Annotated in this window: 64 protein-coding genes and 1 pseudogene (1 of these 65 running past the window's edge); 28 read left to right on the plus strand and 37 right to left on the minus strand. The window is 58.2% G+C overall.

What is annotated here, in order from left to right; translation table 11 throughout:
* Nucleotides 1-170 precede the first annotated feature (170 nt).
* Nucleotides 171-305 (minus strand): hypothetical protein, encoded by a 135-nt coding sequence (locus GGD50_RS33270; protein ID WP_281397259.1) that lies wholly within the window; start codon nt 303-305, stop codon nt 171-173.
* A 102-nt stretch (nt 306-407) separates the two neighbouring features.
* Here GGD50_RS33270 and GGD50_RS27875 point away from each other — a divergent pair, with 102 nt between their 5' ends.
* On the plus strand, nt 408-719 hold the full coding sequence (locus GGD50_RS27875; protein WP_183940270.1) for a hypothetical protein: 312 nt from the start codon (nt 408-410) through the stop codon (nt 717-719).
* Between the two features lie 169 nt (nt 720-888).
* Here the strand turns inward: GGD50_RS27875 and GGD50_RS27880 are convergent, their stop codons facing one another.
* Nucleotides 889-1,815 (minus strand): LysR substrate-binding domain-containing protein, encoded by a 927-nt coding sequence (locus GGD50_RS27880; protein ID WP_183940272.1) that lies wholly within the window; start codon nt 1,813-1,815, stop codon nt 889-891.
* Nucleotides 1,816-2,063: 248 nt separating this feature from the next.
* Between GGD50_RS27880 and GGD50_RS27885 the strand changes: the two genes are divergently transcribed.
* The 4 genes from GGD50_RS27885 to GGD50_RS27900 all read left to right on the plus strand — a co-directional run bounded on the left by GGD50_RS27885 (nt 2,064) and on the right by GGD50_RS27900 (nt 5,713).
* Nucleotides 2,064-2,729 (plus strand): ABC transporter permease, encoded by a 666-nt coding sequence (locus GGD50_RS27885; protein WP_183940274.1) that lies wholly within the window; start codon nt 2,064-2,066, stop codon nt 2,727-2,729.
* A 4-nt stretch (nt 2,730-2,733) separates the two neighbouring features.
* Nucleotides 2,734-3,483, plus strand: a complete 750-nt coding sequence (locus tag GGD50_RS27890; RefSeq protein ID WP_183940276.1) for an ABC transporter permease — start codon at nt 2,734-2,736, stop codon at nt 3,481-3,483.
* A 65-nt stretch (nt 3,484-3,548) separates the two neighbouring features.
* Nucleotides 3,549-4,394, plus strand: coding sequence for a transporter substrate-binding domain-containing protein (locus GGD50_RS27895; RefSeq protein ID WP_183940278.1), 846 nt, complete (start codon nt 3,549-3,551; stop codon nt 4,392-4,394).
* Between the two features lie 83 nt (nt 4,395-4,477).
* Nucleotides 4,478-5,713 (plus strand): CapA family protein, encoded by a 1,236-nt coding sequence (locus tag GGD50_RS27900; protein WP_183940430.1) that lies wholly within the window; start codon nt 4,478-4,480, stop codon nt 5,711-5,713.
* Between the two features lie 86 nt (nt 5,714-5,799).
* Here GGD50_RS27900 and GGD50_RS27905 read toward each other — a convergent pair whose 3' ends face one another.
* The 5 genes from GGD50_RS27905 to GGD50_RS33400 form a co-directional block, all read right to left on the minus strand.
* Nucleotides 5,800-6,288: a helix-turn-helix domain-containing protein gene (locus tag GGD50_RS27905; RefSeq protein ID WP_183940280.1), complete on the minus strand. Its 489-nt coding sequence runs from the start codon at nt 6,286-6,288 to the stop codon at nt 5,800-5,802.
* Between the two features lie 382 nt (nt 6,289-6,670).
* Nucleotides 6,671-8,077 carry a hypothetical protein gene (locus GGD50_RS27910; protein ID WP_183940282.1) on the minus strand — a complete coding sequence of 469 codons (1,407 nt, stop codon included), beginning with the start codon at nt 8,075-8,077 and terminating at the stop codon, nt 6,671-6,673.
* Nucleotides 8,078-8,079: 2 nt separating this feature from the next.
* Nucleotides 8,080-8,562 carry an MFS transporter gene (locus GGD50_RS32930; protein WP_246451565.1) on the minus strand — a complete coding sequence of 161 codons (483 nt, stop codon included), beginning with the start codon at nt 8,560-8,562 and terminating at the stop codon, nt 8,080-8,082.
* A complete protein-coding gene (locus GGD50_RS32935) occupies nt 8,516-9,301 on the minus strand; it encodes an MFS transporter (protein ID WP_246451566.1) in 786 nt (261 codons plus the stop codon). Before GGD50_RS32935 ends, GGD50_RS32930 begins: the two co-directional genes overlap by 47 nt.
* A 111-nt stretch (nt 9,302-9,412) precedes the next feature.
* The gene (locus GGD50_RS33400) at nt 9,413-10,297 is read right to left on the minus strand and encodes a helix-turn-helix domain-containing protein (RefSeq protein ID WP_183940284.1); all 885 of its coding nucleotides are present in this window, start codon (nt 10,295-10,297) and stop codon (nt 9,413-9,415) included.
* Nucleotides 10,298-10,569: 272 nt separating this feature from the next.
* Here GGD50_RS33400 and GGD50_RS27925 point away from each other — a divergent pair, with 272 nt between their 5' ends.
* Complete coding sequence (locus tag GGD50_RS27925) at nt 10,570-11,604, plus strand: class I SAM-dependent methyltransferase (protein WP_183940286.1); 1,035 nt, start codon at nt 10,570-10,572, stop codon at nt 11,602-11,604.
* A gap of 8 nt (nt 11,605-11,612) precedes the next feature.
* On the opposite strand, the gene GGD50_RS27930 is transcribed toward GGD50_RS27925, so the two are convergent.
* A complete protein-coding gene (locus GGD50_RS27930; RefSeq protein WP_183940288.1) occupies nt 11,613-12,083 on the minus strand; it encodes a helix-turn-helix domain-containing protein in 471 nt (156 codons plus the stop codon).
* A gap of 118 nt (nt 12,084-12,201) precedes the next feature.
* Here GGD50_RS27930 and GGD50_RS27935 point away from each other — a divergent pair, with 118 nt between their 5' ends.
* Nucleotides 12,202-12,495 carry a hypothetical protein gene (locus GGD50_RS27935; protein ID WP_183940290.1) on the plus strand — a complete coding sequence of 98 codons (294 nt, stop codon included), beginning with the start codon at nt 12,202-12,204 and terminating at the stop codon, nt 12,493-12,495.
* A 21-nt stretch (nt 12,496-12,516) separates the two neighbouring features.
* Here GGD50_RS27935 and GGD50_RS27940 read toward each other — a convergent pair whose 3' ends face one another.
* Genes GGD50_RS27940 through GGD50_RS27955 form a run of 4 tightly spaced genes read right to left on the minus strand, consistent with a single transcriptional unit; the run spans nt 12,517 to nt 14,865 of the window.
* Nucleotides 12,517-13,062, minus strand: coding sequence for a hypothetical protein (locus GGD50_RS27940; protein ID WP_183940292.1), 546 nt, complete (start codon nt 13,060-13,062; stop codon nt 12,517-12,519).
* Between the two features lie 17 nt (nt 13,063-13,079).
* On the minus strand, nt 13,080-13,763 hold the full coding sequence (locus GGD50_RS27945; protein ID WP_183940294.1) for a thermonuclease family protein: 684 nt from the start codon (nt 13,761-13,763) through the stop codon (nt 13,080-13,082).
* Nucleotides 13,760-14,293 (minus strand): thermonuclease family protein, encoded by a 534-nt coding sequence (locus tag GGD50_RS27950; RefSeq protein ID WP_183940433.1) that lies wholly within the window; start codon nt 14,291-14,293, stop codon nt 13,760-13,762. Before GGD50_RS27950 ends, GGD50_RS27945 begins: the two co-directional genes overlap by 4 nt.
* 5 nt (nt 14,294-14,298) lie before the next feature.
* Nucleotides 14,299-14,865, minus strand: coding sequence for a hypothetical protein (locus GGD50_RS27955; RefSeq protein ID WP_183940431.1), 567 nt, complete (start codon nt 14,863-14,865; stop codon nt 14,299-14,301).
* A gap of 74 nt (nt 14,866-14,939) precedes the next feature.
* On the opposite strand from GGD50_RS27955, the gene GGD50_RS27960 reads away from it, so the two are divergent.
* Genes GGD50_RS27960 through GGD50_RS28020 form a run of 13 tightly spaced genes read left to right on the plus strand, consistent with a single transcriptional unit; the run spans nt 14,940 to nt 27,800 of the window.
* Nucleotides 14,940-15,899 (plus strand): lytic transglycosylase domain-containing protein, encoded by a 960-nt coding sequence (locus GGD50_RS27960; RefSeq protein WP_246451567.1) that lies wholly within the window; start codon nt 14,940-14,942, stop codon nt 15,897-15,899.
* Between the two features lie 17 nt (nt 15,900-15,916).
* Nucleotides 15,917-16,255, plus strand: a complete 339-nt coding sequence (locus GGD50_RS27965; RefSeq protein ID WP_183940296.1) for a TrbC/VirB2 family type IV secretion system protein — start codon at nt 15,917-15,919, stop codon at nt 16,253-16,255.
* 2 nt (nt 16,256-16,257) lie between these two features.
* Entirely contained in the window at nt 16,258-16,557 is a 300-nt protein-coding gene (locus GGD50_RS27970) for a VirB3 family type IV secretion system protein (RefSeq protein WP_183940298.1), read from the plus strand.
* A gap of 2 nt (nt 16,558-16,559) precedes the next feature.
* A complete protein-coding gene (locus tag GGD50_RS27975) occupies nt 16,560-18,971 on the plus strand; it encodes a VirB4 family type IV secretion/conjugal transfer ATPase (RefSeq protein ID WP_183940300.1) in 2,412 nt (803 codons plus the stop codon).
* Nucleotides 18,968-20,053: a lytic transglycosylase domain-containing protein gene (locus GGD50_RS27980; RefSeq protein ID WP_343070025.1), complete on the plus strand. Its 1,086-nt coding sequence runs from the start codon at nt 18,968-18,970 to the stop codon at nt 20,051-20,053. The genes GGD50_RS27975 and GGD50_RS27980 overlap by 4 nt, the downstream gene beginning before the upstream one ends.
* 13 nt (nt 20,054-20,066) lie before the next feature.
* Nucleotides 20,067-20,768, plus strand: coding sequence for a type IV secretion system protein (locus tag GGD50_RS27985; RefSeq protein WP_183940303.1), 702 nt, complete (start codon nt 20,067-20,069; stop codon nt 20,766-20,768).
* Between the two features lies 1 nt (nt 20,769).
* Nucleotides 20,770-20,976 (plus strand): hypothetical protein, encoded by a 207-nt coding sequence (locus GGD50_RS27990; RefSeq protein WP_183940305.1) that lies wholly within the window; start codon nt 20,770-20,772, stop codon nt 20,974-20,976.
* A 12-nt stretch (nt 20,977-20,988) separates the two neighbouring features.
* Nucleotides 20,989-22,017, plus strand: a complete 1,029-nt coding sequence (locus GGD50_RS27995; protein ID WP_183940307.1) for a TrbL/VirB6 family protein — start codon at nt 20,989-20,991, stop codon at nt 22,015-22,017.
* Between the two features lie 28 nt (nt 22,018-22,045).
* Complete coding sequence (locus GGD50_RS28000; protein ID WP_183940310.1) at nt 22,046-22,738, plus strand: VirB8 family type IV secretion system protein; 693 nt, start codon at nt 22,046-22,048, stop codon at nt 22,736-22,738.
* Nucleotides 22,739-22,740: 2 nt separating this feature from the next.
* Nucleotides 22,741-23,556: a P-type conjugative transfer protein VirB9 gene (gene virB9 / locus GGD50_RS28005; RefSeq protein ID WP_183940437.1), complete on the plus strand. Its 816-nt coding sequence runs from the start codon at nt 22,741-22,743 to the stop codon at nt 23,554-23,556.
* The gene (virB10, locus tag GGD50_RS28010) at nt 23,553-24,797 is read left to right on the plus strand and encodes a type IV secretion system protein VirB10 (RefSeq protein ID WP_183940312.1); all 1,245 of its coding nucleotides are present in this window, start codon (nt 23,553-23,555) and stop codon (nt 24,795-24,797) included. The genes virB9 and virB10 overlap by 4 nt, the downstream gene beginning before the upstream one ends.
* On the plus strand, nt 24,757-25,785 hold the full coding sequence (gene virB11 / locus GGD50_RS28015) for a P-type DNA transfer ATPase VirB11 (RefSeq protein WP_183940314.1): 1,029 nt from the start codon (nt 24,757-24,759) through the stop codon (nt 25,783-25,785). Before virB10 ends, virB11 begins: the two co-directional genes overlap by 41 nt.
* A complete protein-coding gene (locus tag GGD50_RS28020) occupies nt 25,782-27,800 on the plus strand; it encodes a type IV secretory system conjugative DNA transfer family protein (RefSeq protein WP_183940316.1) in 2,019 nt (672 codons plus the stop codon). The genes virB11 and GGD50_RS28020 overlap by 4 nt, the downstream gene beginning before the upstream one ends.
* Before the next feature lie 45 nt (nt 27,801-27,845).
* On the opposite strand, the gene GGD50_RS28025 is transcribed toward GGD50_RS28020, so the two are convergent.
* A complete protein-coding gene (locus GGD50_RS28025) occupies nt 27,846-28,160 on the minus strand; it encodes a type II toxin-antitoxin system RelE/ParE family toxin (protein WP_183940317.1) in 315 nt (104 codons plus the stop codon).
* Nucleotides 28,157-28,426 (minus strand): CopG family ribbon-helix-helix protein, encoded by a 270-nt coding sequence (locus tag GGD50_RS28030; RefSeq protein ID WP_183940319.1) that lies wholly within the window; start codon nt 28,424-28,426, stop codon nt 28,157-28,159. Before GGD50_RS28030 ends, GGD50_RS28025 begins: the two co-directional genes overlap by 4 nt.
* Nucleotides 28,427-28,618: 192 nt before the next feature.
* Here GGD50_RS28030 and GGD50_RS28035 point away from each other — a divergent pair, with 192 nt between their 5' ends.
* Complete coding sequence (locus tag GGD50_RS28035; RefSeq protein ID WP_183940321.1) at nt 28,619-29,065, plus strand: MerR family transcriptional regulator; 447 nt, start codon at nt 28,619-28,621, stop codon at nt 29,063-29,065.
* Entirely contained in the window at nt 29,055-29,633 is a 579-nt protein-coding gene (locus GGD50_RS28040; protein WP_183940323.1) for a VapC50 family PIN domain-containing toxin, read from the plus strand. Before GGD50_RS28035 ends, GGD50_RS28040 begins: the two co-directional genes overlap by 11 nt.
* Nucleotides 29,634-29,675: 42 nt before the next feature.
* Here GGD50_RS28040 and GGD50_RS28045 read toward each other — a convergent pair whose 3' ends face one another.
* From GGD50_RS28045 to GGD50_RS28060, 4 genes are all read right to left on the minus strand, one after another.
* Nucleotides 29,676-30,011 carry a hypothetical protein gene (locus tag GGD50_RS28045; protein WP_183940325.1) on the minus strand — a complete coding sequence of 112 codons (336 nt, stop codon included), beginning with the start codon at nt 30,009-30,011 and terminating at the stop codon, nt 29,676-29,678.
* Nucleotides 30,012-30,093: 82 nt separating this feature from the next.
* Nucleotides 30,094-30,282: a hypothetical protein gene (locus tag GGD50_RS28050; protein ID WP_183940327.1), complete on the minus strand. Its 189-nt coding sequence runs from the start codon at nt 30,280-30,282 to the stop codon at nt 30,094-30,096.
* A 9-nt stretch (nt 30,283-30,291) separates the two neighbouring features.
* On the minus strand, nt 30,292-32,682 hold the full coding sequence (locus GGD50_RS28055; RefSeq protein WP_183940329.1) for a conjugal transfer protein TraA: 2,391 nt from the start codon (nt 32,680-32,682) through the stop codon (nt 30,292-30,294).
* Entirely contained in the window at nt 32,682-33,089 is a 408-nt protein-coding gene (locus GGD50_RS28060; protein WP_183940331.1) for a plasmid mobilization protein, read from the minus strand. The genes GGD50_RS28055 and GGD50_RS28060 overlap by 1 nt, the downstream gene beginning before the upstream one ends.
* Nucleotides 33,090-33,515: 426 nt before the next feature.
* On the opposite strand from GGD50_RS28060, the gene GGD50_RS28065 reads away from it, so the two are divergent.
* Nucleotides 33,516-34,226, plus strand: coding sequence for a ParA family protein (locus GGD50_RS28065; protein ID WP_183940333.1), 711 nt, complete (start codon nt 33,516-33,518; stop codon nt 34,224-34,226).
* Complete coding sequence (locus GGD50_RS32945) at nt 34,223-34,618, plus strand: hypothetical protein (protein WP_246451569.1); 396 nt, start codon at nt 34,223-34,225, stop codon at nt 34,616-34,618. The genes GGD50_RS28065 and GGD50_RS32945 overlap by 4 nt, the downstream gene beginning before the upstream one ends.
* A 293-nt stretch (nt 34,619-34,911) precedes the next feature.
* Here the strand turns inward: GGD50_RS32945 and GGD50_RS28075 are convergent, their stop codons facing one another.
* The gene (locus tag GGD50_RS28075; protein ID WP_183940335.1) at nt 34,912-35,076 is read right to left on the minus strand and encodes a hypothetical protein; all 165 of its coding nucleotides are present in this window, start codon (nt 35,074-35,076) and stop codon (nt 34,912-34,914) included.
* A gap of 274 nt (nt 35,077-35,350) precedes the next feature.
* On the opposite strand from GGD50_RS28075, the gene GGD50_RS28080 reads away from it, so the two are divergent.
* Nucleotides 35,351-36,547, plus strand: a complete 1,197-nt coding sequence (locus GGD50_RS28080) for a DUF1173 domain-containing protein (RefSeq protein WP_183940337.1) — start codon at nt 35,351-35,353, stop codon at nt 36,545-36,547.
* 6 nt (nt 36,548-36,553) lie between these two features.
* Here GGD50_RS28080 and GGD50_RS28085 read toward each other — a convergent pair whose 3' ends face one another.
* Nucleotides 36,554-36,775, minus strand: coding sequence for a hypothetical protein (locus GGD50_RS28085; protein WP_183940339.1), 222 nt, complete (start codon nt 36,773-36,775; stop codon nt 36,554-36,556).
* Nucleotides 36,776-37,106: 331 nt separating this feature from the next.
* On the opposite strand from GGD50_RS28085, the gene GGD50_RS33405 reads away from it, so the two are divergent.
* Both GGD50_RS33405 and GGD50_RS28095 read left to right on the plus strand, forming a co-directional pair.
* Complete coding sequence (locus GGD50_RS33405) at nt 37,107-37,211, plus strand: hypothetical protein (protein ID WP_343070030.1); 105 nt, start codon at nt 37,107-37,109, stop codon at nt 37,209-37,211.
* Nucleotides 37,212-37,404: 193 nt separating this feature from the next.
* Nucleotides 37,405-37,683 (plus strand): HU family DNA-binding protein, encoded by a 279-nt coding sequence (locus GGD50_RS28095; protein ID WP_183940341.1) that lies wholly within the window; start codon nt 37,405-37,407, stop codon nt 37,681-37,683.
* A gap of 207 nt (nt 37,684-37,890) precedes the next feature.
* Here the strand turns inward: GGD50_RS28095 and GGD50_RS28100 are convergent, their stop codons facing one another.
* From GGD50_RS28100 to GGD50_RS28135, 8 genes and pseudogenes are all read right to left on the minus strand, one after another.
* A complete protein-coding gene (locus GGD50_RS28100) occupies nt 37,891-38,214 on the minus strand; it encodes a DUF736 domain-containing protein (RefSeq protein WP_183940343.1) in 324 nt (107 codons plus the stop codon).
* Between the two features lie 355 nt (nt 38,215-38,569).
* Nucleotides 38,570-38,944: a hypothetical protein gene (locus GGD50_RS28105; RefSeq protein ID WP_183940345.1), complete on the minus strand. Its 375-nt coding sequence runs from the start codon at nt 38,942-38,944 to the stop codon at nt 38,570-38,572.
* The gene (locus GGD50_RS28110) at nt 38,934-39,194 is read right to left on the minus strand and encodes a type II toxin-antitoxin system prevent-host-death family antitoxin (protein WP_183940347.1); all 261 of its coding nucleotides are present in this window, start codon (nt 39,192-39,194) and stop codon (nt 38,934-38,936) included. Before GGD50_RS28110 ends, GGD50_RS28105 begins: the two co-directional genes overlap by 11 nt.
* A gap of 74 nt (nt 39,195-39,268) precedes the next feature.
* Nucleotides 39,269-40,198, minus strand: a complete 930-nt coding sequence (locus GGD50_RS28115; protein ID WP_183940349.1) for a DUF2493 domain-containing protein — start codon at nt 40,196-40,198, stop codon at nt 39,269-39,271.
* Between the two features lie 327 nt (nt 40,199-40,525).
* A complete protein-coding gene (locus tag GGD50_RS28120) occupies nt 40,526-41,560 on the minus strand; it encodes a DUF7146 domain-containing protein (RefSeq protein WP_183940351.1) in 1,035 nt (344 codons plus the stop codon).
* Between the two features lie 12 nt (nt 41,561-41,572).
* Nucleotides 41,573-41,773 carry a hypothetical protein gene (locus GGD50_RS28125; protein WP_183940353.1) on the minus strand — a complete coding sequence of 67 codons (201 nt, stop codon included), beginning with the start codon at nt 41,771-41,773 and terminating at the stop codon, nt 41,573-41,575.
* A gap of 704 nt (nt 41,774-42,477) precedes the next feature.
* Nucleotides 42,478-43,668, minus strand: a complete 1,191-nt coding sequence (locus GGD50_RS28130) for a DUF932 domain-containing protein (protein WP_183940354.1) — start codon at nt 43,666-43,668, stop codon at nt 42,478-42,480.
* A gap of 91 nt (nt 43,669-43,759) precedes the next feature.
* Nucleotides 43,760-44,157 (minus strand): annotated as a pseudogene (locus GGD50_RS28135) (ParB/Srx family N-terminal domain-containing protein); the annotation flags it as partial.
* A gap of 444 nt (nt 44,158-44,601) precedes the next feature.
* Between GGD50_RS28135 and GGD50_RS28140 the strand changes: the two are divergent.
* Nucleotides 44,602-45,393: a type IV toxin-antitoxin system AbiEi family antitoxin gene (locus GGD50_RS28140; protein ID WP_183940356.1), complete on the plus strand. Its 792-nt coding sequence runs from the start codon at nt 44,602-44,604 to the stop codon at nt 45,391-45,393.
* A gap of 320 nt (nt 45,394-45,713) precedes the next feature.
* On the opposite strand, the gene GGD50_RS28145 is transcribed toward GGD50_RS28140, so the two are convergent.
* The 9 genes from GGD50_RS28145 to GGD50_RS28175 form a co-directional block, all read right to left on the minus strand.
* A complete protein-coding gene (locus GGD50_RS28145; RefSeq protein WP_246451572.1) occupies nt 45,714-47,987 on the minus strand; it encodes a putative bifunctional diguanylate cyclase/phosphodiesterase in 2,274 nt (757 codons plus the stop codon).
* 113 nt (nt 47,988-48,100) lie between these two features.
* A complete protein-coding gene (locus tag GGD50_RS33570) occupies nt 48,101-48,241 on the minus strand; it encodes a hypothetical protein (RefSeq protein ID WP_183940358.1) in 141 nt (46 codons plus the stop codon).
* 127 nt (nt 48,242-48,368) lie between these two features.
* Entirely contained in the window at nt 48,369-49,406 is a 1,038-nt protein-coding gene (locus tag GGD50_RS28155) for an MFS transporter (RefSeq protein ID WP_343070026.1), read from the minus strand.
* 400 nt (nt 49,407-49,806) lie between these two features.
* Nucleotides 49,807-50,160, minus strand: coding sequence for a hypothetical protein (locus GGD50_RS33410; RefSeq protein ID WP_343070027.1), 354 nt, complete (start codon nt 50,158-50,160; stop codon nt 49,807-49,809).
* Nucleotides 50,150-51,010 (minus strand): SbmA/BacA-like family transporter, encoded by an 861-nt coding sequence (locus GGD50_RS33415; RefSeq protein ID WP_343070031.1) that lies wholly within the window; start codon nt 51,008-51,010, stop codon nt 50,150-50,152. Before GGD50_RS33415 ends, GGD50_RS33410 begins: the two co-directional genes overlap by 11 nt.
* A gap of 10 nt (nt 51,011-51,020) precedes the next feature.
* Entirely contained in the window at nt 51,021-51,266 is a 246-nt protein-coding gene (locus GGD50_RS33420; RefSeq protein WP_343070028.1) for a hypothetical protein, read from the minus strand.
* A 135-nt stretch (nt 51,267-51,401) separates the two neighbouring features.
* Nucleotides 51,402-52,574, minus strand: a complete 1,173-nt coding sequence (locus GGD50_RS28165; protein WP_183940360.1) for an acetate/propionate family kinase — start codon at nt 52,572-52,574, stop codon at nt 51,402-51,404.
* Nucleotides 52,575-52,578: 4 nt separating this feature from the next.
* Nucleotides 52,579-53,550, minus strand: a complete 972-nt coding sequence (locus GGD50_RS28170) for a phosphate acetyltransferase (RefSeq protein WP_281397260.1) — start codon at nt 53,548-53,550, stop codon at nt 52,579-52,581.
* A gap of 138 nt (nt 53,551-53,688) precedes the next feature.
* Nucleotides 53,689-55,034, minus strand: partial view of a glycogen/starch/alpha-glucan phosphorylase gene (locus tag GGD50_RS28175; RefSeq protein WP_183940365.1) — the 3' portion only. Its footprint extends 1,165 nt past the window's final position; 1,346 of the gene's 2,511 nt are visible here — the last part of the coding sequence; its start codon lies beyond the right edge, outside the window — the gene reads right to left on this strand; it ends in the stop codon at nt 53,689-53,691.

A 55,034-nucleotide genomic window follows, 5' to 3' on the forward strand; every position in this document is an offset into this window, starting at 1 on the left:
CGAAGCGTGGATCATGATCGCCCACATTCGTCTCATCACCAGACGGCTAGCAAGGTATGGATATCGTTGAACCCTTTTCGAATCCGACTCTGAGAAAATTCTTGGTCGAGAACCATGTTGCTAGCCACAACACAGCGATCTCGCATCTGAAGGAGATGGCACACTACAAGCTATTCGAGCCGGTAGAAAATGCGGACCGACGTACCAATGCCATGCAGGCTGCCGCCCATACTGAGCAGCTTATCCGGCAATAGCTCGACGGACACTTGCGCTCGCTTGACAGCATAGATGCTGGCGATCGACATCAGCGGTCCAACGCCGACCCGACGATACTATTTCGAGCCCAGCCGCAAATCGCGCGTCGCCTCTTCCATCATCCAGACTGGTACGGCCCTCCCGAAAACATCATGCTCTTCGTCAAGTCGGAATCCGGCAGCAACATATTGCACGATCTTATGGCGCGCGTGCCAGCAACAGCGCAGGTGGCTGAGCGCTCGTGGATAGGTGCTGTTTCCGCACGACTTGCCGCTGCCGACTATCTCATTTCCCGCAGTAATGCCGGCAGGCTGCTCGCCATCGCCCAATCCAAGGGGCTATTAGGATGGGAGACGGCTAAGAAGAGCGGTGACTGCTGGATTTCGGCCAACCTGGTGCTCGACTATCGACGGTGGCAGGCCGTGAAATTTTCCGTCATCTCAGACGTCTTTGCGGATATCTAGGGGTTTGGGGCGGCCGAAGCTCGGTGAAGTGCAGGCAGTGTTCGAGGAGATAATAAATTTCATCTTACCGCCGTGCAAAGGGAGCGAGATCCTCGATTGGTCAACTCCTCGGCTCAACGACGCTTCTGACTATTTTGCCGTGGATGCCGAACGCCTCGCCCTGTCGCTGTCATGACCATGCCACCCGTGCCAGCGACCGCCCTGCCGTTACGGCCAGCTGCTCGATGGCGTAGCGAAGCCCCTCACTTAATTGGCGGTCCTTTTGCCAAAAAACAACGTAGTGGTAGATCGCTCCTGGCTCGAAGGGTCGAAATTCTGCACCGAGACCAGAGTACTCCTTCGCGATTATCTCGTTCGTGACAGAGACGCCGATGCCTGCCATGACGAAGCCCACGTCATGACCATTGGCGTCATATTCGACAACAATTTGTGGCGTTGCCCCCAGATATCGAACTGCGTTGACGCTCATTTGGTGAGAGGCAAACTGCGGATCGATGTCGATAATTGCCTCGCCGACGAGATCTTCGGCGGTGACAAGCGGCTGCGATGCAAACCGGTGATTGGGCGGAAACAGACAGACATTCGTGGCCGCGCCAATGGGCGTCCAATCAAAGACGCGTTCGTCGAGAGGCAAGCGCGAAATGCCGAGATCCGCGCGGCCGTTTAACACATGGTCTGCGATCTGCTGATAAGTGCCCGATTTAATCTGAACGGTATAAGAACGACTTTTCTCGCGGATCTTTTTCACCACGCGCGGCAGCGTTCCGAACGAGAACGCGCTTGGGGCCGCGATCGCGATCACCCGCGTATCATTGCTCTTAAGAAACTCTATTGCTGGCCCTATTCGGTCGAGACCAGCAAACGCGGCATCGATCGTGCGCAAAAACTCCCATGCCTTATCGGTCGGGATCAATCTGTTGTTTTCCCGGCGGAAGAGTGCAAATCCAATCGTCTCCTCCAGTTGCTTGATATTCTGACTGACCGCCGGCTGCGTTATCCGCAACGCCTGCGCGGCGAGCCTTTCCGAGCCCGCACGCATGACCTCGCGCAGGATTTGAAGCTGCCGGATCCGAACTCCTGAACCATCGATATCCACAACGCGGTCCCTCGACTGTGATGTCGCGCAACGCCCAGTTCATAAGCAGCGCTTATCGAAACTTCTTTTATCTTATAAATTGACCGCGGAAAGTCAAAGTATATTGTTGATTATATGACACGCTAACCAAGAGTTAATTAGATAAAAATGCTCGCCAATTGGTTATTTTTTGATTTTTTCGAATATTTTTGATTTTTGTTTCGGCGTCATAAACTGAAATATTCGGTATATAGAGAGGAGATGCTGATTTGTACGACTTCATAGATCAGTTCATCTACGGGATGAAGAACACGATTGTTGTCTTTTTCCTGAGTTGCGCTTTGGGAACTTCATTAGGCTTGCTTATCGCGATTTTCGGGAACTCACGCCGAAAAGCCATCGCAGCCTGCTTGCGGACCTATACGGGCGTCATCCGGGGCGTTCCCGAACTCCTGATCATCCTGCTGATGTATTTCGGAGGAACAGCCTTCTTGAGCATGATTGTCGGCCGCTATATCGAGATCAATGCGTTCGCAGCCGGTGTCACGGCATTGACCATCGTGTTCGGCGCCTATGCTGCCGAGATATTTCGCGGTGCGATCAATGCAATTGCACCAGGCCAAAGAGAAGCCGCGAAGGCGCTCGGGCTGCCGCGGTGGCAGATCTGGCTTCTGATCATCATTCCGCAAATGATCCCGGTCGCTCTACCCGCCTTCTGCAATCTTTGCATCTCCTTGGTCAAGGATACATCCTTGATCTCCGTCGTGGGTCTGACAGACGTGATGCGGGTCGCCTATGTGGGCGCAGGTTCCTTGCGCACGCCCCTTCCCTTCTATCTCGCCGCATCGGCGATCTATCTCATGCTCACCAGCCTTTGCCTGCTCTCCTTCAAGCTCATCGAGCGTCGCTACTCGATCCCATTTTGGAAAGGTTGAAGCAATGAATACCGCTGTTGCGCTGGACGCACTATTCACCCTTCCGCGCGGCCTGGTTCTGACTTTGGCGCTCACATTCGCATCGCTCGCGGCCGGTTTTGTGATCTCGGTTCCTCTCGCATTTCTGCGTGGATCGACCAATCCTTGGGCGTCCGTATCAGTCCTGGCATATACCTATGCCTTTCGCGGCACGCCGCTACTGGTGCAACTTTTCCTGATCTACTATGGCATCGGCCAGCTTTCCTTTGTCCGCCAGAGCTTGCTCTGGCCAGTGATACGCGAACCGTTCTGGTGCGCATTCATCGCCTTCACGCTGAACAGCACCGCCCACACCACGGAGGTCCTTCGCGGTGGTATCCAGGCGGTCCCGCAAGGGCAGATCGAGGCTGCCAAATCTCTTGGTCTATCCCGGCTCCATACGATTTACTTGATCACTTTTCCTCTGGCCATCCGTATCGCGCTTCCCGCCTACGTGAATGAGGTCATTGGAATGCTGAAGGCAAGTTCACTCGCAAGCACGATCACATTGCTGGAGATAACGGGTCTCGCACGTCAATTGGTCTCTGAGACATTCGCGCCGTACGAGGTCTTCGTTGTCGCAGGCGCATTCTACCTGCTGCTCACCCTCATGATTACTCGCGCTTTCCAGGCTCTTGAGGTGCATTGGTCGCGCCCAAACAAACCGCCGAGCGTTGCGATCGCGAGCAGTCCAAAGAAGAGGCCAAAGCCATTGCTGACCACCGCGGCGTCTTAAGCTGCGCCGAGGTCGGACCTATCAACCATGAAATAGTCAAACTCAACGAAGGAAGGACGTCTCTCATGAAACGAGCAGCCCTGCTTGCCTTGTGTTCCGTGCTTGTCAGCACCACAGGTTTATGCGCTTTCGAAAAGAAAACGATCACCATTGCGTCCGAAGGCGCATCGCCGCCCTGGAACGCCTTAAATGCCGAAGGCAAGCTTGTCGGGTTCGACATCGATGCGGGCGAGGAACTCTGCCGGCGCATGAACCTCGAATGCATTTTCGTGGCGCAGGATTGGGATGGGATCATACCGGCTCTGACCGTCGGAAAATTCGATGCCATCATGTCCGGCATGGCGATAACCGAGAAACGGAAGAAGTCGATCACCTTTTCTCAGCCTTACGCCGGCGGCTTTAATCAGCTTGTCGTACGCAAGGATCTGGATCTACCGCCGACCGACACGTCGATGAAATTGAACCTCACCAACGTCGACGCCGACAAGCAGGCTGTCATTGATCAGCTTCGAATAGCACTCGCCGGCAAAACCCTCGGCGTCTTGCGATCATCAAATTCGGAAGCCGTCCTGAATGATTTGTTCGGCAAGGTGGCGACGATCAGGAGCTACGATTCCCAAGACAACATGCATCTAGACCTCGCGGCCGAACGCATCGACGGCGGGCTCGCCGACTATTTCACCTGGAAAGCCTTCCTCGACAGCAAAGACGGCGGGACCGCAACTTTGTACGGCCCGCAACTCTCCGGAGGTTTGTGGGGACCTGGCGTCGGCGTCGGGCTTCGCAAAAACGATGCCGAACTCGTCGCTGCCTTCGATAGTGCCATTGCGGCCGCCACACGGGACGGAACACTGAAGCGGTTAAGCGAACAATGGTTCAAGATCGACGTTTCGCCACAAGTTTCGAAATAGAAGCACGCTGCCCGCCCTGTGCATCTCCCGAAAACGGCTTGATGCATGGGGAACTCGATGATCCCAAACTGAAGGAAGAGTGTATGTCCGCCCCTTTTTCCATTGCTCTGACCGGTCAGTCGCTCATTCGCCATGACCTGCGGACGATCAGCGATCGGCGCCTTAATGAAGTCGTCCAACTTCTCAAGACGAGTGACGTCGTCTTCACCAACCTCGAGACGACGATCTACGGGCGCTATGGCGGCTGGCCCCTCAAGGGCTCCTATTTCGGCGCCGCCGCACCCTCAGTTCTGGCGGCGTTGAGAGAGCTTGGCTTCAACAGCCTGGCTTTGGCAAACAACCATGCCTTTGATCTTGGCCCCTCGGGCATCCTATCGACACTGGAGGAAGCGTCTGCCCAAGACTTTCTTCACGCCGGCATCGGCGTCGACCAGCATCAAGCTGCAAAGATCGAAAAGAAGATGCGCGGATCGAGGACGGTTGGGCTCATCGCCATGGACGCTGGTCCCGGTCCGTCGTTCATGTATGCCGAAGATGCCGTCGAAGGCCGTATGGCAAGACCCGGCATTAACAGGCTCAAGGTTTCCAGGGTATTCGAGCTGGAAGTGGAAACCTTCAATATGCTTCGCTCCATTCAAAAGCGGTTCCTAAGTTCCGATCTGGAACGGGCCAATTATGCGCAACCGGAGGATCCACCTCAGATAAATGCCAAGGACGAAATCGATTTCTATGGAACGGTGTTTCGGAGATCCGACCAGTACGCCCGGCGCATTGTGATCGACAGACAGAGCGCCTGGAACCAACTTTCTGCGATCGTGGAAGAAGCGGGCCGCGGCACATTCGTCATCGTCTACTTACATCACCACCACTGGGAACCGAGCTGGCAGCAAGTGCCGCCGTGGGTCCAGGATTTTGCGCATGATTGCGTTGACGCCGGCGCCGGTCTTTTCGTCAGTCACGGAGCGCCGGTTTTGCAAGCAATCGAGATATACCATGGCGCCCCGATTTTCTATGGTCTCGGCAACTTCATCTTCCATACGGATAAAGATGAGCAGGAATGGAGTCCACCCGAAGTTTGGAAGAGTATTGTTGCCAGCTGCAACTTCGAGACGGGCGGACGTTTGCGAGAGATCAGCTTGCGCCCGGTCATCGTCGGCGGTCCTGAAGCACTCTCGGATCGACAGCGTGATCGCCTCCCCTTTCCCGTGTTTGCCGAAGGAAAATTGGCAGACGACATTTTCGACGATCTCGCCGACCGAAGCGCCGGCTTTGATACTGTCGTGTCACACGAAAACGGCATCGGTCGGATCATCCTGTAAGGCGGAAAAACCACCCTCTCGACGCTCCCGCAGTCCGAGCTCAACATTGGCAGCCCTTGCGGCCGCCAATTTTGCCTATCCTTTCGCTACATATCAGCCTCCGGCCGCTCTTCCATCTCTTCGTCGGCAATGGAGCTGACCAGCGCCACGACCCGGCTGCGGACACGTGGCGGAAGCAGCAGAACGTCCTCGATCAGACGACGGCCTTCCGCGGTGGAGATATAGGCGATGCGGTCATCGACCTCGGTCACGATTTGAGGATCCTGTGTGCCTTCAGGATCGGGCAGGCCCTCGAAGAATTTGGCGACGGGGACCCGGAGCCGTTTGGCGACCTCGTAGAGCATCGAGGCGCTGACACGGTTCCTGCCATTTTCGTATTTCTGCACCTGCTGGAAACTGACGCCAATACCGGCGCCAAGATCGCCGAGCGATACATTCGATTGTATCCGGCGAATACGGATCTGCTGTCCGACATGCAGATCGACTGGATGCGCTGACTGGCTTTTAATGTTCGGCTGCTTGCTTTGCCCACGTCTCGACGATCGGATTTGTGCGGCTGCTGTATGGCGATTCATGGTCGACACCCCGACTGGAGAGTTTCATGCGGTACGCCCCCGCTGAAAACTCGCTCAACCCACTGATCGGGGAGTTAGAACACCGTACGAGACGGCCCTATGGCCTTTAGTTCCGAGGAACCTGGACATACGCCACAGGCTCCCCGACCCAAAAAGGTCAAGGAGTGTGGTGCCGTACCGGCCGGCACCAACCGCTCGTAGGGGGTTCTAATCCCCAAGGCAGCGCGTACTGCCTCACAGAAAAAGATAGAGGAATTCGGTTTGCTTCGCAACCGAATTCTCTACGAGATTCAATGGCTTCGTCTTGGAAACAAGCGTTAGCTCAAAGAGCGACAAATCCGCGAATTGCAGATACAGTGATAGCTGAGTTAGTTGAGCACGATCAGGAAAACGCCCATTCCGGCGCATCTGTGCTCAGCGCCCCTGCTGAAAAAGCCGCGGCCAGATCCGCCCACAGCGGATCCTCCGTAAAGCTCGATAGAGGCCCGGAAGCGTCCTCGATCCTCATCTGGCCAAATCGCTCCAGGAGGCTCGATATTCCGTTGCTGCCGGGCATGTTCAGCAGAGAAAATGGCTCGCATGGCGAGGAAATGACGCGATGTCCCCACGCGCCCGGCCGTTCATCCTCAGTCAGGGCGGCGAGAAGCTCCGCGTCACGATCGCCGCTCTTCAGCGCCTCACCGAATGCCCAGCGCATCAAGGGATAATAGACCGTGTGGCGACTTCCGCCGAGAACGCGCACGCCGGGCAGGATCGATGTGACGATAAACATCAAGAGAAGATTCGGAATGATCCGTCCGTTCGCCAACGCCGCGCCAAGAGCTGCGGGGGAAAATTCGACACGGAAATCCTCCGTGCCCCTCGGCCGAAGAACAGCATCATCGAGCCACAATGGAAAAAGCCGCCCGTCGATGCAACCCCAGAAGAAGTGGGTCGAATTTTTCAGCCAACCTTGCCAGGCAGTATCAGAGAGTCGATCGATGCCATCGAGAAGCCGTCTCGCAAAACTGATATCCTCGATCAGCCGTGCTCGCAGCCAGGATTGCTCATTAGAAAGATGATCCCCTATCAGATCGGCGACATCGTGATCATCGAGTTGAAGGAAGTCGATCTGACTGTCGAAATAGCGCCTCCAGAGACGAAGGTTTGCCGCCTTGATCGCTTCAGCAGCCGACGGGAATTCGCCGGCCGGCAAGATCCCTCGAAGACGACAGATTCCGTCCGTCTCGCCGCCAGCCCGATCGACATTCTGGAGCTGAAAGCTGTAACCGTTGTTTCTGCCCAAGATGCTGTAGGGGATCATCTTGCTGCGTGACAAGCCAAACACATTGATCGCCTGGCCATCAATGTGCAGCCAGGCAGGACCTTTGCGACCGCGCTCCACGAATTTGACGGTCGAACAACCATAGGAAATGTAGCATCTCCTTCCACGGGCGCGCAGCCCCATCAGCGAGAAGAGATGGGTATAAAATGCATCGGGTTCGATCAACAGGTGTAGGTGCGGACCGGTTTGCAGCACCGGGGCAGCTTCGATCTCTCTTTCAAATCTCGATACTTGCTCTCCCGAAAAGCCACGGCGCTGCGCGACCTTTCCGATCCGCGAGCGCAATAACGACAGGGCTTGCTGTCGGGGGGCGCAGTCCGATTGATAAGAGGCGACGGCGAAGACCGCATTGGCATAGTCTGCCACCGGAACTCCCGCAAACGGACGGGCCCAGGGAAACAACTGAAATATGAGAGCCTGAAGCTCGTCCTTCGATATCAGTTCTGTGCCGATTGACGTCTCCATCCTCAAATGAGCCGGCTTTCCGCCGAACCTCCCCGATTCATCCAGCAGCAAAAGAAGAGAGCAGCGGCGATCATGACCGTGCCGAAAAGCCCGAAAATTTCCGAGGGCAGGATCGCGTTTCCGAAAACGCCGATGATGCCGTATGCCAACAAGCCAATGGCGACGCAGACCGTATGAATCTGGCTCCGCGCACGTCCCAGCGCATCGATCGAGACGGTCGATTGAACCTGAACGTCAATCAGAACCCGCGCGATGTTGTAGCTCAATCCCAGGATTGCCATTTGAATGAGAGCGAAGGAAAAGCTTTGGTAGAACCAAAAGCCAAGAAGAAACATGCCGGCAAGCACCAAATGGACGAGAATGCTCTGCAGTCGCCAGAACCCACTGCGCAAGAGAAAGATCGCGCAGCCGGCAATGGAGCCGACGGCCCAGGCCGCCTCAAGACATCCGAATTGCAGCGCCGTTCCGTCCAGTTCTCGGATCACATAAGCGGAGGCCAACATGTTCACAAACAAACATGCCCATTGCATAAATCAGTGCGTACATGGCTGCGCTGGCCTTTAGCTGCCCAAGTGTCAACGTCGTCGGCAGCAGATCAGAGCGACGAAATTCGCCAGCTATTGAGCGGTGATAAGACGAAGAAAATTGGCGCATGCGGCTCATGGCCAGCAGCCCCAAGAGTGACAGGACAAAGAACCCACTTGGCAACAGAGGCGTTAACTCGCGGCCGACGGCACTCAGAATGAACCCGGTCACAATGGCCGCCAGCAGATTGCCCCCTTGCATTCCAATATAGGCGCTCGAATTGAATGATCCGAGATTTTCGGCGCGTGCAATGGACGGGATCAAAGCCTGCAAAGACGTTGCATAGGTTCTGTCGATGATCGCAAAGATGGTCCAAGATAAATAGAGGACGATAAGCGGATCGGCGAACAGGAATGCGAGTGCAGTCGACAACGTTAGAGCCAAGCGCAGTAGATCGCAGGCTATACAGACCACGCAACGGTCAAACCGATCAATCAGTGCACCGCCGATATTACTCGTGAACAGTTCGGCAGCACCGCCGAGCGCGAGCAAAACCGCAAGAGCACTGGTGCCATGGGTAACGTCCACGGCGATCCAGGCCGCCAGCACGAAATACGCATTACGCCCGGCGGAAGACGTGACAACACAGAACAGATAGATGCCGGAAGTTGTGTTCCTCCCGATCAATCCGCCAAACAATATCCCGACTCCATCTGCAATCCTCACGATAATTTTGTGAGTGCATCCTATTCGACCCCTTGGAGCACGGCTTTCATGAAAGTGATATTTCTTTTCTCGCTCGCGATCAGCCTATCCCGTCCAGAGTGCACGATACTGCGCCGGCGAAAGTCCGGTCTCCCGCCGAAACCTGGTCGACAGATGGCTTCCGCTTGCATAGCCACAGGCAATCGCAACGTCTGTCACGGTCATCGTCGTCAAACGCAGAAGATCGCTGGCACGTTCAAGCCGGCGTTGATTGTAGAACGCATAAGGTGTCAAACCTTGGGATTGTTTGAAGGCTCGACTGAAGTGCTCGCGGCTTATTCCCGCTTCTTCAGCGAGTGCGCGCACGCTCGGAGGTTGATCGATATGGGCATCGATTTGCTCGATCACTCTCTTGAGGAGCGTTGGTGCCAGTCCTCCTCGAAAGGCCTTGCCGGATGTTCTGGAGTGGCGTTGCAGAAGTCCGAAGATGGCTGCCAAGTATCCTTCGACGATTAGATCACTCACAGGATCATCGTGTGATAGCTCCCAGGCAATCTGCCGTGCTACGGATTGGATCGGCAGATCCCTGAATCCGAGTTTGGGACGCCAGTTGCCGACAGCTGGCAGTCTCTCAGAGAAGTTAGTCAAGAACGCTTTCGCAACTGTGATCATGAGATAGCCGGCGTCGGCATCGCCTTCATCCCAACCACTCCAATGACAACCCGGCGGAATATAAACAAGAGAACCGTCGGGTCGCGGAGTGAAGCCAACATTGCGCCCGTCAATATAGTTTTCCCCGAATTTGGCAGAGCCTCGTATGTTGAGGAAGATCATATGGTGATCAGTTGCAACTTCGATGTTCTGCCGTCCTAAATCGATCCGGCGAACAACATCGGCGCGCGCATCGTTCCAAAGACCTTGCCTGTGAAGGATTATTTGTCCTTGAGACTGCTTTATCCTTTCGGGTCGAATGGCTGCAACGGGCTCCACCTTTTATGGCTTCTCCTGCTCAAGAGCGGCGGCAGTGACCGTGCCGTACCAAAAGTTGCTCGACAAATTTCTTTTAACCAGAGGACGAATTATATGTCACTTTCATGAAAGCAGATCACAATCATGGATGCAAAAACCTGATGAATCCGCTCATCTTGCCTTCGAGCATTATCGCGAGGAGGCGTCGTACCGCTGGTTACCAAGATCAGCCACGAGCGCATAGGGATATCAAAGAAACCGGAATGCGATGATGCGAGAGAAAGGTCTTTCGCATGCATGATTTTCACGACTTCCTGGAGGAGTGCGACCGTGCCCCTCGGCTCAACGAGCTTTCGGAGTTCTTTTCGACAACCGCAGCGGGTCGGGCAGGCATGCCCATCCGCCCGCCTCAGCTCGACCGCCGTCTCTTTCCAATGGACCTGACGTTCCGGCGCTTTTCGGCCCTTCATCCGTTGCGGCAAGGTCCATTCGATCAGCACTACCTCAGTAGCATTCCGTATCGGTTTGAGGAGGAGTGCCGTATGGGCTGCGCGATCCTTAAGTATGCACGCGCCAGAAAGGCGAAGCTCAACCTCTATACCTTGGGCACCGCCGAGGGCACGATGGCGCGGGTCATTGCCGAGCTCGGCAATGGCAAGATCGAGACACTATCCTGCAGTCCCAATATCGAGAACCTCAGAAACTTCTATGCCTGGGGCGTTCCACCGCATGCCATGTTTTTCCATGGACCGTTTCACCATCTGACCCCCGAAAAGATTCAGCATGACGAAAAGCTTAAGGCGTTTGCAAATGGCTTTGACATTATTTTCGAAGACACAACGTTTCAAATGTATTCGCCCAATCGCTTCGATCAGATTCGTTTCGTTTCGCAGCACCTGAAGAGCAAGGGGCTGTTTATATTCGTCGAGAAATTCAAGCACGAGGATGATGAGGAGTATCGTCGGCGCGAACGGCAAAAGGACCATGGCTTCAAAGCCCGCTTTTTCAGTTCCGCCGAGATTCGCGCAAAGGAAGAGACGGTTCTAACGCGAATGAATCGAAGCGAAGTCACTCTGGCAGAGATCGTCGAGACGATGCGGCGCTTTTTCAAGCACGCGTTCGTGACTTGGAACAGCGGAAATTTCTACACGCTCGTCTCCAGCAACAGTGAAGAAAACCTCAACCTCTTCCTGTCGAAACTCTGCCCAGCCGCGATACCGGCAGAATATGTCTACGCTTATCTTCCCTACAGGCTTTATGGGGCGTCTGAAGAAAGGGACCAAAATGATGGTTCGGAAAACCGCGGTGTTGTTCGGCGGATTCCATGATCCAGCGTCTACTTTCCATCCTCGGAACGCAGCTTGGACATGGCCTCCACCAGAGACAGCATCGATTCCACAGCCTCGTCGGGGAGGCCCTCAACAACCTTGATGAGTTTCCGGCGGCGTTCTGATGCTTCCGGAGATTTGCCAAAACGATAGGGAGCCGCCGCCATGATCAAGTCGATCGGCGAGAAATCGAGCAGTTCACTGAGATGGATGAGGCGTGAGACATGCATCTTCGTTTCGCTGCGCTCATAGCGGCCGTAGACGATCGGATGAAGCCCGAGAAGCGGCGCTACGTCCGCATGGGTCAAGCCAGATTTGTCTCTCGCTTCGCGCAGACCGTCAGAAAGCCGTCGGTCGAGTTCGGCAAACGTCGGCAAAACTTCGTACCCTGGACGGCGGAAGATCGGCTTTTCAACTTCAGCGTCGATGGTTTCCACCAAGCCGTTGTCATCGATGTATTTCTCAAGTCTGTTGGTCATGAAACACGCCCGTTCTGATTTCCTCCCCTCATACATCACCGACATCGCGGCTGGCTACTGTCGGTCGAGCCCGAATGGGATCGTCGACCTCATTCCACCGGTCTAGAAAAGGCATGATATGCTCGAAGACGACGTTAGCCGCGAGCTTGCCGAATTGATCAGCCGCCACGCTGCATTGATTGTCGAACTGGAGCTCACACGCGAGCCGAAACCCGAGGCACCGAAACAGGAATTAGTGCAATTGCACGTCAAGGAGCTGGACCTCCGCGCGAAAATCATTGCCTGGCCGCCGTCAAATCGAGCCGAAGCCTACCGGAAAATCGAGCACTTCGCCCGCGTGCTTGCAACCGGGGTATCGCTGGATCAAGCCACAGTGGGATTTGTCTTGAGATCGGTGCAACGATTTCTCTGAGGCAGACTGCAGTCAGATAACTTAATCCCTCAGATCGAAGTAGTGACGCTCTGTGGTGCCTCCTTGCGAACTTTCGATGTCGAAATAATAGGGCTGGTTGCGTAACGGCCGCGCGGTGTATTCCCGATACTCGCAACTGCTCGAATCCGAATAGACGCGCGTGACGCCGTCCTTCGTTGTCGCCGTCCGATCTTCATTTCGGTATCGCTGGAAAGTCCTTCCCTTACACGCGTTGACTGTCCGCGTGCAGCGCGACAGCTCACCGGAACGACCATGATTGAGGTCCTGGTCTGCCTCGGTCGCCGCCCACCCAGCCGGACAGTCGGCATATCGCTCATATCCGGGTTTACCAGCGCCGCCCTCGGGGCAGGTCGGCCAGGAGAAGCCTGGGCGTTTCAGGGCCGAGATCAGCCGCTCCATCGGCGGATGACAGCTCTCGACGCCATGCCACGAGGGATTGTTCGAGGCCGCACAAAGCAGCACCTCGCAGCCCCACTCGCTCGCCTCGGCCGTTGAGAGTGGCAGGGAGAACATCAGAACCGACAGAAACCACAACACCAATCTCATCGTCAGATCCTCCTTTGCTAGTGATCTCTCCGTCGCGGCCTGTTGCGCCAGTCGGCGAATAGCGGCGTGATCTCGCGCTCTCGCTCCTGAAGAAGTGCCCGGTCCGCCAGCGGTTGTCGTTCCACCGTCCGGTCAACTGCCTTGCGGTTCCATTCATCCATGTCGAGAACGTAAGTCCCCCAGAGCCCATACCGTGCCGATCGGGCGTATCTTTCTGCTGTGAGATATCGCGGATTCGGCCCCGCGATTGCGGCAACTCTCGCCCAGCCGACTCGGAGCATCTCGAGGCCGAGGTCGCGTCCCCGCGTCGAACATTTGGCGGCCGGCACTTCCGAGCCATAAGGAGGAACCAGCCTGCAGACCACGGGCCTGTTGCCGACGACGCGCTTCAGCCAGGCTTTCGCCAGCGGCCCGCATGGAATCGGCGCCGTAATGGCTATTGTTCCTTGCGGCTTCGGATCGAACCCCCATTGCGGGACTGGGCAAGCTTGGATGCCGGCAAGCTGCACGCGTCTTCCGAGAATTGGAAACCACAGCGTATCGCCGCTGACAACCGACACTCTACCCCTCAATTTCGACTGGGTTTCGGGCGCATCGAGCCTCTGGTCGACCGCCGAATCCGATACAAGATCGGCGGCAGGAGCTAGATCGACGCCCGCGCAAAGAAGAAGCAACGCGCCGATAGCAAGACGAGCGATCATCTCACTTTCTCCTGATGATCGGTTGCCGCCCGTCCGAGTAGAATCGAGGGATGGCGGACGTCTGGAAACTGCCAAAGGCCAGCCTTGCGCGCCCTTGCCTGCTGCTCGGCAACGGCATAGGCCGGATTGACGGGTATGCCCTTTGCATCAAGGGCTGCGAAGGCATAACCCTCAGAGATCAGCATGGTGGCAAGGTCCAGGCGCTCCCCCGCAACTATCGCAAAGCAAACGACGTAGATGACGCCTGCCGCCCGTGCGATCGGCGCACAGGAGGGATGCGTGTCCTTGATGAAGGCCGCAAGCACCGAAAGGGACGCGTCACCGCAATCCTGTATCTTGCCGGCTTTGTTGGTAAAGGTCGTCCCACGCAGACAGGCCTGCACGCCGTAAAGTCGATAACGCTCGCCGTTCGCCGTCCAGGCGTCGCCACTCTGCAGCGCCGCGCCCGTATCCAAATCGAAGTACCCCGCCGGCGCGGCAATGGTCGGCTCGGTCGTGATGAAAATGGCCATGGCAAGGAACAAGCGCATCCGGATCATTGGTTCTGATTCCGGGGATCGGCCCACATTTCAAAGCCGCTCCGGCCGATCTTCTCAGCACCGGCGAGATCCGGACGCATCGGCGTGCCATCCGGCTTTTTCGAGAGCTTGACGGCACCCAATGAGAGCAACTGCTCCTCGATATTGTCGACGGTATCGAGCGTGCCAGGGTAATTGTAGTAACCGAAGCAAGTCGCGTCCTGGATGGGCGCATTCTCCTCGGAAACGAATCCCCGGCAAAACAGCACCTTCGGAGACTTCAGGAGGATCGCCAGTTGCTCCCTGGCAAAGTCCTCGCATTTACCGGCAAAATTCTCCTTCCGGTTCACCATCTCGCCAACACATGGCTCAATTCCGAAAAGATGGAGCCGCACTTTGTCGTCGACGGCGATATCGGTCGGCGACGCGACTTTGAACCCGGTTGCCGAGGCAAAGCCCTTTCGGCCGACCACCTTCCTGTCACCGTTGTAGTACTCGACGATGAGCACGGTCTTTCCCGGCGCCGCGAAGGATTTCACGTAGGCTGCATCAACTGCCCCCGTGGCGCTCGCGGCCACCGACATCAATACAAGGACCGTTCCGACGAAGATAAGCTTAACTCTACGAGTTACAATTTTATTCGAATAACTGTTCATTTTTGGCTTCCAATTTCGAAAAAATCGATGTAGCACTAAACTTAATAAGTTACAAACATCAAAAATACAAGCGGCCGACAACCCACCTTGTCGAACCAAACCCCAAGCGAGGATATCGCATGCGGTCCAGATATATTTTGCTTTCAGTGATGGCGTTGCGAAGCCTCCTCCCGTCCGACATGGCCGCAGATGAGGCACGATTCTTCGATTTTTCGCGCTTTGCAACGCGGTCGTCGGCGTTGCCGCAGGCCAATCCGGCGCAATCGAGTGAGGAGTCTTCGATCGGGGAAAACGGCATTGTCGCGCATGCGATCAAAGCCGAAACACATAACTCAAATAGTTTCCTTTCCTCATCGACTCAAAGAACGAGCTCTGACGAAGGGGAGCAAACTTATCACGCTACGACGCTACGCCATATCGATAACGCACGTCCATGCGGTCCCTCACCGATTGATCCAGCGGGGATCCAGGCAATGGTTACAGACGCTGCGGGAAAATATGGCGTCGATTCTGACTTCGCTACCGCTATAGCCTGGACGGAAAGCCGCTTCGATCAAGTCCGCAACAGCCCCAAGGGCGGGCGTGGCCCGATGCAATTGCTGCCTGTGACAGCAGCACGTTTCGGCGTCGCCGACATTTGCGATCCTGCCTCGAACATCGACGGTGGCATGCGCTATCTGCGCACCCTCCTCGATCAGTTCAAGAACCCGATCCTGGCCGCGGCCGCCTACAATGCGGGTGAACAGGCGATCTACGACAACGACGGCGTGCCAGCCTATCCCGAAACCGTACGTTACGTCGCCTCTGTGATCAATCGGCAGCTCGGCGTCGGCTTTCCCGGCAGACGTCTGTCCAATCTCCGCAATCAAAAATCACCCGACAACACCGACCGACAGATCGGCAGCAATGACGTCATCGGCGCCCGCGCCGCGACGTTCGTCGGTGGCGTCATGCAATTTTGAAACGAAAGGAGCCGAATATGAAGTTGGAATTGTCCTTGCGTCAAAAGACGACCCTGCGCGCCGCGCTTGTCTTGTCGCTTGCGGCTGCCGCGCAATTGGCAAGTGCCGATCTCGCCTTCGCCCAGGCAACAAACCAAGCCTTTGCGCCGCTACAGGCTGTGGTGCAGGCCATCGTCGACTTCATTACCGGCCCTTTCGGTCGTCTGGTCGCGATCATAGCCGTGATCAGTCTTGGTTTCCTCGCGTTCGCCGGACGATTGAGCTGGTTCACAGCCGGCGCCGTGGCACTTGGCATCGGCCTGGTCTTTGGGGCGCCGGCCATCGTCGATCAGTTAATCGCCACCGTCGGAAACTGATCATGGCACAGACCGACAACGACAAACCCCATCTGACACCCCTGGTGATCGGGCTGACGCGCGCTCCCACCCTTTGGGGCGTTCCGTATATGGCCGTGGTCATCATGATCGGCACTACCATCATCGCCTGGCTTGCAACCAACGAGTTATGGGCCCTGCTGACGGCTCCCTTCACCTATCTCCCGCTCTTTACGCTCTGCACCTTCGATGCTCGCGTTCTCGATGTGCTGCAGGTTTCAACCCGGCTTACGCCGAAAACCCCAAACAAGTCGTTCTGGGGCGCCAATTCTTACGGGCCTTGAACATGCTGAACGTCATCCGCAAAGAACTCGGATTTGGCGCTGTCGCTCATCGCGAGCGGCCGATGTCGAAACATATCCCCTATCTCCGCCACGTCGCCGACACGGTCATCAAGCTCGAAGATGGCGCGTTGATGAGCGTCATCCGTCTGGACGGGCTGTTCTTCCAAACAGAGGACCAGGCCGAGCTCAACATGCGCTCGCTCATTCAGAACACCTTGATCCGGGCGTTGGGATCGAGCCGGTTCTCCCTGTGGTCGACGGTCATTCGCCGGCAGGTCGACACGACGATCTCAAGCGAATTTGACGATCCATTCTGTGCGGAACTGGACCGGCGCTACGCTGCATCGCTCGCCGGCAAACGCATGTTTACCAACGAACTCTATCTGACTGTCCTTAGGTCCGGCATGCGGGGCGCGCTCGCTGCCGGCGATCGGATCCGCCGGTTCCTCGACCGGGCAGCCGGGCACAACGCCCCTGACGAGCAATTGCGCGAGGCCGTAAGCGAACTCGAGGAGTTTGTCGGCAACATCACCCGCGACCTCAGCAAATATGGCGCCCGCCCGCTCGGCATCGCCTACCGCAAGGACAGCCCATATTCGGAGCCCTGTGGGTTTCTAAACGCCATCCTGACCTGCGGCGTCCCACGTCGCATGCGCCTGGCGCGGATGGGTCTTGCCAATTACCTCGGCACCTCCCGCCTGCACTTCTCGCGGCGAACGATGCAGGCCGAGGGACGGACGAGGGACGAAGACAGGTTCGGCGCAATGCTCGCGATCAAGGAATATCCGCCGTTCACCGGTCCGGGCATGTTGGACGGCCTCCTGCAGGTGAACCACGAGTTCATTCTCACCCAGTCCTTCACGATCGCCGACAAGCCGATCGCCCAAGAGCGCATTTCGCGGCTCAAGCGGCAGATCGCGGCCTCCGACGAGGCTGGAAGCGACGTCGAGGGCGACATCGATTTTGCGTTGAACAGCTTGCTCAATCAGGAGGCCGTTTTCGGGTACCACCACCTGTCTCTGCTCTGCCTGTCTCGGGACCTCGATGGCGTCAACAAGGCGGTCTCCGATCCCGGCGCCTGCCTCACGGACATGAACATCAATTGGCTGCGCGAGGACCTCAACATGGAAGCCTCGTTCTGGGCGCAGTTGCCGGGCAATCACGCCTACATCGCCCGCAAGGCGATGCTGTCGAGCGCCAATTTCTCCGGCCTGTCGTCGATGCATAATTTCGCCTGCGGTCAGCAGGACGGGATGCATTGGGGAACACCAATCTCCATCCTCGAAACCACGAGCCAGACGCCCTATTGGTTCAATTTCCACCAGCGCGATATCGGCCATTTCCTCGTAACCGGTCCGACCGGATCAGGAAAGACGGTGGCGCTCACCTTTCTCCTTGCCCAGGCTTTTCGGGTTCGGCCGACGCCCAAGGCAGTCTTCTTCGACAAGGACCGCGGTGCCGAAATCTTCATCCGTGCGATGAACGGCGCTTACGAGATCCTCTCTCCCGGCATGCCGACGGGATTCAATCCCTTGCAGCTCGAAAACACCGGCGAGAACCGCGAGTTTCTGCTCCGCCTGCTGAAGGCGATGCTGCGCAAGGACAGGCAAGCAGCCTTCGATCAGGAGGAGGAAGACACGCTTGAACGCGCTATCGTGCGCCTGATGCAGGAACCCACCGCCGAGCGCAATCTCGCCAATCTTGCGGGCCTGCTGACCGGCCGGTCCCGTGCCGATCCGAACGATCTCCATGCTCGCCTCAGGCCCTGGATCGAAGGCGAGAAGGCGTGGCTTTTCAATGCACGGCACGACATCCTCTCATTCTCCGGCCATCGGGTGTTCGGCTTCGACATGACCAACATCCTCGGCAATCCGGACGTCCGCACGCCAGCGCTGATGTATCTGTTCCATCGCATGGACGAGCTGCTGGACGGCACGCCCGTGATGTTCTTCATGGATGAAGGCTGGCATCTGGAGCGTGATCCGACCACCAGCGACTTCATCGTCGATAAGACAAGAACCATCCGCAAGCTCAATGGCATCATCGGGTTCGGCACGCAGTCAGCGGCTGACATCGCCAAATCACCGATATCGCATACACTCATCGAGCAATCCGCGACCCATATTCATTTCCCCAATCCTCGAGCCGACGAAGATAGCTATATCGGGCGCTTCGGGCTGACGAGGAAGGAGTTCGACTTCATCCGCAACACGGCGCCTGAGAAGCGCACCTTTCTGATCAAGCACGGCAATGACAGCGTGATCGCCCGGCTCGATCTTTCCTCGATGCCCGATCTGATCAAAGTGCTCTCCGGCCGCAAGGAAACGGTCGAGGAATGCGCGCGGCTCCGCGATCAGCATGGCGACGACCCGGCCGGCTGGCTCACCGAATTTTGCGGGTGGGCGCGCACGTGAGAGCTGCTTGCCTTCCCCTTGCTGCGGTATTGCTGCTTGTGTTCGACGCAGGCCCCCTCTTTGCGGACGTCCCTGTCCTCGACGATATCAATTTCGGCAAACATAAGCAGCGCAATGAGGCGGTAAGCAACATCGAGGATACTAACCACGATCGCTATGAGATCCATACCTCGGTCACCTGCTCGATGTATCGGCCAGGTCGCCGCAACGATCCGGTCGGGGCGGCCGAGGCCAATCCCGAAATTTCGGGTCTGGTGCGACGGGTTGCGCGCGAGGAAGGCATAGACGAGAACCAGTTTCTGGCCCTCGTCTACCAAGAAAGCCGGTTCAACCCTTGTGCCAAGTCCGGCGTCGGCGCTACCGGCCTCGCACAACTGATGCCTGGAACGGCGGCTGAGCTCGGTGTCGACGAGAACAATATCGAAGAGAACCTGCGCGGCGGTGCTCGTTACTACAAGCAGCAACTCTGCCGCTTCAACGGCGACGTTTCACTGGCGCTGGCAGCCTATAATTCCGGACCGGGCAATGTCAGCAAATATGGCGGCATCCCGCCGTTCAAGGAGACGCAAGGCTATGTCGCTTCGATCACCCAAGACTGGCTACCGGCCTTCGGCGGTTCCGACAAATCGCAAATACCCTTAAATTTCGGGGGCGGAGAAACCGCCTATACCGGCATTCGGTCATCGACTTTGAACGCCATGGGGACGTCGGCCGCCACCTCCGATAGCCTCGCAAACGTCGCAAGCTGGTATCAACAGTTGGGGCAGGTCCAGACGGGAACCATTCAGGACAGTTGGGACCAAAATTCGACGGTCCGCAACGCCAATCTCGCGATGATGAACAATGCCATCAAGCTCGGGACCACGATGGCCGACCTCGTGAATTCCCGCAATGCCGTCACCTCGGCCAACCTCTCCGGCTCGTCGCGCGGCACCGATCACGATCCCGATAGAGAGACGCCGCGCGAGACCACCGGTCTCTGCAATCCCCACCAGAGCCTTGTCTGGAGCGATGCGGACAAGGCCTGCATCGAGAAGCGCCCAACCGCAGATCAGGTGCAGCTATTGCTGCAGCCGCAATAACGGGAGAAGCGAAATGAAATTAAAAGTGCTCACACTCTCCGTGCACCTGGTGTTGCCATCAGCTGCGCTCGCCGACGTGCCCGTCATCGACAAGACGAACTACGAGGTCGCCAAGAAGACGGCTGAGACCACTGACCATATCCTCGATACCAACAAGAATATCCTGTCGACCGTGCAGGATACGTTGAAAGCGGTAACCGGCGACCGCGGCAGTACCGCCGCGCCCTTGAAGGACCTGGCTGTCGGCAATGGCTTCAGCGTCTCGGCCGTGCCTTCCTTCGACAGCATCCTGAAGGAAGGTGTTCCGAATTTCGGGGCGATGAGCGGAGATATCGCCAAGGCGGCAACCACGTTCATCAACGGCCTGCAGTTGGTGAAGTCCTTGTCCGGCAAGGAAAACAGCACGTTTTCCGGCGACAAATCCTACGAGCAATTGGTCAACACCGTGCTTGGCGTCTCGGCCTTGATCAACGGATCGCAGCAGGCCATCGAGACACGTCGAAGCGCCTTCCAGCAGGCCGGCTCTGAGATCGGGTCGGCCCAGGACATCAAAGGCTCGATCGACCAGAACACCCAGCTTCAGGTGCAGTCGGGACTGACGCTGAACGAGATGATCGGCGTCCTGAACGGCGCCGTCATCTCGCTGCAAGCGGAAAACCAGCGCCGGCTCACCGATATCTCCAACACGAAGAAGGCTCTCACCTACGGAAACTGAGATGGCAAAACATCAAGGCCTCGGCGTCGTACTTACCGTCTGCCTCCTCCTGGTGGCCTGTGGGACTGTCAAGGAGAAGACGGCGCCATGCAAGCGGCCGCCCAATCTCACCTCATTTGCGGAGGCCGCAGAGAAAGACTGCGGTCCCTTACGTCCCGTCAACGATCCGGTCGCCGCCTTCGCCGCACTCGGTGTCGCCGATCAGTAATAGGGCTCAGCAATGCAGGACTTCCTCGGCGACCTTCTCAACCGCATCGAAAACTCCGGAACCAACTTCTCGGAGCAGGCCTATACGATCGTCGGCAACGAGCTGATGCCGCTGCTGAAAATCATGTTCGTCGCCTATGTCGCCTGGTACGGCCTGCAACTGGTCATGGGAACAGCGCGTATCGGCGTCGGCGAGATCATCGGTCGCATCGCCCGTATGATGATCGTCCTTGCGCTCGTCAGCTCATGGGGCAATTTCAACAATCTGTTCTATCATTGGATCAACGATACGCCCGAGGATGTCGGCCGCGCCATTCTGGCGGCGTCAGGAACCGGCATCAGCGAACCGACCAACGGCATGTCGCAGATCTGGAAAACCGCAAGTGAGGCGGCGTCCGCCTTCGCGGAGCAGTCCGGCTATTTCTCGATCCTGCCGAGCATGATCGGCATCGTCATCATGGTCGGCGCCGGCGTCTTCATCGCGATCGCACTTGCGATCCTGATCCTTGCTAAAGTCATGCTCTGGGTCCTGATTGGGACCGCGCCGCTATTCATCGCCTGCATGCTGTTTGAACGGACACGTGGCTACGGTGTCGGATGGTTCAACCAGGTTCTCACCTATGCGCTCATCCCGCTGTTCATCTATGTGATTGCCGCCTTCCTTATCGCTGCGATGAACCCCGAGCTGTCGAAGATCGATGCAGCCAGCGGGTCCCGCACTCTCACTCTGGCCGACATTGCCGGGTTCCTGCTGCTGTGTATCGCGGGTGGCTTCGTAATGCTCCACATCCAGTCGCTCGGGCAGGGAATTGCCGGCGGCCTAGCGGCCGGCGTCGGCAATGCGGCAAAACATATAACGCACTTTGCCGGCGTCAGAACGCCACGCGCGGTGGGGCGCGCGGGCATTTCGGCCGGCCAAGGGGCTGCGCGCGCGGGCAGCAATCTTCGCGAGCGGTTCCGCCGAGATGGCGGTGTCGACGATCCCTCCGGCGCCCGCTCGGCGATGCAGGACAAAATCTCCAAAAACGGCACGCCGACATGACCTCAAACCTTCGGGCAGTTGATTGACGATGGCAAATTCCAACAACATCAATTTGACGACCTATTACCAAAGTGGCGACATCTGGGAGCAGGAGGTCGTTAAAAGAGCCAAGCGATCGCGGACCCTTGCCTGGTTTGTCACCACGATTTTTGGCGGCATCACTCTTCTGAGCCTGCTTGCGCTCGTCATGCTCGTGCCGCTGAAGAGCTTCGAGCCCTATATCGTCGAGGTCGACAAGAGCACCGGCTATGTCGAGGTGAAGACCGGCCTGACGCGGCCGGCCAATCTCACCGACCAGCAGGCGATTACCCAGGCCAATATTGTCCGCTACATCCGCGCTCGCGAAGGGTATGACCCTTACGCGATCGAACAGAATTTCGGGATCGCCGCCCTGCTGTCGACCGGCAATGCGGCACGCGAGCTTCAGGAACTCTATAGCGCCGCCAATGCGAAAAATCCCGCCAAGGTCTACGGCAAAACCAAACGCGTGACGACGGAGATCGCCTCGGTCACCTTCCCGAACGGCTCGACAGGTATCGTTCGCTTCTCAACGACGGAACTTTCCGACACGGATTCGATCACCAGCCATTGGATCGCGGTGGTGCGTTATCGCTACACCGACACGCCTGCGACCAACGAATGGCGGTTCGAGAACCCGCTGGGCTTCCAGGTCTACGACTACCGTCGTGATCAGGAAACCGTCTCGGGGAGCGACCCGTGAGCATGCGCCGGTTCCGTTGCTCCTTTATTTTGGCGGTCGCCGTTACCTTTACCACAGGTGCCTTCGCGGCAGAGACGCCGTCAGCCGGACGTCTCGACCCGCGCGTGACGAGCGTCGTCTACCAACCGAACAATGTCGTACGTGTCTTTGCGACCTACGGCATATCGACCATGATCATCTTCGATGAGGACGAGAAGTTCGAAACCATCGCCGTCGGTGACAGCGAAAGCTGGGACGTCGTGCCGACTGACAAGGGCAACATCCTCTTCGTCAAACCGAAGGCGAAGAACGTCTCGACCAACATGAACGTCGTGACGTCGAAGCGCATCTATTATCTCGAGCTCAACGACTATGCACCGGAAGACAACAAGAAGACCTTCGGCATTCGTTTCGTCTATCCGGACAAGGATCTGAACGCCACGCTTCGCAAAGAGGCCGAGGCGCGTGTCGGATATCCGAACATCTCCGGCATCGACAAGGCCAATGTCAACATCGACTACTCGTTTTCGGGAGACGGCAGCCTGAAGCCACTGATGATTTTCGACGACGGCAAAAAGACCTTCTTCAAGTTCGGTCCGAAGGTGCCGGCGATCTTTGCGGTCAATAGCGATTTCAGCGAGACGCTGCGCAACGTCCGCCGCGAGGGCGACTACATCGTCGTTGACGGGACGGAAGCACAATACACGCTGCGCGACGGCAATCGATGGACCTGCATCTTCAATCTCAGGAAGCCGGACTTCGGCCAGCCGGATCCAGCCACCATGGGTCCCGCGCCGGATAACAAGGCAACGGTGCGCAGAAGGAGCGGCAACGGATGAACAGATCGCCTGAACTCGAAGCGATGCTTGCCGGTGATGAAATCGAGGTGCGCGACCGCCGCGGCAAGCGCAATCAATTGCTTGGAGGCGCCGCCTTGTTGCTCGGTGGGGCGGTCCTCGCATACCTCACCGTCTTCGTGCCACAGAAGCAGCACCAGGATGCACTGCACGGCGACGAGGAGTTCTCGACCACGACGTTTCGACCGCCCTCCTTCCTGCGCGATGAGCAAAAGCCCGAGCAGAAGCCGGCCGACAACATTATCCAGCTTCCCGAGCCGCCTGAGGAGAAGAGGCAAGAACCAACCGATACGATCGAGTTCGACGTGCCGCCGCCTCCAGTGGCGGTCCAGACGGCGGAAGAAAAACAACAACCGGTCGAGGCGTTCCCCAAGCGATATCTTTCGAAGCAGATCATCGTCGATTCCGCCAAAGCGGATCCCGGAAGCGGGGCGCTGTCAGGAAACGGTTCGGAAGGTGGTCCAACCGTTGCCGGCGAGGATCGAAGCAGCAAATTTCTCGCGAGCGCCTCCGCGATCGGTGACCGGTCGGCCAAGGCGCGGCAGATCAGCCGCATCGACGCGATGATCCCGGAAGGCACTCTCATTCCCGGAATCCTGGAGACAGCAATCAACAGCGACCTGCCCGGCCAGGTTCGTGCCATTACGTCGCAAGACGTCTATTCATTTGACGGTCGCCGGATTCTCATCCCGACGGGAACGCGGCTGATTGGCGAATATCAGTCTGATATCACCCGCGGGCAGAAACGAATTTTTGTCATCTGGACACGACTGTTGCGCGACGACGGCGTTTCGGTCCGGCTGAACAGCATTGGAACCGACAGCCTCGGTCGGTCCGGTCTGACCGGCACCATCGACAACAAATGGCGCGAACGGTTTGGCTCGGCGGTCCTGCTGTCCATCGTGGGCGCCGGCTCTTCCTACCTTACTGGCTATGGCAGCAATCAGTACGGCACCACTGGCAACGGTGAATCCGATTCCGCCCGCGCGGCGGAACTTGCGCGCGAGACCATCGCCCAGACCTTCTCCGATATGGCCAACCAGGCACTCGGAGAAAATCTGCGCATTCCTCCGACAATCAGTGTCCATCAGGGCGAACGCATCTTCGTCTATGTTCGCCAGGACCTCGATTTCTCCGCCATGTACCCGGATCCGGTTGAAGAAGCACTGAAGGAGATCAAGCATGAGCGAGGCCTCGATGCGGGTCGTTCCCACAGGCAATGATCCGCATTACTTCCTGAAGCGCGCGCTGTCGCCTCTGACGCGGTTTCTGGCAGATCCAACTGTTGTGGAGATTTCCGTCAACAGGCCGGGTGAAGTCTTTGTCGAACGGCTGGGTGCCGGCCATATGGAATTTCATTCGATCCCTGAGCTGACCTCCGCTGAGATTGAGCACATCGGCGAACGTGTCGCGGCCGCCAGCAACCAGTTCATCAGTCGCACAAACCCGCTCCTGAGTGCCGCTCTTCCCTCCGGGGAACGTATACAGATCATCCTTCCACCGGCAGCAGCCGACGGCGGCTCCCTATCAATCCGCAAGCAGGTCATCAGCGATTTTACGCTGGCCCAGTATCGCGATACCGGCGGCCTCGACAAAGTGTCGGTGACCCTCGGCGGTCTAAACGCAATGGACCAGAGGCTGATTGCGCTTCTCGAAGCAGGCCACGTCCACGACTTCATCGAGATGGCTATCCGCGAAAGGGTGTCGATGCTCATCAGTGGCGGAACGTCGACCGGCAAGACCACCTTCCTCAATGCCTGCCTGAAGAGCATTGATGATCACGAGCGTATCCTGACACTGGAGGATACGCGCGAGCTCTTTCCTCCACATCGCAACAGCCTCCATCTCCTGGCCTCGCGCGGCGATCAGGGCACCGCCCATGTCACAATCCAGTCACTGCTTGAGGCGTCACTGCGCATGCGGCCGGACCGGCTCTTCGTCGGCGAGATCCGCGGCGGAGAAGCCTTTGCTTTTCTACGCGCCATCAACACCGGTCATCCCGGCAGCATGTCGACCGTGCATGCCGACACGCCGATGGGAGCCTACGAGCAACTCGCCATGATGATGATGCAGGCCGGCATGTCGTCCGGCTATTCCAAGCAGGATCTCATGTCTTACATTCGCATGGTCATCCCCATCGTCATCCAGCTACGGCGCTATGGTGGTCGCCGCGGCGTCTCTGAGATCTACTACGCCCGGCGCGCACCATGAGCAGGTCATATCTGACGTTCTATTTCATGTTTTGCGCACTGATTGCCCTCGCTGTCTGGATGCTGAGCTACAGCCTGATCTTACTGCTCGTCTGGAAAGACGGTCGCATCCTGCATCTAATGAGCACGAGTAATCCGCTTGCACCAATCCAGCAATTCCTTGCCTATTCCCATAACCGACCATTGCAGTTCGTAGCACTGGCAGCCCTAGTCCCTAGCGTCCTCGTTTCCGCCGGCACCGCCGCGTTCGGATTGCGGCAAGCGGCGAGCCCCTTGGGCGATGCAGCGTTTCAGGATGCGGGCTCCCTTCGTCGCGGCGGCTGGTTTCGCAAAGAGGGGCTGGTCTTTGGGCGGATCGGCCGCAGCATCCTCCGCCGAAAGGACGATCGCCATCATCTGGTCATCGGCCCGACCCGATCCGGCAAAGGCGTGGGTTATGTCATTCCGAATGCCCTGATGTTTCCAGGCTCGATGATTGTCACCGACCTCAAGGGCGAGATTTTTGAACTGACAGCCGGTTATCGGAAAGCAAAGGGACACCAGGTCTTCCTGTTTTCCCCGGGATCCCAGAAGACACATCGCTGGAATCCGCTCGACTTCGTACGCACCGACCGCGGCAGCCGCACCATCGACGTTCAGAACATCGCGGCAATCCTGATCCCGGAAACAGTCGGTTCCGAGAACGCCGTCTGGCAGGGCACGGCGCAGCAGGTCATCGCCGGGGTGATCAGCTATGTCCTGGAGAGCCAGCATTACAGGAACCGCCGCAATCTCGGCGAGGTGAACAGCTTCTTCAATGCCGGCATCGACCTGCAGATCCTCATGAAGTTGATCAGGGAGAACGAGCCTGATCTGTCGAAGTTCACGATGGACAGCTTTAACGCCTACATCTCCCTGAACGAACGTGCGGCCCGCTCCGCCCTGCTCGACATCCAGAAAGCATTGGCACCATTCCGGAATGAACGTGTGACCGCCGCGACGGCCATAACCGACATGGATCTTGCCTCGTTGCAGCGGCGGCCGGTGACGATCTACCTGGCCCCGAACATCACCGACATGACCATTCTCCGGCCGCTGCTGACGCTTTTCGTACAGCAGGTAATGGATCTGCTAACGCGCGAGCATAAACCGGCTGCCTTGCCCGTCTATTTCCTACTCGACGAATTCCGTCAGTTGAAAAAGATGGACGAGATCCTCAATAAGCTGCCCTATGTCGCCGGCTACAACATCAAGATGGCCTTCATCATCCAGGACCTGAAGAGTCTTGACGAGATTTACGGCGAGACTGCCCGCCATTCGCTGCTTGGAAATTGCGGCCTGCAGCTCATCCTCGGCGCCAATGATCAGGCCACCGCCGAATATGCTTCTCGCGCCCTTGGCAAGAGAACGATCCATTATCAATCCGAATCCCGCACGTTCGAACTGGTCGGCCTCCCCCGCCGTACCAAGGTGGAGCAAATCCGCGAACGTGACCTAATGATGCCGCAGGAGGTCAGGCAAATGCCTGAGGACAGGATGATCCTGCTCATCGAGGGACAGCGGCCGATCTTCGGCAACAAGCTGAGGTACTTCGCCACGGAGCCTTTCAAGAGCGCCGCCGCAATCGCCAGTTCGCGTCGAGAGGAGGTTCACGACGTCGAATTTCTTCAAGGCATGACTGTTCCTCCGGCCATGCGAGGCTACGGCGCAACGCCGGCCGCCGATAGCGAGAGCGGCGGAACGGAGAACGCGAGGGAGAAGGCAGACGCGCAAATGACCGCCGCAAAGGCGCCGGAGAAGATGGCTCGGATGATTGGTCGAAAATCCGTTGCCGAGCCACACCGGAAGCGAGCAAAGTCAATTCCATCAAGCAAGGATACTCCTGAAACACGCCTCACTGCCTCAGCCAAACGGTTGAAGTCGGCCGTCAGTTCGGCACTTGCCGGCTCGCCGAACATGCCAGCACGACAACGACGAAGTATTTTCGAGATTTTGGCGCAAACTATTCCAGATCCGGAAGAAATCGGATTGGACTGAGCGCTTTCTGTCGTCAGTTCACGGCACCCGCGACCTCAAAGCGTTTTACGGCTGCTGTGGCCATTCTTCCGCCGGCCATTCTCGTAACGCGTGAATGACACGCACGACCACCACGCTTTCCCGGCCTGCGATCGGCCGCAACCCGTAAGCGACAATATAGGGCAAGCGGGAGATGGACTTCTCATAGGTGCCTGTCACCCGGCCAGGTCGTCCGGTCGCCATGTCCTCAAGGGCATTACCCGCGTCTCTAATTCGATCCGCGACCCGTCTTGCAGCCGCCGGGTTATTTTTGGCAATCAACGCGACTTGTTCCTTGAGATCGTCCAGCGCTTCGCGGGACCAAGCAACCGGTCGTCTCACGCTTTGCCTGCGCGCTTGGGTTCCGCTGCGTCGATTACGGCATAGATTTCGCCCATAGCATCGTCATGAGGGACAACACGCCCCGCCGCCGCATCGGCCATGCCGCGCTTGATACCCTCGATGATTTCAAGCTCACGCTCGACATAGGCCGCGACGGCCTCGCCAGCGAGAAAAGACTTGCTGCGCTGCGTGTCGGCCGCGATCCGGTCCAGCTTCTCTTTTACATCGGGCCTAATCCGGATGGTCATAGTGGTGCTGGCGGTCATGAAACAAGCTCCGTGTTCGGTTGTGTACACGTTAGCACACTAGGGTGCCTAGCGCCGCTACGACGAAGACTTTGGGTATGCCAATAGTCCGCAACGCAGTCTTTAAACCCCTCCTGGACGCAACTGGAAAGGATTTCAGTTATTGCAGTTAAGAATTGCATGCCCTATATAGATGGGCAAGGAGTAACCGCCATGACCAGCCATGTTCTTCAGTTTACCAAACTGCCGGATCTCGACCGCAAGGCCGTTGCGCCTATGCCGAAGCTGGCAGAAGGCGACCATGTCGAATTGCGGATTCACCGCGATGGGGGGCAGCTTCAGACCCTTTGTCTCCCGGCCTCTGCTGTCGCACCTGTCGAAGCGCTCCTCGACCATTTGCGGCGCGGCGAGCGCGTCGCCCTGCTCACCGAAGATCAGGAATTAAGCCCGTCCGACGCTTCGACGATTCTCGGCATCTCACGCCCCCTCGTTGTGGTGCGCATGGATCGCGGCGATTTGCCGTTCCGCTATGTTGGCAAGCACCGCCGAGCCAAGCTGAGAGATGTTCTTGAGCTCAAAGCCAAGCTCGACGCACACCAAAAAGCTCTCGATGCACTGGCCGAAGACACAGAGGATCTGATCGTTAATCATGGCCTCTAAGCCGCCCGTCGCGGTCTATGATGCCTGCATCCTCTATCCCTTCCATCTGCGAAATGTCCTGGTCCAGTGTGCCTTCGACGGTCTAATCGAAGCGCACTGGACAGACGACATTCATGCCGAATGGATACGCAACCTGGCCGCCAACTCACCCGAAACGCCCGTCTCACGTCTTGAAGCGACCCGCGATCGGATGAAGGACGTTTTGCCCGACGCCGATGTCGCCAACTATCGGGCTCTTATCCCCAACCTCTCCCTACCCGATCCCGATGACCGGCATGTCTTGGCCGCTGCCGTCGCGGCAAAAGCATCCGTGATCGTCACGTGGAATCTTAAAGATTTTCCGGCTGCGGACCTTCGGCCCTATGGCGTAACCTGCACGTCACCCGACGACTTCCTCGCGGGTCTCTATTCCACTTTCTCGAGCGCGTTGATCGACAGCGTCAAGAGCGCTCGGCAAAATCTGCGCAAGACGACACCATCGGCTGAAGAATTCATCGACGCACTGGATCATCAAGGGCTGAAGAAGTTTTCTGCCATCCTGCGCCAGAAGGCCACGCACTTGGACTAACGAGCGTCGGTCCTGAGCTATTTCCATGTTGGAGGAACCGGCTCAAGCACGCAATGCCCGCAATTCGTAAGACGGCACCCGCCGGCGCGAGCCGCCGTCATCTCGGTAAGCGGCAACCCTGCTCAGTAGAGGCGGGATAAAATCCACCTCCTCGAAGGTCACGGGGACGGTGTAAAGGACGGCGGCGTTTTCGTTCGCCCATTTCACCTCGCGCCTGGTGATGGATGGTGGAGCAGCGCTGAGCAGGGCAGCCAGCGCAGAGAGCGCCAACGTTAGAGCTAGCAAGGCAAATTCAACTGTTATGACGAACGGCGGAAGCGGTCCCATCCAGGCACCGAGGATCGCTCCGGCCAGAAAGACCACAGCCGGAGCAGCCATCGACCAAATTGTCATTGGTGAGCGAAGCACAGAATTCAACATCGCGACAACTATCCTTATAGCAGATTTGGTAGAGAATTGATCAAAATGGCGACTGCGCAAGCAGCCAATCCCACCAAGACAAGCCCCAAGGCCAGGCGACGGTCAGGGCATGATCGACAATGCCTATTATCATGACCACCCAGAACACAATGCCAAACACCTTTGCCAATCCCTCTTCAGCCTTCTGGTCGGTCTCGGGATTGATGATGATCCGTCTCTCGTCCCGCATGCTTATCTCCTATCGCTCATGGTCGTCCTGATCGCGTTCCCGCCGTTCGTCGGCCTCGCGCTGCAACTGCTCGAGTCTCGGAATATGCTGCTGAGCGGGATCCATCCCTGTGGTATCTCCCGCATTGCGGTCCACTGTTGCCTCAGCCCGCCGCTGAGGGAAGGCGTTAGCTGAGTGCTCTTGGGGCTGGTCTCGGTGACTGCGATCCGGCGCCTCTTCGCGATCTGAACGATCGTCATTGTCGGCGCGAACCTGAACTTCTGCTGCAGCGCTATCAGGGCCTCTACCCTTTTCGCTGCGTTGCTGGCGCGCCCGCTCGGCGCTCTCGATCGCGGTTCGCAATTCTTCGTCGACTTCGGCGATTTCACGGATCAGACGATTGCCGGAAGCGCCAAGCTCACCAGCTCGCGCCAGTGCTACATCGAGACTGGCCTGCAGAGTTTCCCTGTCGCTTTTGAATTCGCCGGCGTCGGCAAGATCGATCGCTTCACGAAAATGCTCCACTTCGAGCAAGATCTCGTTTGCCATTTCGACAGTCCGGAGGCCATGGCGCGCCACCGCATCGTCCCAAAGCTGGTTCACTTCATCGCCGGTTGGAATTTGATCTGCGCCGACCCGCTCGGATCTCGCCTCGCTCTGCTCGGCCTGTTTCATCAGTTCGCGGCGGATATCGACATGTTCGCGGGCAGCTACGGCGATTTCCTCGTAACTGGCCTTCTGCTCCGGAGGCATTACGCGTTCTGCCTGAAACAAAGCCGCTTCCACGCGCTTCTCATAGGCCTCGAATTCGGACCGGCTCATATGGCGCATCTGCTCATCCTCCGAAACGATATTCGACAATGTAACCAGATACGTTTCAAATTGCGAGAGCGATTTTTCCGCTTCGCTCGCGGCAATCACGTCTGGTGAATCCTCGATTCGCGCCAATTCCAGGCGCAAAACCTGATCTTTTGCGAAGTTCGCCGAGCGCTCATCGCTATCCTGCGAGGCCAACACCTCCCATTCACGCTTAGCAAGATCAGTATAGTTCCGGCTTATCCCCGTTCGCGCAAACCTACGGTGATCCGAGCGCTTCGCGTCATACCGGCGCTGAGCTGACTGGCTGGTGCCCTCATGCTCCGTGCGCCCAAGCCGGCTTGTCGGACGCACCTGGTTCCTTCCATAAGCTGCGGGACTGGCGCGGTCACGCCGGTCCGTCATTTCCATGTTGATACCGTGGGCGCGCGCCTTCTCGGCCATCGTTACTCGCCAATGACGAAATGTCCGGATCGTCGTCTCGATCCGGTCTCCCATGTCTGACCGCATCGCGATGATGGCATGCACGTGGACATGCGGCCGCTTGCCGCCAGCCTCCTCCGCTTTTGGATCCCAGGACGGATCATGCAGAGAAAAGACGTAGCGAAAACCGACAAATTCCTCCGCCAGGAAATCCCGGGCGGCGGCATGGAAGGCCTCGCTATCCGTGCCTGCCCGCGCAGACAGGACAAGATGCATGACATCGCGCGGCTTGCGGCTATGCAACTGTTCTCGCCACTCCTGCTGCACAAGGTCTCCGGCTTGCTTTTCGTCGGAGATTGCCCTGCCCGTTTCATCGTAAACCGCGCCACCGTGCCGTTCGACGAGACCACGCAGCCGGCTCGTCCCGTAGTCTGTCCCATTGCCGTAGCCGGTAAATCGGAACGTTGCCGTCTCACCACGCTCGGCGCCGCCATCAAACCGATCCTGAACGATCTCCGACGCCTTCTTGTCGGCTGTGAGCCGCTCACCATTGCTGTCCCGCAACACCGCGACGCCTTCGATCGTGCGACCGGTCCCTTCACGCCTTGGTCCGATTGCATACGCAAAACTCCGATCCCCAAGACCGCGCTTCAATAATGCCAATGACTGCTCGTAAACATCGCCCCCTTCACCGAATGTCCCGTTCACTTCCACCGTGAAGGTGGCGATGTCGCGGCTCTCGGCCCGGTTCTTCATCAGGTGGCCCCATTCGCCCCTGACACCAGAGAGTTCATCGCGACCGCGAAGTTGCTCGCCGCGCTCGTTTTCGACGACCACTCCTCCATTGCGCGACACATAGGTGATCATTGCGCCGAGCCGGCCGCCACCGCCAAACGATGCCATCTTGACTACTGCCGGTTGGCTGCCCGACGCGAGCGCGGCAAAGCGACTTCGCATGGAAGGCTCGCCGTCGCGTTCAGTTGCGCGCGCCAGCGTTCCTGTGCGTCGATCGGAATTGCCTGGAAAGCCGCGCACCGGCGATAGTGCATTCGCGCCACCGCCGCGGCGGCGCCAGCGCTCCTCTTCGGCGTCGGCCTTTCCGCGTCCAAGCGACCGCTCGTGCAACAACGCCGCCCGTCGGCTCTCCCATTCCTTCTCAAAGGCGCCGAGAAAGAACTCCATCATGCCGCTCCGCGCCGACGAGCCGCACGGACGCTGTAACAGTGCAATTCCATGGCGACCGCTACGACGATTTGCTGGATGTCGATCAAAGCAGAGGACACCCCATCCGCGTCGATCTGCCCTGCCCTGTTGGCCGTGCGCGTAAGCTGATTTAGGTTCACGCCGATGGCACGCATCTGCGAAGCAAGAATATCGAGAATGGTCCTGTCGTCCTCCGTCAGGAACGGCTGAATGCCCGCTCCTTCCAGCGCCAGCGAGCGCATGAAGCCAGAAACCGTCATGTCGGCCGCGGCGGCCGCATGTTCGACGGCAGCGTGTTCCGAGACAGCGAGCCGGACATGAATGACGCGCTCCTTGCGCGCCTCCGCCGGCCCCAAGCTTTGCGACCTTCCATCGGTCACTGCCATCGCATCCTCCGTCAGAAGACCCGCCGCAGGCGCCATCGACGGCGTGTCCGTCGATCGTCAGCAAATTTGTATCACAAATTTGCGTATCCTGCCAAACCAAAACTATACTCATCACGTTACAAACACAAGCCAACATCCTCCGAAATCGAACCTTCGAGAAATCGCCCATCAAGCGTGAATAGTTACCGCACGACCGTTGAGGCGTGGATCGCAAGCGTTTCGATTATTTCTACAACATTTCAATGGTGATATGCAGTGCAACAACACTGCTCGCCCCCTCGCCACACCTATGGACTGGACCTCCATTTTATGGGCGATCGCCTATAGAATGTTTCCGATTACCAACATTTCGGGTTGACAGACGCTAAACCATTTACGTTATATTCCATCTTTGTCGACGGTTCTGGCAGCAGGAGGTTCTGGAGCATGGGTCGAATTTATGCGGCAGTGAGCAACAAGGGCGGCGCCGGCAAAACGACGCTCGTAACCTTGATGGCTGGCGAGTACGCCTTGCGTGGCGAGCGCGTGCTTTTGATCGACGCCGACAGCCGCCAGAACCTTTCGGGATGGTGGCGCCTCTGCCAAAACAAGACGAACATCCCCGCGAATATCGAAGTGACCACGGCCTCTGCGTCGCGGACCCTTCAATCGGCCGTCGAGCGGTTCGCCGGCGCGTTCGACCTTATCATCATCGATGCGCCGGGCGTAGACAGCGCGTTGCAGACCGGCATCATTCGCGCAGCCGAGCTCGTCATCTCCCCGATCCAGCCTGCAATCAAGGAGATCGAAGCTGCCGGCCAGGCCGTGGCAATGGTCAGCCAGATCAACGACCAGTTCGGATCGAGAATTCAGCATCTCAGTGTTCGCACCCGCGTGACGATACCCGGCCGCAATCTGGAGGCCTACCGCTATATCAGGCCCTTCGTCGCCGGCCTGCGGGAAGCGGACTATCGGACCGCGCTTCTCGAAACCGAACTCTTCGAGCGCAATGTCTATCGCGAGATCCAGAATGGTCTCGGAACCCTGCAGATGCAGGAATTGACCGACAGGGTTCGCAAGGCGCGCTCGGAGGTGCAGGCCCTCGTTTCCGAGATCGAGGAAAAGCGGTCCGCGCATGATCGGGGGATTGCTGCATGAGCAAGGCGGGCTTGGGGCTCGGCGACTTCATCATCGCGCCGCGGACAGAGCAGAGGGAGCGCAGCCGGCAGGAGCCGATGGAGCGGAAACCGACGACCTCGCCGGCGACGATACCTGCGGCAGAGAGGGGCGAAACAAAAATCCTGCCAGGGCTTTCGGGGCAAGCTCGCCGTGAGAAGGCGACGTCGCGCGCGATCGTGCGGGAAGATGCCCGCCTCGCACTGAAGAACCTCAAGCGGACGAAAGAGCGCGAAGCCAAATTCTACGTCAACGTCGCCTTGGATTACGACACCAAGGCACGACTGAAAAAGGCCGCCCACGAGAACGACGTCAATATGACGGTCATCATGCAGACAGCGATCGATACCTATTTGAAGGACAACGGCTATTAACAACCGCAAAGACATCTTTTTAGCACGCCAACTGACATTCCACGAAGGGGAAAAGAACCGATGGAAATGCTGGTTCTCTTCGCTTTGATTTTAGTTTGCGCCATCGTCATTCTGCTTTTCAAGAGCTCCGATTGGATTGACGCTCACGCGGAAGAAGCCACGCAAAGAGCTCGGAAATTGAAGCCGGGGAATGACAGGATGGAGACAGCAATCGCGGCTGGAAACGACAGGAGGCGAGATGCAGCCGCTTCATCCAAATAAGCGCTACGGCTGGCGCCAGCGCGATTGCCGCCTCAGAAGGGCGGTTCGGCGCTGATGCGGCCGTCGAGCTCGGCTGAGATCACCTCGCGCTCGGCGATCGCCAGCTCGAGTTCGGCTTCGATCTGGCGGCGTTCTTCCAGCGTCGCGGCAGCCCGGGCTTCGGCGCGCAGTTCTTCGATGTGTTGTTCGTTGGTCATCGTCGTCTCCTTGAGAAATGTGAGAGATGACGGCGGCACGCAGGGCGGGAAAAGTCAGGTCAAGGCTCGTGGAACACGACCGGCGGAGCCGGCGCGCGGAGGAACCGATTTTGTCGGAGCGGAGTGAAACGGAGCGCAGAGAAAATTGGAGGGGCCGCGCGGCCTTGAGTTGGCTTTGCCCGTCCGGCACAATCGGCCGGTCTGAGCAGACATGTTTTCCTCTCTTGTGGCACCCCATTTCAAGCGCGCCGCTTGCTCGACGGTGGCCGGAGCGATGAGACGGTTTCTAATCAATGGGGAAGCCAGCGCTGATGACACCGATGATTTCCATCGCAGGCTGACGCAGGCCTATCGCGACAAGGCCCGCCCCCTCTGCCTTTGCAAGGGCGTGGGCGTGCCGATGTACGTCGCCAAAATCGGCGACCAGCTGGTGATCAAGAGAATGCCGCTCACCGGCGTGGACCACGACACCACGTGTCCGTCCTACGAGCCTCCCTATGATCTGTCGGGTCTCGGCCCACTGATGGGAGGCGCAATCAAACTCGACACGGCGGCTGGAACGGCAGCGCTCAAACTCGATTTCTCGTTGTCGAAGCGCGGCTCATCCGGTGGTGGTGCTCGGGATTCCGAGCCCGCCGACAGCGTCAAGAACGCCAGCAAGAAACTCTCCTTGCGCGGCCTGCTGCATTTCCTCTGGCACGAAAGCGGCCTGACGGAATGGACGGCGCATTGGGCAGGCAAGCGGCATTGGTGGCAGGTCTATCATCATCTTCAGGAGGCGGCCCGGACGATGTCGGTGCGGCAGCAAAGCCTCGCCGAGCGCCTCTTTGTTCCCGAGCCGTTCCGGGCCGAGGAGAAGGCAGCCATCGAGCAACGAAGGACACAGGCGTTTTCGCTTTTGTTTCAAACCTCTCCCGGTCCAAAAGCGTTGATGCTTCTGCTGGGAGAGGTAAAAGAGTTTTCGTCGGCGAGGAATGGTCAGCTCGTGGTCATCAAACACATGCCGGGATTTCGTCTCTATCTTGAGGAAACGGCATGGCGGCGTTTGCAGCGCCGCTTCGATACTGAACTGACGCTCTGGGGGAGCAACGAGACCTCCCATCTCATTGCCATCGCGACAATGGGTGGGAATCCTTCCGGCGTCGTCACGGTCAACGAGATCGCGCTGATGGTGGTTACGGAACAATGGCTGCCAATCGAAAATACCCACGAGGAGCGGCTGCTGGATCGATTGACGCGGATGCGTGAGAAAATGGTGAAGGGTTTGCGCTTCGAGCTTTCACGGACGCAGCCTTTTGCGAACGTGATCCTGCCGGAACATCGGCCATTGACACTTGCACTCTATATCGTGCCGCAGGGCGCCGATGAGAGTTTCGAGACTGCCTTGCGGGAGATGATCGACGCGCGCCAGGACATGTCTGCCTGGGTTTGGCGCGCCGGTAAAGAAGAGATGCCGCCCTTGACCTTTTAGATCGACCTATGCTGCAGGCACGCCTTCAAGCAAACCATCGTAGACTTCCAGCAGCACGCTGGTAATCGCTTGTCCGAGAGCGTTGCCCGCCGAGCGTAGATCCTCTTCACTGCCGTCGCGGGCGGCCTTCGCGAGATCGAAGCCTTGTTCGCTGACGATCTGCTTCGCCGCTTCGATAGCCCAAAGCGCAAAGTCGCCTCGGCTATCGATTTCCATTGTTTCTAGCATTGCCCATTCCATTTTATTGCTGGCGCTGAGTTCTAGTTGCTTTCTCCGCCGATGATAAGCGCGATGCCCCCGATATCACCAATCCACACAGCATTCACCACCGACGTGAATCGGTGAATGCGGATTGTTTCAAAACTGTCGTTGGACGGCGCCTTGCATGGAGAAGACGATCCATTCCATGTCCACACGGAGAAAAAGGTGAGCTTCACCTTCGCCGGATCGATGCCGCTCAGAACATACGGCGCTTCTACACGCTGGCGATCCAGCCGACCTTAACGGGGTCTCGCTCGTACGCCACTGGGGCCGGTTCGGCAGCGATGGGCAGGAGAAGATCGAGACCTATGATGAACCTCAAGCGGCAGAAGCCGCATATGAGCGGCTGGAGCGCGTTCAGCGTCGGCGTCGCTACAAGGATCAGGTCGGCGCAAACAGCTGAGTGGCCGATCTACGCTGCCCGATGCGTTCCGAGGAGAACTGTGGGCCTTTGGGCTTTCGACTTCGCCAAGCGCGTCTTGGCCACGACAAGCTGTGGAAATTTGGGTTTTAGGCCGCAATCTCGATCTTCAAGCGATGACAAGAGGAAGACCGTCTGTCACGGATTCCCTATCATTCACGATGCGGAGACGGACATGACCACCACCAATGAAATCGCTGACAAGATCGCCGCTGAGCACAGCCTGACAAAGGCGCAGGGCAAGGCGATCGTCGAGGCCGTGATCGCCTCGATCACCGAAGCTGCTGTTGCTGGCAGCGAAACGTCCCTGCCAGGCTTCGGCAAATTCAAAGTCAAGGACACACCGGAGCGTGAGGCGCGCAATCCTGCGACCGGCGCAACGATCAAGGTCGCAGCGGCAAAGAAGCTGGCTTTCACGCCGGCAAAGGCCCTTAAGGACGCGCTGAACAAGTAAGCCGTCTGTACGAACAAAACCAAAAGCCCGGCTTCCACAAGAGGTCGGGCTTTAACGCTTTTTGATTTATGGCGTCTGAGGCTGCAAATCCTGGATGCTTATCAGGGATCGTGCAGATCGCGTCTCGAGCGTCATCACCAAGCAGACGGCATTTCCTTCGATCAGCTCGGAGAGAGGCCGATCCCTTTCGAGATCGGCCATTTCGGTTCAGGCCGGGTTGTTCCAGAGGATGACCTTGCGATTGGCTTCGCCGCCAGGGGCGGGAGCGAGATTGCCGAAGATGACGCCGATCTCGGGCGCTTCGAGCTTGACGGAGAGATATTCCTCGCCGGTATGGCGGGCGGTTCGGTTCCAGGCTGCGCCGATCTCAAAGCCGGTCTTGCGGTGGATGATGCGGTAGTCCGGAGCTTCTTCGCTTGCCTTGTTGGCATTGGGGATGATGGCGATCGGGGCATTGACCCGGATGGTGGCGAAGACGCCTTCGAGAGTGCCGTCGGCCTTCTGCGTCAGGGTTGCGATCGTGGTAGCCATAGTAGTTCTCCTTCGGTTGCTCGGGACCATTCCCGATGGCGCCCGAAGAAGGGACCGCGCTGCAGGCGTCACCGAAGCGTCAGCGCAGGGGAACCCCGTGCGGGTTGACGCTGATGACGGCCGGTCCCTTAGAAAGGCGGCATAAAAAACGGGATTGGTGTCCGATCGCAACGTGAGGGGAGACGCCTGCGATCGGTTACCCGTTCACGACTTTGCAGAAGTTCCTGCGCGCGTCTCGTACGTTGCTGCCGTACGGGCGAGCGCACCTTCGGCTATCGGCCAATCACCAACAACATTTTTGGGGTAGCGGAACACAAGAGCGCAAGAGGAGGGAGCCGCGGCGCGAACCCACGGCTCAGTCGATGCGACTGACGCGACCTGACGGGCCTCTTGCCTGCGCAAACGCGGCAGCGATCTTCATAAGGAATGATTTGCTGAAACGGCCAAGGACGTCCTGATCCGACCCGATGTACCATGAACGCTCGACGATATCGTAATTGTATTCGTCGATCACGATCCAGCTCTGCTTCAGGTCCCCGATTCGATCTGCCTGAGGTGGCTGCGTCGTAATAGCGAGCAGGGCAAGGTGCTTGTCTCCGGCACTGCTGCCGATCGCAATGATGACACAGACGGGACGCGGTTTGCGTCCTTCGGTTTCGCCACACTGCGGCTGCCAGGCCCAAAGGGAAGGGTAAGTGATGACCTCCCCTGGACGAAACTTAACGCCCATCGTCGCAACCGTCGCCGCGCGCCAGACGCTCGATCGCCTCGCCAAACAGCTCGACGTGTTCGTCGGACATTTCGGATGTACGATGGGCGCGGCGCGGATCGCCACCGGTCCGCATCCGCTCATAGTGCTCGTAGCTCGTCAACACGAAGCGGGGTTTCCGATGCTTGGTGAGAACGACGGGTTCACGGCTGGCCGCGTCTGTGACGTCGCCGACCCGTTTGTTGAGATCACCCGTCGTAAACTGTCGCATGACCATCCTCCTTTTGGTTGAAATCCATAATCTCCATATTTTCCATTTTTTCGAGAAAGCGCTCATGTACTGCCTCATGGCAATTGCCAAACCGGGATGCCTAACCCACGCGCCTTATTGGCAAGATTGCCGGTAATGCCATTACCCGGGAAGACGATCAGACCGACCGGCATGACGGACAGCATCTCGTCATTGCGGCGAAACGGAGCGGCCTTGGCATGTTTCGTCCAATTCGGCTTGAAGGAGATCTGTGTCACCTTTCGGGCCTCTGCCCAGCAGGCGGCTATGCGCTCGGCGCCCTTCGGCGAGCCGCCGTGCAGCAGAACCATGTCGGGATGCTTGGCATGGACCTGATCGAGCTTCGCCCAGATGCGATCGTGATCGTTGTAGTCCATCCCGCCTGCAAAAGCGATCTTAGTGCCTGCCGGGATCAACACTTCGGTCTCGGCGCGCCGCCGGGCAGACAGGAAGTCGCGACTATCGATCATCGCCGCCGTCAGGTTGGTGTGGCTGACTTTCGAGCCGGTACGAGGGCGCCAAGAGGAGCCGGTTTGAGCCTCAAACAAATCGGCGGCGCTATCGCGCATGAATTCGAAGGCGTTGCGGCGTTCCAGCATCGTGATGCCTTCGGCAATCAGACGCTCGAGTTCGACGCTTTTGACTTCGGAACCGTCTTGCTCGCGTTGGCCGGTCCGCTGCGCGTCCTCATTGCGGTCGAGCTCGCGCTGGATGCGCTCGCCGGCACGGTGGAAGAGATTGACGGTCGACCAGAAGAGGTCCTCGAGATCGGGTTCGAGCCGGGTGTCGCCGAGCATCTCGAAGAGGGCGCCGAAGATGGCGGTCAGCGACGCCTGGACGACCGGCTCTTCTGGGAGCGGGCGGGGATCGGGCTCGTCCTGAAAAGGACGATAGCCATGCACCTGCATCTCGTAGATGAAACGGTCGGTCGGGGAGGATGCGTGCAGGGGCTCGGGTCTCTCGTCAAGGATCGAAAACAGGTCCATCATGATCTCCATCGGTTTTGTGAGCCGCGCCTCTCGCGGCCTGACGGCGATCCCCGTCCACGCAGGGTCCGGACCGGAACCGCGGCGGATCGCGCCGCGGCCCAGCAAAGCGCCGGGCGGCGGAGGGAAGGTTTCTTGGGCAGCGCGAGGAGCAGCGGCAAAGCCGCTGCGGGGAAGAAACCCGACCGACCCGCTGAAGGTCAGGGCACCGCGTGGGATGGGTCGCGTCTCGGCAGGCCAGCGGGCGCGGACAAACATGGGGATCCATGACCCCGTTTCCGTGCAGAGCTGCCACTAAACGCCATTTCGCGCCGTCTGGCCGAGGCTTCACGAAGCGGGCAGAAACGCAGCCATGTCGTCTGGGACGAGCTGCCGACGAAGGCTAAGCGTTAGTCGGTCCGGTCCCAGTCTGCGAAGATCCTCGTTGAAATCGCCGAGTTCCGGGTTGAGCACGAGCGGCAGGATGCCGCGTAAACGAGCCGCCTGGCTCAGCCTCTCGCTCCCATGCCGTCCAGCGGCATCCACGTCCGCAGCGATATAGAGGTGCAAGCACCCTGCGGGCGCGTTGAAGGCGGCAAGGTGATTGGCGCTGAGCGCCGCCGCCATCGGCATTGCAGGCATGACATACGACAGTGACAGCATTGTCTCAATGCCTTCGCCCGCCGCCATCACCTTAACCGGCGCATCGACTGGCATATTGAAGCGCACCGCATTGCCGAGCAGGCAGCCCAACGCCCGCCTGGGATCCTCGACCTTCGCCTTGCCGTCACCGTCCGGATCGAGCCAGGTCCGATGCACGCCGGTGATCGTACCGCTCGGGTCTGTGACGGCAGCAATCAGGGCCGGATAGCGCGTGGTGTCGCCCGTGAGCAAATCGCGGTAGTAGCAGGTGGGGTGGAAACGGAGCGCGGCGTGGTCCGCTCCTCGTAGGATCCCGCGTTGTCGCAGATAGTTGTCAGCGAGTGTGTTGCCAAGCGGCTGCCCCATCGCAAACAGCCGTTGTGCCCGCTCGGATGTTGGGCGATTTGTTCGGCCCATGGGGCCGTTTGGTCGATCTCTCGGCGCGCGCGCTGTTTTCGGCAGGCTGAGGAACTGCCGCGCCTCGCTCACGACATCGCAGAAATCGATCAGGCCACAGCTCTCACGGATAAGATCAAGGAGATCGCCGTATTGGCCGGTTGCCGCATCGGTCCAGCGGCCAGCCCGCGGGCCGGCCAGATAAACATAGAGCGATCGGCCCTTGCTATTTGTCGTATCGCCGACGATCCAGTAGTTGCCGTATCGCCGGCCGGCCGAGAGATAATGGCGGCACACCGCCTCGGCATGGCGCGCAAGACGGGCAGCCAGTTCGGATACTGACATGTTAAACCTCCGTCAATCTGGGCTTGAAAGCTCGAGCAAACGATGACGTAGCGTCAGCTCCTCGAGGATCGCCGGTGCCTCCTGCGACAGAAAAAGCGTTTTCCCGGCAATGATTTCGGAGAAAAGTCCGATGGTTTTCAGCCAGTCGCGAAGCGGGGTAGAAAGGTGCTGCAGCGCCTGGCTTTCGTCTGAGCGCCGGCTGCGGGTCGGCACGAGCCTTGCCACTTCGCCAGCATCGCGAGGGGCGACTACGGCGCTCTAGAATGGGCGGCGATCCCCGTGCCTAAGCCGAGACGGGCCTGCGATAGTCAAGAAAAGGAAGCGGCGTATTGGGCATCGAGAACTAAGTCCCTCGGCTGGCCCGTGTGAAAACAATCGAGTAGGGTCGCGTCAGGAGAACCTTGTCGAGAGCGAGGAAAGCTCCAGCCTGCCTGGGCGCTCTCAAAGCCGGTCAGCTCAACCTTTCCAGCCCCTCTCTCACTCTCCAATAGTCTTGGAGGACGCATGCGTGCCGGCCACGGTCAGCAGCCGGAAGCGCAACTTGAACGACTACCGGGTTCCGAAGTTCACGCCACAAAGACCCAATCAACAAATCTTGGACTTCCAATTGTCATGAGCGATAGTTCCGATTTGCAGGGAAATCGGGACGAGCATGTACAAACGGTTCGTGGAACTTTGGGCAAAGGACGGACGCCCTTTCGGATACGCCAGTGGTTCTAATCGTTGGCCCGCCGTGCTGACAAGATCATGCTGATGCGGGAGATAGATGGGGCGGGCCACAGCTATTATATCACGCTGGACCCACCCTCAGATTTGGCTGCCGGCACAGATTGACGGGCCGCCACTAGAGCCAAACGGTTTGACAATGCCCTCCCCCAACTGGGCGCGGGGATGACGGGATCGGAGTTTGGCTGCACTTAGGAGACGCGTTCAAGCAGCTTCTTCGCCTTGCCTTCGAGTTCGAGGCGGGTGTCCTGATTGGTCCTTGTGCGCGCCAAGGCGGTGATGCCCTGGACGAAGTCGAAGATCGATTCCGGCGGCCGGCCTTCTTCCGACAAGACCATTTCGATCACCTTGACGGTTTCGCCTTTCGAGAATCCGCGGCGACGCAGGAACGTTTCGCGATCTTCGTCCTTGCGGGCGACGATCCGCTCACGCGCCGATTTGATGCCCGCCACGAACGGCGCCGGTGAGGAATTGGCAAAGCTGGTCAGCGCGGGCGCCGCCTCATGCGCGAAACGCTGCGCGGCGAACTTCGAGTGTCGAATGGTGATCTCTTCGAAGTTTTCCGTGCCCCAAAGATGCCGGTTGGCGCAAACGGCGCGCAGGTAGAAGGAGGCAATGCCGAGCGTCTTCGATCCAACCTCGCTATTCCAGGCATAAAAGCCCCGGAAATAAAGATCCGGTTCGCCATTCGGCAGCCGGCCGGCTTCGATCGGATGGGTATCATCGACCAGAAACAGGAACACGTCGCGGTCGCTGGCGTAGAGTGTCGTCGTGTCCTTGGTGATGTCGACAAACGGGTTGTGCGTCATCGTCGCCCAGTCGAGAACACCGGGCACCTTCCACATCGTATCGCCGGTGCCATTGCCGGCGATCTTCATCACTGCCGAGACGAGTTCGTGGTCCCAGATGCGACCGTATTCCGGCCCGGTGACAGCCCGGAGTTCGAGCCGCCCATCGTCCATCTCAAGTGTCTTTAGCAGTTCGGCGCGGTGATTGAGCAAGCCATGCTGGAGGTTGATGGCGGCGAGCAGCGCCGGCAATTGGCGCATGTAGGTGGCTGGCGTGCCGACCAGGCTGCAAAGCTGACCATAGCTCCAATGGGTCGGCGCAATCGGCTGGCGCTGGCCGGGAACGAGGAGTTCGAGCCTCTCGGCGTTATCGCGAGTTGCTTCGACGCGGATGGCTGCGCTCTCGATCGTTCGTGCATGAGCGCGATCTGCACGGGATCGGACAGTATCGTAGAGATCCGTCAGCGACAGGAACCTTTCGTCGTCGGGGCGAGAAAACCATTCCGACGAAACGCGGCCGATCCGCTCGCCGCGGGAAATATCGACTTTGAACCCGGAAGTGGTAGGCAAGATGGTAGTGCTGGGGATGTTCATCGGACTATCTCCTGAAAAGCAAGCGCCCGGCGCTATGGCCGGGCTGGTTGAGGGATATCAAGGGCGGGCTCACTCTCGATGGCGGCGCCGGCCTCCGCGTTTGGAAGGCGCGGAACTGATCGAGCGGATGCAGGACGCGCTGGGCGTTTTCGGCAAGGCAATCTTCGACCACCAGCGTCTCACTGCTGCTGACGATGCAAGGAACGCCAGCGGTTTTGGCAAGCCGCTTCTGCGACACGAGCCGCTCAAGAGCACGATCGCGGCGCTCGCCTACCGGGATGCGGTAGATGCCGGTTTCATTGCCTTCGGCATCGAGTTCAGGACGGACGTTAAGGCTCGTCAACAGACCGCGGTGGCTATATCTTCCGCCAGAGCCTCGATCGATACGCTCACCTTGATCTCGCGGACGTTCTGCTGACTGAGCACCAGTTTGTCGAAGGGGATGTTGCGAGCTGTACTGAGGGTGATTTTTTCGCTGGCCAGTGCCATGTGATTTCTCCATGACGGATCGGTCAGAGCCTCTCTCCAAACCTCTCAATCCGTCACAGCGTACCCTTCCCTCCTCTCCCTCTCTTACCTTCTCGCTGGCTGGCCAACAGTGCTTTTGCCGGCTGCATTGACCGTCGACTTTCTGGATCTTGACCGATCCTCCATCCTTGCCGACAGCCTTCTCGAGGGCCCTGCCTTAGGTCGCATTAGATTTGGTGTCGAAGCTCGCCGTAGGACGACTCGCGCCGTCTTTGGTCAAATCCCAGCGATCTTTCTTCTCGTTATGTGTAAGCGTGAATTTCGGCAGCTTGGCCATTTCCACCTCGAGGTGCGATGTGTCTTGGCGGTTTGAACGTTACACTTTTATGCCTACCATTGATGGGTCGAAAATACGAATTCTCGAACTTGCCCCGCGGTTTGGACTCGTGCTATTTTCGCCTACTAATGGTAGGTCAAAAAAACGAAAAGATAAACCAACTGCATCGCCTGCTCCCCGAAGGGCTGGTGGTTGATACCACTTGGCTGGAAACGCGCGGCTACCGTCGGCAGTGGCGCGAAAAATACGTGGCGCAGGGCTGGCTCGAAGGTGTCGTTCGTGGGGTCTATCAGCGGCCAACCGGTAACGCTGATCAGGCGATAGCCTGGCAGCGCGTGATCATCTCGCTCCAACGACTTCTGGATAAATCCGTGCATGTCGGTGGTCGCAGTGCCCTCGAGCTACAAGGCCTGACGCACCACCTCCGCTTTTCGGGCAAGCCAGAAATCCATCTTTATGCCTATGGCAGTCTGCCTGGCTGGGTCGAGCGGATACCGACCGACGCTCAGTTCGTCGAACACAAGGCAGACAAGCTCTTCGATGCCGACGCACCTGGAAGGACGCGCCTGGCATGGGGACACTGGGGGTGGGAGCTTGATGTCTCCGCGCCGGAGCGCGCGCTTTGCGAGCTTCTCGACCTGCTCCCGTCCCGGGAGACGTTCCATCAGGCGGACGTCCTAATGGAGTCGGTTCGCACTCTAAGCCCGAATCGGGTTCAGGCCGTGCTGGAAGCGTGCCACAGCGTGAAGGTGAAGCGGCTGTTTCTCTGGTTCGCCGAGCGGCATGCCCATCCATGGTTCCGCCGACTCGATCTCAAGCGTATCGACCTCGGTCGTGGCAAGCGCCAGATCGTGGTCGGCGGACGGCTGGACAGCAAGTATCAGATCACGGTGCCGGAGACACTCGATGCCGGCGTCTGAAGCCTGTCGCGCGCGGGTCCGCGTGCGCTGGAAGGGAGACAACTTGGCCAAACTTTCGGAGGGCCGACGCGAAAAGCTGTTGTCTGGTCTCAGGCGGGTGCTCACGACATGAGATACGGAGGACGCATCGGGAACGCCGAAGTGAAAAGGAACAAGACGACGATCTGCAGGCTATGCTCCGCAGTAGTTGGCACTCGGTGTCGTCCCACTCGGATCGGAGCGCTTATTAACTAGGTTATTGAAAATAAATCGTTTTCTTGATTGTGCGGTACCGTGCGTGATCCACAATGCCCGTGGGAGTATTGAGCTGATCACGGGGGTTAAAGTGGTAACAGCGGATGGATGCGGCCGTTGTTTTCAAGCATGCAATGGAAGCGCTCCTCTTCAACGGGTCGGCTATAGAGGTACCCCTGGATCTCATTGCAACCACTATCGACGAGGAACCGAGCCTGCTCCTTCGTCTCAACACCTTCGGCAATCACTTCCAAATCCAGCTTCTGGGCCAGCGAGATGATTGCCGCGGTTATAGCCATATCGTCGGCGTCGTGTGGAATATCAGCGATAAATGACCGGTCGATCTTGAGGCGCGACAATGGAAATCTCTTAAGCGCACTGAGGCTCGAATAGCCTGTTCCGAAATCATCGACCGCGAGCTTTACGCCCAACTGCTCCAATTCGTGCATTCTGGCAATCGAGCTGGCGAGATCCTTCATGATCAGGCTCTCGGTGATCTCAAGTTCGAGCCATGTTGGATCGAGCCCGCTCTCGCTCAAAGCATTCGCCACAGTCTCGATCAAACGCTTTTCCTGGAACTGTCTGGCGGAGACATTGACGCAGATCCTAATTGGTGGAAGACCATGATCCTGCCATGCCTTGGCTTGCTTGCACGCCCTCTGGAGTACCCACTCGCCAATGGGCACGATGTGGCCCGTCTCTTCGGCAAGCGCAATGAAATCTCCCGGATAGACAAGACCTTCGCCCGGATGGTTCCAGCGGACCAACGCTTCGGCCGCAACGATGCTGCCCGTTTGGACGTCCACCTGCGGCTGGTAGTGCAGCACAAACTCGTCGCGGAGAAGCGCCTGCCGGAGTTCGTCGGTCCGGGAGAGCTTCCTTCGGACGGTGGCCGTCATTTCCGGCGTGAATATTGCGATCCCGTCCCGACCCAGCTCCTTCGCCCGATACATGGCCATATCGGCGGAAGCGAGCAAGTCTTCTGCAGTCTTGCCGTGGCTCGGATAACTGGCGACACCGATGCTACAGGTCGCCCTGAGTTCGATACCGTTGAGTGCGATCGGGCGCGCAACGGCTTCTTTTATTGCAGACAAACGACCTAAGCAGCCGTTGATATCCGTTTGCTCAAGGATGATCACGAACTCGTCTCCCCCGATTCTCGCGAGAGACCCCTGGTCAATTATCAGCTCGCAGATCCTCTCAGCCACGGTCTTCAGCAGTTGGTCGCCGACCGAGTGACCGAGGCTGTCGTTGACAAGCTTGAAATTATCGAGATCAAGGAATGCCAGTGCGACTTCACTCCCAAGCGAATCCGCCGTCTGCATTGCAAGGGTGAGTTTTCGATCTAGCAACGCACGATTGGCCATCCCCGTCAGAGGATCATGATCAGCGAGAAATCCAATCCGCGCCTCCGCGCGATGGCGGCTGATTGCGATCCCGGCCATGTGCACGGCGATCGAAACAAAATCGGAAAAACCAGGCTGATACCGTGTGCCCGCTGAGGAGTAGACAGCCAGCACACCTTCGACCTGGCCGTCGACATCGGAAATTGCCGAACAGTGGCACTGATGGTCAAGTTCAGAGATACCCGCCTGATCAAAGACGAGCTTGAGCGCTGCGGCGGTGGCTGTGAGATCTGTGGGAACGGTACGAATGAGTGTCGCATTGACATGCCTGCGATATTCTTCATTCAAGCTGGGCGCAGCCACCAGACGCAGCTCCCCTGTATCTGGCGCGATCGTGAAGAGCGCGGCGTGCACACCGTCTGCGAATCCCTCAATCATCCGGGCAAGGTTTTCGAGAAAATCGGAGAGGGGCGTTCCGCGTGCAATCATTTCGAGCAGATAAGACTGAGAGCGCATCCGTCGTTCTGCCGATTTCTGCTCGGTGATGTCACGGGAAGCCCCGATAGTGCCCACGATTTTCCCGGACGCGTCTCGCAACGGGACACGCGTGATCATCAGCCATCGTTCTCGATCGCCGCGAAAGGCCAGCTCCTCGCTGCCGAAATGGGGCTGCCCAGTCTCGGCCACATGGCGTTCAACATCGGCGGCTATTTGTACGATGTGGCTCGGCAGAAAGTCGAAATCGGTCCGCCCGACCAGATCCTTCAGATGGGACAGCCCGTTGTTGAAGACGACCGCTTGGTTCGCAAACAGAAAGCGTCCTTGCAAATCCTTCGCATACAGATAATCAGGGATCTGGTTGATCATGTTCTCGAGCCAACCCTGGCGTCCAGCCAAGTCAGCTTCGTGACGAAAATCCTCCGACGGTCTGCCCAACATGGCTGTGTTCGGAGCCTGCTCCGCCGCGGGGATCGGGACTGGCAGTTTGCCGTCCGCAGTGGCGCCTTTAGTCAAGGGAATTCCTCGAAACAGATGTGAAAGATCACTCTGCTGCAGCGAAGTTATCCTGGGGTGAACGTCTATTCACGACGGGAACGAAGCTGCGGTCATGGTAAACAAATCCTTTTTCAAGTTGCAAAGAAATACATCAAGGGCCGCGTTGACAATATCAGGCGGCCCATGAGGCAATAGGTCACCGTCAGTTCCGGCGTCAGCGGCAGGAAACGCAACGGAAGGGCCGCATACGCGCGTGCGATGATGTCGCCCACCGGTGCTTTTTGCAAATCGTTTGCAGTCAGCGCACGCGCCTTGGCGACCGAATGAGCGTCGAGCAGCGGCGGGCTGGCGCAAGCCCGGACAGGTCGCTCCCGTTCAAGGGCGATGAGATCCTGCGCCTTAAGGTCCGATATCGTCAGCGGGGCTATAGCGCCACGGGGCGCCCGTCATTCCGGCGCTGCGCCCCTTGTGCAGTTCGGACATGACATTGGTATCTTCGTTCTCCATGTCCGCCATATCCCCGGCGCTCTCCAGATACTTGCGCGCAATGACGCGGGCCTCATTCTTGCGGCCCTTGCTCCACAACGAGCGCGGCGACTCCGGCAGGCCGAGCCGGGCGACGAACAAGACGACCGCGATAAGCGTGCTCGTTCCGATGATGAAACGCCACGGCAGCGGTGTCGGCAGGTTCAGAATGTAACCCGCCGTGTAACCGATCATGAATCCGCCACACCAGGCAAGGATCGTGACGCCCATCAGGCGCCCCCGCAAACGGGCGGGTGCAAACTCCGACATTTGCGGCCAGCCGACGGAATACTCGGCGCCGATCGCGACGCCCATCAACAGCCGCACTGCGAACAGCATCTCAACCGAGTCGATGAAGAACTGCATCGCCGATGCGAGTACGAACAGCGCCATGTCGATCATGAAGAGCGGTTTTCGGCCGAACTTGTCGCCGGCCCAACCACCGAGCGGCGAGCCGATCAGGATCCCGAACAATGCAGCCGAGGCGATCAGGCCCATGTCGGCCGTCGACATTCCCATGTCTTGCTTCATCACGGTGGTTACAGGGCCGATGACGCCGAGGATGTAGCCATCGAGCAGCATCCCGCCCGTGAGAACGGCGATCATCCTTATCATGAAGCGTCTTTTGAACGCCGTGGACGTCTCCTCCCCTATGGCCACGCCTGCGGCCGCTGCTTCCCTCTCTAGTAACATTGTCTCCTCCTTTAGCTGACGATACGCATTTCCTATCGCTGCGGCTTGTCTCAGATGCTGGGATGCCACCGGTCGATCCAGTGATCGCCAGAGGGGCTCTTCCCAAATGCACTGATTTTTCAAACGCCGCGACAACTCCGTGGACGGGGCTACGTCGAAGCCATCGGTGCGCATAGCGTCGATGGCTGTCGCGGTGATACCTTGATAGGCAGAGAACATGTCCGTGATGCCGGCTGGACGTCGGTCCCCCTCTTCGTCCAAGCAAGAAAGCCCCGCCGACAGGCACGGTATGTGGTCAATCTCCGGACACGACGGCGTCGTTCAGATCTCGGCAATGGGAATGGAATTGCGGACTGCGGCCATGGGTCTGATGTTGATGGCAAGGCCCATCGCAACGTGGTGTCTGATCATTTGACGCTCCTCCGAGTAGAATTCCCAACGAACAGCAGGTCCGACCAAGTTGCATTTTGAGTTTCTGAGCCAGGTCTTGGCAAACGAGGATCTTCATGGGCGCGGCATAAGGCGCGTCTTATCCTGTCGGCTCCGAGCCAATGCTGCGATGTGTGTGAGAGTGTTTAAGAAAGACCCGTTTAAGTGCCAAGCGACAGCCGCTTTTCGGTCACGAGCGTCCTTGTTGAGCGATCCAATTCCAGGATCCGTCTTCATGACATTCTAGCACAGCATCATATGCCTCTCGCGGGCTATCCGCTTCCGCCAGGTTTACGCAGGCAATCTTGTGCTCGGCAAGGAGTGTAAAGATGTCGAGGAGCAGGTCGTGACCGAAGATCACGTCTGCATTTTCAAAAAAGACATAAGAGGAAGCTGCGATAAGAACCCCGGCGATTGCCACAATCTGCTGGTCGCGTGGCGACAACCGGGTCGACCAATCGTCCTCCTTATCGAGATCGTCGATGTTCAGAACGGATACAAATCCCAGCCGTTTGAGGAGAACAAGGATCTGATCATCCGACAATTCGCTCGACCGCCCCGATGGCACAAGTATCTGCCGCAAAGTGCCAGGAGCAAGATGGGTACGTTGGGCGAGAAAACGCAACTGGTCGCGTGTGGGACGAACGATGCGCCCCTCCCCGGATGTGCTGATCCCCGCCGTTGCACGAAACAATGGTGGCCGCCGCATTGTCGTCTCCCACTACAACCACACGGGTGTTAGCAGGAAAGATCGTCGAAAGATCCTTTAGTAACGTATGACCCGTCGGAGAGGTGAGCGTAACGTGGTCATAGGTGAGATGGCCATCGTGCTCAATGATTTCCAGATCGGTTTGCGTTGGCTGACTGGCATCTTCGATCGCCTCGAGGAGGGAGCTGATGCGCGCCACGACCACCGCGAAATTGGAAATCGATTTGAATTGGCTGACGATAAATGAAAACGCACCGACAAGCATCGCAAAGGCGGCGGCAGATTGGGTAATGACGCCGAACTCCATGTCGCCTCGGATAAATGCCGGGGCGATGATGAGGACCGGAATGATCTGAACCATCCAGTTGTAGCCTGTTGTGAAGAAACCGACGTTGCGGTTGATGACGATTATGCGCCTGAAGTTAATGGCAAGTTCATCGAAACGCCTCAGCAACAGATTGGCGTGCCTTTGCTCTCCTCCGCCAAGCATAATCGATTCTGCGTTCTCGCGCACGCGGATTAGGCTGGACCGGAACGCGGCCTCGCGGTCGAGTTGATCATAGCTCAGGCTGATCAGGGGACGGCCCAATAGGACTGTCAGGTAAGATCCAGAGGCTGCGTATACCACAGCCGCGATGAATAGCAGCGGACTGATGAGCCAAAGTACCCCCGAGAAGGTCAACACGGTCAAAAGGCTATTCAGTACTGTACACGATGGCCTGGCGAATGAACTCGGCAGTCTGCCTTTCGGCGATGGCGGTGATGAAATGCCGGCCGACGAAGCTATTGACGACGTTCAGAGCACTGATGCCGCCGAAGAGAGCCACGAGAGCGCAAAGAAGAAACTTGGCTCTTCCGCCCACGTCTGATGTCATGAAGAGTTTGACTGCACGGATGAACCTTGTTGCCGTCAACTTGAGCGGAATACGCTGGTTATTCATGTTCGCCCTCGTTTTGCGCTGGAGAGAATTTATGGGCTGCGAAAGCATCTTGACGGAGAGCGACGAGCGATCTGGGGCTTCATGCGCGAAGTCCGCAGCAGCCGGGGAAGGCGGCTTTAGCAAACAATCTGCCTGTCAAGCACTAATAAGTGCCAACGTGTGTCGCGCAATCATCAATTCTTCGTCGGTGGGCACGACATAGACTGCGACCTTGCTATCGTCGTTCGACACCCGTAACTCGCCGGCATCGTTTCGCTCAGGGTCGAGCGACGCTCCGAGCCAGCCGAGCTTTTCGGCAATCCGCGTCCGCATCACTGGCGAATTTTCCCCGACGCCAGCCGTGAAGACGAAGGCGTCCAGCCCACCCAGCGCCGCCGCCAGCAAGCCGGCGTTAAGACCGATGCGGTGCACGAAATGGTCAAGGGCCATCGTCGCACCGGCGTCGCTGCTGGCAAGCAGTTCGCGCACATCGTTGCTGGTGCCGGAAAGTCCCATGAGGCCTGATTCCTTATAGAGAATGTCCTGCAGTTGCACAGCCGTCATGCCATGCTGCTGGAGCAGATAAAGAAGCACACCGGGATCGATCTGCCCGCATCGCGTACCCATCGGCAATCCATCGAGGGCCGTGAACCCGAATGTGCACTCGACGCTTCGCCCGCGGTTGAGCGCGCACATGGAAGCGCCGCTTCCGAGATGGGCAACGATGACCCGTCTGCCGCTAATGTCCGGCGCGACCTCGGCCAGCCTTCCGGCCACATATTCGTAGGACAGCCCGTGAAAACCGTAGCGCCGGATACCCTCATCGAAATAATGCGCCGGAATGGCGTAGTGGTCGGCCATCGGATCATGGCCGCGATGGAAGGCGGTATCGAAACAGGCGACTTGGGGTAACTGCGGTTGATGCTCGAGGAAGGCGCGGATGGGCGCAAGATTGTTTGGCTGATGCAGCGGCGCAAGCGGCGTGTACCGCTCCAGTTCCCGCACAAGGTCGTCGTTGATACGCGCTGGACGCATATGGTCTGGGCCGCCATGGACGACCCGGTGACCGACGGCGATCAAACGGCCCTCGTGACGCTCCCGCAGCCAATCCCCCACTAGACGCATCGCCGCCGGCAAATCGGGAACGGTTTCGCGTGGGTAATCTTCGTCCGCCAGCCGGTCGCCGCCGGCGCCCTTGATGGTCAGGTGCGGCGCGGTGCCGACCCCATCCAACTTTCCTTTGATCTGTCGCGTGAGCGAACCCGCCACGGCGAAGATCTCGAATTTTAGGCTGGAGGAACCTGCATTCACGACGAGGAGTGTGTCCATGGCATCAGCCTCCCTGTATTGGCGCCGTGCGGCGGCGCGCCTCGGCCAACAAGACAGCGACGGCGCAAGAGGCAAGACGCGCCCGCACCGTGTCTGCCCTTGATGTCAAGATGATCGGCACGCGGGCGCCGAGGACGATGCCTGCCGCATCCGCCCTCAGGAGGAAGGTCAGATTCTTCGCCAGCATGTTGCCGGATTCGAGATTAGGAACGACGAGAATCTGGGCGCGGCCGGCGACAGGCGATTGGATGCCCTTTATCCGCGCCGCTTCCGGATCGATCGCATTATCAAAAGCGAGCGGTCCATCGAGAATGCCGCCCGTTATCTGTCCGCGCTCGGCCATCTTGCAAAGAGCCGCTGCATCGATCGTCGAAGGGATCTTCGAAGTGACCGTCTCGACCGCCGAAAGAATCGCTACTCGTGGCGTACCAAGGCCGATCTGGGTAAAGAGATCGATCGCGTTTTGGATGATATCGCGCTTGGCATCGAGATCTGGCGCGATGTTGATGGCGGCGTCGGTAATAAAAAGCGTCTCGGGGTAGGTTGGGACATCCATAACAAAGACATGACTGATCCGTCGCGCCGTCCTCAGCCCCGTTGTCGAGGAGGTCACCGCCCGCATGAGCTCATCCGTGTGGAGGCTTCCCTTCATCAGAAGGTCAGCACGGCTTTCGCGGATGATCTCTACGGCTTTTGCCGCGGCTGCGTCGCTGTGCGGAACGTCGACCAGGTCGAAAGGCGATATATCAATATCGTGCTCTTTGGCGACGGCGCGTACCTTCTGCGCTGGTCCAACAAGAACCGGACACATCAGCCCAACTGCGGCTGCCTCGACGGCGCCTCGCAGCGATGTCTCGTCGCAAGGATGGGCAACAGCCGTCGTCATCGCCGGAGCCTGCTTGGCTCTGGCTATCAAGCGCTCATATTTCTCATGTCGTCCGGCTTCCCCAAGGTCCTTTAAATCCGGCATCCGCATATGTTCCCTCTTGAAAGAAGCGTCTAAGCCTTCGGCTTAGCCTTTGTTGGCTGGTCTGTCCGCCGGGATCGCGCTCGCCGGCTGCGGCAGAAAGCACCCCAAAAGCGAAGGCTGTTCGAGGTCGCCACCCACCACAAGTCAAGGAACGGGACAGGGTCGCGCATCCCAGATTTCGGCCGCATAATCGGCGATGGTGCGGTCGCTTGAGAATTTTCCGGAGCTTGCGACGTTGAGCAACGCTTTACGGGTCCATGCACGAGGATCGCCGTAGAGAGACTGCAAACTCTGGTCCGCTTCCAGATATGAGGTGAGGTCCGCCAGATGCCTGAAGACATCGCCGCTCGTCAGAAGGATATTGCGCAGCGCATCCACCAGCCCAGGTTCATGACGGCAGAAATGACCTGATAGGATCAGGTCCAGCACCGCACGGGTTTCCGCTTCGTTGTCGTAATGCCAATGCGGGCTGTACCAGCCGCGGCTACCCGTGACCTCGTCAGCCGTCAGGCCGAACAGGAAAAAGTTTTCCTCGCCCGCTGCCTGCGCCATTTCGATCGTGGCGCCGTCGCGAGTGCCGATCGTCAGCGCACCATTCAACATGAACTTCATGTTGCTGGTGCCGCTCGCTTCGTACCCGGCCGTCGAGATCTGGTTGGAGACGTCACTGGCGGGGATGAGGCGCTCCGCCACCGAGACGCAGTAATCGGGCAGGAAGACGACCTTAAGGCGTCCGCGCACTTGAGGGTCGGCATCTATCGTGCCGGCGAGGTTATTGAGAAATTTGATTATCAGCTTCGCCACATTGTAGGCGGGTGCGGCTTTGCCGGAAAAGAAGAAGGTACGCGGCGCCATATCCAGGCCGGGATCTTCGCGAAGCCGATTGTATAGCGCTACGATCCTCAGTGCGTTCAATAGTTGCCGTTTGTATTCATGGATGCGTTTGACCTGGCTGTCAAAGATCGCGCTGGGGTCGACGACGATGCCGGCGCTTGACTTCAACCATCCGGCAAAGCGGTATTTTGCCATGCGCTTCGCTTCCCGGACCTGATCGACAAAACTGTCGTCGACGACGAGCGACTTCAACCTTTCCAGCTCGCTGAGATTGGTGATCCATCCCTCGCCGATGGCATCGCTTATGCAACCGGCAAGCTCCGGGTTGGACATGAGCAGCCAGCGTCGGGGTGTCACGCCATTCGTCTTATTGTTGAACCGGCGCGGGAATATCTCCGCGAGGTCCTTGACGGTGGTTTCGCGCAGCAATCTTGAATGGATCTCGGCAACCCCGTTGGTGCTGTGCGAACCGACGATGGCAAGATGAGCCATGCGCACCAGGCGTTCGCCACCATGCTCGATCAGGCTCGCCCGCTCGACCCGACCCTGGTCATCGGGAAAGCGGGTGAGGATCTCCTCCCGGAAGCGACGATCAATCTCCAGAATGATCTCAAGGTGACGCGGCAACATCAATTCGAACCACCGCAGGGGCCACT

Source organism: Martinezella paranaensis, assembly GCF_014200235.1.
GTDB classification, from domain to species: domain Bacteria; phylum Pseudomonadota; class Alphaproteobacteria; order Rhizobiales; family Rhizobiaceae; genus Rhizobium; species Rhizobium paranaense.

Excerpts from the sequence above, each read along its gene's own strand:
- GGD50_RS33270 (WP_281397259.1), bottom strand. The coding sequence starts at position 305 with ATGTCGATCGCCAGCATCTATGCTGTCAAGCGAGCGCAAGTGTCCGTC.
- GGD50_RS27875 (WP_183940270.1), top strand. The coding sequence starts at position 408 with ATGCTCTTCGTCAAGTCGGAATCCGGCAGCAACATATTGCACGATCTT.
- GGD50_RS27890 (WP_183940276.1), top strand. The coding sequence starts at position 2,734 with ATGAATACCGCTGTTGCGCTGGACGCACTATTCACCCTTCCGCGCGGC.
- GGD50_RS27895 (WP_183940278.1), top strand. The coding sequence starts at position 3,549 with ATGAAACGAGCAGCCCTGCTTGCCTTGTGTTCCGTGCTTGTCAGCACC.
- GGD50_RS27900 (WP_183940430.1), top strand. The coding sequence starts at position 4,478 with ATGTCCGCCCCTTTTTCCATTGCTCTGACCGGTCAGTCGCTCATTCGC.
- GGD50_RS27905 (WP_183940280.1), bottom strand. The coding sequence starts at position 6,288 with ATGAATCGCCATACAGCAGCCGCACAAATCCGATCGTCGAGACGTGGG.
- GGD50_RS27910 (WP_183940282.1), bottom strand. The coding sequence starts at position 8,077 with ATGGAGACGTCAATCGGCACAGAACTGATATCGAAGGACGAGCTTCAG.
- GGD50_RS27925 (WP_183940286.1), top strand. The coding sequence starts at position 10,570 with ATGCATGATTTTCACGACTTCCTGGAGGAGTGCGACCGTGCCCCTCGG.
- GGD50_RS27930 (WP_183940288.1), bottom strand. The coding sequence starts at position 12,083 with ATGACCAACAGACTTGAGAAATACATCGATGACAACGGCTTGGTGGAA.
- GGD50_RS27935 (WP_183940290.1), top strand. The coding sequence starts at position 12,202 with ATGCTCGAAGACGACGTTAGCCGCGAGCTTGCCGAATTGATCAGCCGC.
- GGD50_RS27940 (WP_183940292.1), bottom strand. The coding sequence starts at position 13,062 with ATGAGATTGGTGTTGTGGTTTCTGTCGGTTCTGATGTTCTCCCTGCCA.
- GGD50_RS27945 (WP_183940294.1), bottom strand. The coding sequence starts at position 13,763 with ATGATCGCTCGTCTTGCTATCGGCGCGTTGCTTCTTCTTTGCGCGGGC.
- GGD50_RS27950 (WP_183940433.1), bottom strand. The coding sequence starts at position 14,293 with ATGCGCTTGTTCCTTGCCATGGCCATTTTCATCACGACCGAGCCGACC.
- GGD50_RS27955 (WP_183940431.1), bottom strand. The coding sequence starts at position 14,865 with ATGTCGGTGGCCGCGAGCGCCACGGGGGCAGTTGATGCAGCCTACGTG.
- GGD50_RS27965 (WP_183940296.1), top strand. The coding sequence starts at position 15,917 with ATGAAGTTGGAATTGTCCTTGCGTCAAAAGACGACCCTGCGCGCCGCG.
- GGD50_RS27970 (WP_183940298.1), top strand. The coding sequence starts at position 16,258 with ATGGCACAGACCGACAACGACAAACCCCATCTGACACCCCTGGTGATC.
- GGD50_RS27975 (WP_183940300.1), top strand. The coding sequence starts at position 16,560 with ATGCTGAACGTCATCCGCAAAGAACTCGGATTTGGCGCTGTCGCTCAT.
- GGD50_RS27985 (WP_183940303.1), top strand. The coding sequence starts at position 20,067 with ATGAAATTAAAAGTGCTCACACTCTCCGTGCACCTGGTGTTGCCATCA.
- GGD50_RS27990 (WP_183940305.1), top strand. The coding sequence starts at position 20,770 with ATGGCAAAACATCAAGGCCTCGGCGTCGTACTTACCGTCTGCCTCCTC.
- GGD50_RS27995 (WP_183940307.1), top strand. The coding sequence starts at position 20,989 with ATGCAGGACTTCCTCGGCGACCTTCTCAACCGCATCGAAAACTCCGGA.
- GGD50_RS28000 (WP_183940310.1), top strand. The coding sequence starts at position 22,046 with ATGGCAAATTCCAACAACATCAATTTGACGACCTATTACCAAAGTGGC.
- virB9 (WP_183940437.1), top strand. The coding sequence starts at position 22,741 with ATGCGCCGGTTCCGTTGCTCCTTTATTTTGGCGGTCGCCGTTACCTTT.
- virB10 (WP_183940312.1), top strand. The coding sequence starts at position 23,553 with ATGAACAGATCGCCTGAACTCGAAGCGATGCTTGCCGGTGATGAAATC.
- virB11 (WP_183940314.1), top strand. The coding sequence starts at position 24,757 with ATGAGCGAGGCCTCGATGCGGGTCGTTCCCACAGGCAATGATCCGCAT.
- GGD50_RS28020 (WP_183940316.1), top strand. The coding sequence starts at position 25,782 with ATGAGCAGGTCATATCTGACGTTCTATTTCATGTTTTGCGCACTGATT.
- GGD50_RS28030 (WP_183940319.1), bottom strand. The coding sequence starts at position 28,426 with ATGACCGCCAGCACCACTATGACCATCCGGATTAGGCCCGATGTAAAA.
- GGD50_RS28035 (WP_183940321.1), top strand. The coding sequence starts at position 28,619 with ATGACCAGCCATGTTCTTCAGTTTACCAAACTGCCGGATCTCGACCGC.
- GGD50_RS28040 (WP_183940323.1), top strand. The coding sequence starts at position 29,055 with ATGGCCTCTAAGCCGCCCGTCGCGGTCTATGATGCCTGCATCCTCTAT.
- GGD50_RS28045 (WP_183940325.1), bottom strand. The coding sequence starts at position 30,011 with ATGGCTGCTCCGGCTGTGGTCTTTCTGGCCGGAGCGATCCTCGGTGCC.
- GGD50_RS28050 (WP_183940327.1), bottom strand. The coding sequence starts at position 30,282 with ATGCGGGACGAGAGACGGATCATCATCAATCCCGAGACCGACCAGAAG.
- GGD50_RS28055 (WP_183940329.1), bottom strand. The coding sequence starts at position 32,682 with ATGGAGTTCTTTCTCGGCGCCTTTGAGAAGGAATGGGAGAGCCGACGG.
- GGD50_RS28060 (WP_183940331.1), bottom strand. The coding sequence starts at position 33,089 with ATGGCAGTGACCGATGGAAGGTCGCAAAGCTTGGGGCCGGCGGAGGCG.
- GGD50_RS28065 (WP_183940333.1), top strand. The coding sequence starts at position 33,516 with ATGGGTCGAATTTATGCGGCAGTGAGCAACAAGGGCGGCGCCGGCAAA.
- GGD50_RS32945 (WP_246451569.1), top strand. The coding sequence starts at position 34,223 with ATGAGCAAGGCGGGCTTGGGGCTCGGCGACTTCATCATCGCGCCGCGG.
- GGD50_RS28075 (WP_183940335.1), bottom strand. The coding sequence starts at position 35,076 with ATGACCAACGAACAACACATCGAAGAACTGCGCGCCGAAGCCCGGGCT.
- GGD50_RS28080 (WP_183940337.1), top strand. The coding sequence starts at position 35,351 with ATGAGACGGTTTCTAATCAATGGGGAAGCCAGCGCTGATGACACCGAT.
- GGD50_RS28085 (WP_183940339.1), bottom strand. The coding sequence starts at position 36,775 with ATGCTAGAAACAATGGAAATCGATAGCCGAGGCGACTTTGCGCTTTGG.
- GGD50_RS28095 (WP_183940341.1), top strand. The coding sequence starts at position 37,405 with ATGACCACCACCAATGAAATCGCTGACAAGATCGCCGCTGAGCACAGC.
- GGD50_RS28100 (WP_183940343.1), bottom strand. The coding sequence starts at position 38,214 with ATGGCTACCACGATCGCAACCCTGACGCAGAAGGCCGACGGCACTCTC.
- GGD50_RS28105 (WP_183940345.1), bottom strand. The coding sequence starts at position 38,944 with ATGGGCGTTAAGTTTCGTCCAGGGGAGGTCATCACTTACCCTTCCCTT.
- GGD50_RS28110 (WP_183940347.1), bottom strand. The coding sequence starts at position 39,194 with ATGCGACAGTTTACGACGGGTGATCTCAACAAACGGGTCGGCGACGTC.
- GGD50_RS28115 (WP_183940349.1), bottom strand. The coding sequence starts at position 40,198 with ATGGACCTGTTTTCGATCCTTGACGAGAGACCCGAGCCCCTGCACGCA.
- GGD50_RS28120 (WP_183940351.1), bottom strand. The coding sequence starts at position 41,560 with ATGTCAGTATCCGAACTGGCTGCCCGTCTTGCGCGCCATGCCGAGGCG.
- GGD50_RS28130 (WP_183940354.1), bottom strand. The coding sequence starts at position 43,668 with ATGAACATCCCCAGCACTACCATCTTGCCTACCACTTCCGGGTTCAAA.
- GGD50_RS28140 (WP_183940356.1), top strand. The coding sequence starts at position 44,602 with ATGGTAGGTCAAAAAAACGAAAAGATAAACCAACTGCATCGCCTGCTC.
- GGD50_RS28155 (WP_343070026.1), bottom strand. The coding sequence starts at position 49,406 with ATGTTCTCTGCCTATCAAGGTATCACCGCGACAGCCATCGACGCTATG.
- GGD50_RS33420 (WP_343070028.1), bottom strand. The coding sequence starts at position 51,266 with ATGAATAACCAGCGTATTCCGCTCAAGTTGACGGCAACAAGGTTCATC.
- GGD50_RS28165 (WP_183940360.1), bottom strand. The coding sequence starts at position 52,574 with ATGGACACACTCCTCGTCGTGAATGCAGGTTCCTCCAGCCTAAAATTC.
- GGD50_RS28170 (WP_281397260.1), bottom strand. The coding sequence starts at position 53,550 with ATGCGGATGCCGGATTTAAAGGACCTTGGGGAAGCCGGACGACATGAG.